The organism is Streptomyces sp. NPDC055955, assembly GCF_042270245.1.
Lineage (GTDB): Bacteria > Actinomycetota > Actinomycetes > Streptomycetales > Streptomycetaceae > Streptomyces.
In genome coordinates this window covers 57672-114428 of sequence record NZ_JBHJYS010000019.1, presented here as the reverse complement: position 1 = coordinate 114428, position 56757 = coordinate 57672, and the positions used below count along the sequence as shown (strand labels likewise).

The 56757-nt window shown below is 69.6% G+C and carries 46 protein-coding genes and 6 pseudogenes; 26 read left to right on the top strand and 26 right to left on the bottom strand.

Annotation, left to right across the window (positions count from 1 at the left end; all coding sequences use genetic code 11):
- Window positions 1-156: 156 nt before the first annotated feature.
- Window positions 157-1434 carry an FG-GAP repeat domain-containing protein gene (locus tag ACFC96_RS32040; protein ID WP_376615419.1) on the bottom strand — a complete coding sequence of 426 codons (1278 nt, stop codon included), beginning with the start codon at window positions 1432-1434 and terminating at the stop codon, window positions 157-159.
- Window positions 1435-1960: 526 nt separating this feature from the next.
- Between ACFC96_RS32040 and ACFC96_RS32035 the strand changes: the two genes are divergently transcribed.
- The 3 genes and pseudogenes from ACFC96_RS32035 to ACFC96_RS32025 all read left to right on the top strand — a co-directional run bounded on the left by ACFC96_RS32035 (window position 1961) and on the right by ACFC96_RS32025 (window position 4398).
- Window positions 1961-2251, top strand: coding sequence for a hypothetical protein (locus ACFC96_RS32035; protein WP_340458022.1), 291 nt, complete (start codon window positions 1961-1963; stop codon window positions 2249-2251).
- Window positions 2252-2919: 668 nt separating this feature from the next.
- Window positions 2920-3686: pseudogene (locus ACFC96_RS32030) on the top strand (methyltransferase); the annotation flags it as partial.
- A gap of 199 nt (window positions 3687-3885) precedes the next feature.
- Window positions 3886-4398: a DinB family protein gene (locus tag ACFC96_RS32025; RefSeq protein ID WP_376267111.1), complete on the top strand. Its 513-nt coding sequence runs from the start codon at window positions 3886-3888 to the stop codon at window positions 4396-4398.
- A gap of 13 nt (window positions 4399-4411) precedes the next feature.
- On the opposite strand, the pseudogene ACFC96_RS32020 reads toward ACFC96_RS32025, so the two are convergent.
- Window positions 4412-4558: pseudogene (locus tag ACFC96_RS32020) on the bottom strand (IS630 family transposase); the annotation flags it as partial.
- Between the two features lie 10 nt (window positions 4559-4568).
- Window positions 4569-5330, bottom strand: a complete 762-nt coding sequence (locus ACFC96_RS32015; RefSeq protein WP_376267109.1) for a zinc-binding dehydrogenase — start codon at window positions 5328-5330, stop codon at window positions 4569-4571.
- Between the two features lie 1256 nt (window positions 5331-6586).
- Between ACFC96_RS32015 and ACFC96_RS32010 the strand changes: the two genes are divergently transcribed.
- Entirely contained in the window at window positions 6587-7669 is a 1083-nt protein-coding gene (locus ACFC96_RS32010; protein ID WP_376615417.1) for a protein kinase family protein, read from the top strand.
- A gap of 805 nt (window positions 7670-8474) precedes the next feature.
- Here ACFC96_RS32010 and ACFC96_RS32005 read toward each other — a convergent pair.
- From ACFC96_RS32005 to ACFC96_RS31985, 5 genes are all read right to left on the bottom strand, one after another.
- Window positions 8475-8699 carry a hypothetical protein gene (locus tag ACFC96_RS32005; protein WP_376227469.1) on the bottom strand — a complete coding sequence of 75 codons (225 nt, stop codon included), beginning with the start codon at window positions 8697-8699 and terminating at the stop codon, window positions 8475-8477.
- A 227-nt stretch (window positions 8700-8926) separates the two neighbouring features.
- Window positions 8927-9220, bottom strand: coding sequence for a DUF1330 domain-containing protein (locus tag ACFC96_RS32000; protein WP_340458514.1), 294 nt, complete (start codon window positions 9218-9220; stop codon window positions 8927-8929).
- A 34-nt stretch (window positions 9221-9254) separates the two neighbouring features.
- Window positions 9255-10688, bottom strand: a complete 1434-nt coding sequence (locus tag ACFC96_RS31995) for an MFS transporter (protein ID WP_376615415.1) — start codon at window positions 10686-10688, stop codon at window positions 9255-9257.
- On the bottom strand, window positions 10685-11047 hold the full coding sequence (locus ACFC96_RS31990) for a MarR family winged helix-turn-helix transcriptional regulator (protein WP_376267164.1): 363 nt from the start codon (window positions 11045-11047) through the stop codon (window positions 10685-10687). The genes ACFC96_RS31995 and ACFC96_RS31990 overlap by 4 nt, the downstream gene beginning before the upstream one ends.
- Window positions 11048-11645: 598 nt before the next feature.
- Entirely contained in the window at window positions 11646-12545 is a 900-nt protein-coding gene (locus tag ACFC96_RS31985; RefSeq protein ID WP_376615413.1) for a hypothetical protein, read from the bottom strand.
- A 619-nt stretch (window positions 12546-13164) separates the two neighbouring features.
- On the opposite strand from ACFC96_RS31985, the gene ACFC96_RS31980 reads away from it, so the two are divergent.
- Window positions 13165-13518, top strand: a complete 354-nt coding sequence (locus tag ACFC96_RS31980) for a hypothetical protein (protein WP_376615411.1) — start codon at window positions 13165-13167, stop codon at window positions 13516-13518.
- A gap of 34 nt (window positions 13519-13552) precedes the next feature.
- On the opposite strand, the pseudogene ACFC96_RS31975 reads toward ACFC96_RS31980, so the two are convergent.
- Window positions 13553-13807: pseudogene (locus tag ACFC96_RS31975) on the bottom strand (transposase); the annotation flags it as partial.
- A gap of 24 nt (window positions 13808-13831) precedes the next feature.
- Window positions 13832-13975, bottom strand: coding sequence for a hypothetical protein (locus ACFC96_RS31970; protein WP_376267087.1), 144 nt, complete (start codon window positions 13973-13975; stop codon window positions 13832-13834).
- Window positions 13976-14492: 517 nt separating this feature from the next.
- Between ACFC96_RS31970 and ACFC96_RS31965 the strand changes: the two genes are divergently transcribed.
- Window positions 14493-15260: a dienelactone hydrolase family protein gene (locus tag ACFC96_RS31965; protein ID WP_376615409.1), complete on the top strand. Its 768-nt coding sequence runs from the start codon at window positions 14493-14495 to the stop codon at window positions 15258-15260.
- Window positions 15261-16304: 1044 nt separating this feature from the next.
- Window positions 16305-17327 (top strand): YihY/virulence factor BrkB family protein, encoded by a 1023-nt coding sequence (locus ACFC96_RS31960; protein ID WP_376615407.1) that lies wholly within the window; start codon window positions 16305-16307, stop codon window positions 17325-17327.
- Window positions 17328-17412: 85 nt separating this feature from the next.
- Here ACFC96_RS31960 and ACFC96_RS31955 read toward each other — a convergent pair whose 3' ends face one another.
- Both ACFC96_RS31955 and ACFC96_RS31950 read right to left on the bottom strand, forming a co-directional pair.
- Entirely contained in the window at window positions 17413-18216 is an 804-nt protein-coding gene (locus ACFC96_RS31955) for a phosphatidate cytidylyltransferase (protein WP_376615405.1), read from the bottom strand.
- Entirely contained in the window at window positions 18213-19985 is a 1773-nt protein-coding gene (locus ACFC96_RS31950; protein ID WP_376615403.1) for an aminotransferase class I/II-fold pyridoxal phosphate-dependent enzyme, read from the bottom strand. The genes ACFC96_RS31955 and ACFC96_RS31950 overlap by 4 nt, the downstream gene beginning before the upstream one ends.
- A 251-nt stretch (window positions 19986-20236) precedes the next feature.
- Between ACFC96_RS31950 and ACFC96_RS31945 the strand changes: the two genes are divergently transcribed.
- A complete protein-coding gene (locus ACFC96_RS31945; protein WP_376267069.1) occupies window positions 20237-20581 on the top strand; it encodes a DUF2750 domain-containing protein in 345 nt (114 codons plus the stop codon).
- 142 nt (window positions 20582-20723) lie between these two features.
- On the opposite strand, the gene ACFC96_RS31940 is transcribed toward ACFC96_RS31945, so the two are convergent.
- The gene (locus tag ACFC96_RS31940; RefSeq protein WP_376267066.1) at window positions 20724-20903 is read right to left on the bottom strand and encodes a hypothetical protein; all 180 of its coding nucleotides are present in this window, start codon (window positions 20901-20903) and stop codon (window positions 20724-20726) included.
- A gap of 469 nt (window positions 20904-21372) precedes the next feature.
- On the opposite strand from ACFC96_RS31940, the gene ACFC96_RS31935 reads away from it, so the two are divergent.
- Window positions 21373-21558, top strand: coding sequence for a DUF6381 family protein (locus ACFC96_RS31935; RefSeq protein ID WP_340457068.1), 186 nt, complete (start codon window positions 21373-21375; stop codon window positions 21556-21558).
- A gap of 565 nt (window positions 21559-22123) precedes the next feature.
- On the opposite strand, the gene ACFC96_RS31930 is transcribed toward ACFC96_RS31935, so the two are convergent.
- A complete protein-coding gene (locus ACFC96_RS31930; RefSeq protein WP_376615522.1) occupies window positions 22124-23515 on the bottom strand; it encodes a PucR family transcriptional regulator in 1392 nt (463 codons plus the stop codon).
- A 241-nt stretch (window positions 23516-23756) separates the two neighbouring features.
- Between ACFC96_RS31930 and ACFC96_RS31925 the strand changes: the two genes are divergently transcribed.
- From ACFC96_RS31925 to ACFC96_RS31915, 3 genes are all read left to right on the top strand, one after another.
- Window positions 23757-25151 carry an MFS transporter gene (locus tag ACFC96_RS31925; protein WP_376615401.1) on the top strand — a complete coding sequence of 465 codons (1395 nt, stop codon included), beginning with the start codon at window positions 23757-23759 and terminating at the stop codon, window positions 25149-25151.
- A complete protein-coding gene (locus ACFC96_RS31920) occupies window positions 25148-26416 on the top strand; it encodes a flavin monoamine oxidase family protein (protein ID WP_376615399.1) in 1269 nt (422 codons plus the stop codon). Before ACFC96_RS31925 ends, ACFC96_RS31920 begins: the two co-directional genes overlap by 4 nt.
- Window positions 26417-26636: 220 nt before the next feature.
- Window positions 26637-27296, top strand: a complete 660-nt coding sequence (locus tag ACFC96_RS31915) for a GNAT family N-acetyltransferase (RefSeq protein ID WP_376615398.1) — start codon at window positions 26637-26639, stop codon at window positions 27294-27296.
- Window positions 27297-27455: 159 nt separating this feature from the next.
- Here the strand turns inward: ACFC96_RS31915 and ACFC96_RS31910 are convergent, their stop codons facing one another.
- A complete protein-coding gene (locus tag ACFC96_RS31910; protein ID WP_376615396.1) occupies window positions 27456-27863 on the bottom strand; it encodes an STAS domain-containing protein in 408 nt (135 codons plus the stop codon).
- 648 nt (window positions 27864-28511) lie between these two features.
- On the opposite strand from ACFC96_RS31910, the gene ACFC96_RS31905 reads away from it, so the two are divergent.
- The gene (locus ACFC96_RS31905; RefSeq protein ID WP_376268907.1) at window positions 28512-29417 is read left to right on the top strand and encodes an RNA repair domain-containing protein; all 906 of its coding nucleotides are present in this window, start codon (window positions 28512-28514) and stop codon (window positions 29415-29417) included.
- Between the two features lie 424 nt (window positions 29418-29841).
- Here the strand turns inward: ACFC96_RS31905 and ACFC96_RS31900 are convergent, their stop codons facing one another.
- The 3 genes from ACFC96_RS31900 to ACFC96_RS31890 form a co-directional block, all read right to left on the bottom strand.
- A complete protein-coding gene (locus ACFC96_RS31900) occupies window positions 29842-30483 on the bottom strand; it encodes a histidine phosphatase family protein (protein WP_376268909.1) in 642 nt (213 codons plus the stop codon).
- A 19-nt stretch (window positions 30484-30502) separates the two neighbouring features.
- Window positions 30503-31264, bottom strand: a complete 762-nt coding sequence (locus ACFC96_RS31895; protein WP_376268911.1) for an SDR family NAD(P)-dependent oxidoreductase — start codon at window positions 31262-31264, stop codon at window positions 30503-30505.
- A gap of 694 nt (window positions 31265-31958) precedes the next feature.
- On the bottom strand, window positions 31959-32540 hold the full coding sequence (locus tag ACFC96_RS31890; RefSeq protein WP_376227653.1) for a hypothetical protein: 582 nt from the start codon (window positions 32538-32540) through the stop codon (window positions 31959-31961).
- 421 nt (window positions 32541-32961) lie between these two features.
- On the opposite strand from ACFC96_RS31890, the gene ACFC96_RS31885 reads away from it, so the two are divergent.
- Window positions 32962-34119 (top strand): RNA-guided endonuclease InsQ/TnpB family protein, encoded by a 1158-nt coding sequence (locus ACFC96_RS31885; RefSeq protein WP_376615394.1) that lies wholly within the window; start codon window positions 32962-32964, stop codon window positions 34117-34119.
- 81 nt (window positions 34120-34200) lie between these two features.
- Window positions 34201-34326 carry a hypothetical protein gene (locus ACFC96_RS31880; RefSeq protein ID WP_376265690.1) on the top strand — a complete coding sequence of 42 codons (126 nt, stop codon included), beginning with the start codon at window positions 34201-34203 and terminating at the stop codon, window positions 34324-34326.
- Between the two features lie 23 nt (window positions 34327-34349).
- On the opposite strand, the pseudogene ACFC96_RS31875 reads toward ACFC96_RS31880, so the two are convergent.
- A pseudogene (locus ACFC96_RS31875) lies at window positions 34350-34661 on the bottom strand (N-acetyltransferase); the annotation flags it as partial.
- A 621-nt stretch (window positions 34662-35282) separates the two neighbouring features.
- Between ACFC96_RS31875 and ACFC96_RS31870 the strand changes: the two are divergent.
- Window positions 35283-36811, top strand: a pseudogene (locus ACFC96_RS31870) (CHAD domain-containing protein).
- Window positions 36812-37126: 315 nt separating this feature from the next.
- On the opposite strand, the gene ACFC96_RS31865 reads toward ACFC96_RS31870, so the two are convergent.
- Complete coding sequence (locus tag ACFC96_RS31865; RefSeq protein ID WP_376265667.1) at window positions 37127-37588, bottom strand: hypothetical protein; 462 nt, start codon at window positions 37586-37588, stop codon at window positions 37127-37129.
- A 29-nt stretch (window positions 37589-37617) separates the two neighbouring features.
- Here ACFC96_RS31865 and ACFC96_RS31860 point away from each other — a divergent pair.
- Window positions 37618-37841 (top strand): annotated as a pseudogene (locus tag ACFC96_RS31860) (ISAzo13 family transposase); the annotation flags it as partial.
- A gap of 176 nt (window positions 37842-38017) precedes the next feature.
- Here the strand turns inward: ACFC96_RS31860 and ACFC96_RS31855 are convergent.
- Window positions 38018-38539 carry a GNAT family N-acetyltransferase gene (locus ACFC96_RS31855; protein WP_376615392.1) on the bottom strand — a complete coding sequence of 174 codons (522 nt, stop codon included), beginning with the start codon at window positions 38537-38539 and terminating at the stop codon, window positions 38018-38020.
- On the opposite strand from ACFC96_RS31855, the gene ACFC96_RS31850 reads away from it, so the two are divergent.
- The 3 genes from ACFC96_RS31850 (at window position 38538) to ACFC96_RS31840 (ending at window position 41705) form a co-directional block, all read left to right on the top strand.
- On the top strand, window positions 38538-39107 hold the full coding sequence (locus ACFC96_RS31850; RefSeq protein ID WP_376615390.1) for a helix-turn-helix domain-containing protein: 570 nt from the start codon (window positions 38538-38540) through the stop codon (window positions 39105-39107). The genes ACFC96_RS31855 and ACFC96_RS31850 overlap by 2 nt on opposite strands.
- Window positions 39104-40351, top strand: coding sequence for an MFS transporter (locus ACFC96_RS31845; protein ID WP_376615388.1), 1248 nt, complete (start codon window positions 39104-39106; stop codon window positions 40349-40351). Before ACFC96_RS31850 ends, ACFC96_RS31845 begins: the two co-directional genes overlap by 4 nt.
- Window positions 40352-41258: 907 nt before the next feature.
- Complete coding sequence (locus tag ACFC96_RS31840; RefSeq protein ID WP_376615386.1) at window positions 41259-41705, top strand: hypothetical protein; 447 nt, start codon at window positions 41259-41261, stop codon at window positions 41703-41705.
- A 736-nt stretch (window positions 41706-42441) separates the two neighbouring features.
- On the opposite strand, the gene ACFC96_RS31835 is transcribed toward ACFC96_RS31840, so the two are convergent.
- The 3 genes from ACFC96_RS31835 to ACFC96_RS31825 all read right to left on the bottom strand — a co-directional run bounded on the left by ACFC96_RS31835 (window position 42442) and on the right by ACFC96_RS31825 (window position 46632).
- Entirely contained in the window at window positions 42442-42909 is a 468-nt protein-coding gene (locus ACFC96_RS31835; RefSeq protein WP_376615384.1) for a hypothetical protein, read from the bottom strand.
- Window positions 42910-43790: 881 nt separating this feature from the next.
- Window positions 43791-44945 (bottom strand): aromatic acid exporter family protein, encoded by a 1155-nt coding sequence (locus ACFC96_RS31830; protein WP_376615382.1) that lies wholly within the window; start codon window positions 44943-44945, stop codon window positions 43791-43793.
- Between the two features lie 508 nt (window positions 44946-45453).
- Window positions 45454-46632: a M20/M25/M40 family metallo-hydrolase gene (locus ACFC96_RS31825; RefSeq protein WP_376615380.1), complete on the bottom strand. Its 1179-nt coding sequence runs from the start codon at window positions 46630-46632 to the stop codon at window positions 45454-45456.
- A gap of 426 nt (window positions 46633-47058) precedes the next feature.
- On the opposite strand from ACFC96_RS31825, the gene ACFC96_RS31820 reads away from it, so the two are divergent.
- The 5 genes from ACFC96_RS31820 (at window position 47059) to ACFC96_RS31800 (ending at window position 53125) form a co-directional block, all read left to right on the top strand.
- Window positions 47059-48654 carry a PucR family transcriptional regulator gene (locus tag ACFC96_RS31820; RefSeq protein ID WP_376615378.1) on the top strand — a complete coding sequence of 532 codons (1596 nt, stop codon included), beginning with the start codon at window positions 47059-47061 and terminating at the stop codon, window positions 48652-48654.
- Between the two features lie 28 nt (window positions 48655-48682).
- Window positions 48683-50002, top strand: coding sequence for an MFS transporter (locus ACFC96_RS31815; protein WP_376615376.1), 1320 nt, complete (start codon window positions 48683-48685; stop codon window positions 50000-50002).
- Entirely contained in the window at window positions 49999-51396 is a 1398-nt protein-coding gene (locus ACFC96_RS31810) for an amidohydrolase (RefSeq protein WP_376615374.1), read from the top strand. The genes ACFC96_RS31815 and ACFC96_RS31810 overlap by 4 nt, the downstream gene beginning before the upstream one ends.
- Window positions 51393-52205 (top strand): SDR family NAD(P)-dependent oxidoreductase, encoded by an 813-nt coding sequence (locus tag ACFC96_RS31805; protein ID WP_376615372.1) that lies wholly within the window; start codon window positions 51393-51395, stop codon window positions 52203-52205. The genes ACFC96_RS31810 and ACFC96_RS31805 overlap by 4 nt, the downstream gene beginning before the upstream one ends.
- A 92-nt stretch (window positions 52206-52297) precedes the next feature.
- Window positions 52298-53125, top strand: a complete 828-nt coding sequence (locus ACFC96_RS31800; protein WP_376615370.1) for a polysaccharide deacetylase — start codon at window positions 52298-52300, stop codon at window positions 53123-53125.
- Between the two features lie 347 nt (window positions 53126-53472).
- On the opposite strand, the gene ACFC96_RS31795 is transcribed toward ACFC96_RS31800, so the two are convergent.
- Window positions 53473-54597 (bottom strand): mechanosensitive ion channel family protein, encoded by a 1125-nt coding sequence (locus tag ACFC96_RS31795; RefSeq protein ID WP_376615368.1) that lies wholly within the window; start codon window positions 54595-54597, stop codon window positions 53473-53475.
- A gap of 935 nt (window positions 54598-55532) precedes the next feature.
- A complete protein-coding gene (locus ACFC96_RS31790; RefSeq protein ID WP_376615366.1) occupies window positions 55533-56147 on the bottom strand; it encodes a TetR/AcrR family transcriptional regulator in 615 nt (204 codons plus the stop codon).
- Window positions 56148-56323: 176 nt separating this feature from the next.
- Here ACFC96_RS31790 and ACFC96_RS31785 point away from each other — a divergent pair, with 176 nt between their 5' ends.
- On the top strand, window positions 56324-56695 hold the full coding sequence (locus ACFC96_RS31785) for a DoxX family protein (RefSeq protein WP_376615364.1): 372 nt from the start codon (window positions 56324-56326) through the stop codon (window positions 56693-56695).
- The last annotated feature ends 62 nt before the right edge of the window (window positions 56696-56757 follow it).

Here is a 56757-nt window from a genome sequence, read left to right as displayed (position 1 = left end):
ATTCGCGGTCGGGCGCTCGCTCCGCTGCGGGGCTACACGTCGGAGCCTCGACGTACACGCCCCCGAGGGCGAGTCTTCCCTAACCCCTCGAAGCATGCGAGGAGTTCAGGGACCCGGCAGCTCCCCTGTCGTTGTGCGGCGTAGGGAGTCCGGCATCTACGACGCGAAGCCGCGCGTGGAGAAGGACATCAGGTCGCGTCGCGTCTCGACGTCTGTCACCCACCAGTAGGTGATCCCGCTGGTCGTCGAGTCCGGGGAACACCCGAGGACCAGCTCTTGTCGGCCGTCCCCGTCGAAATCCGCCGCGGCGACGGGCATCGCGGCCCGCGCGTACTTCGACACCTTCCGGCCCTCCACCCGGGCAGGGATCCGGTGCGCGAGAGGGACGCGGCGCTCCCCGTCCACGTATGCGAGGGCCGCCCCGGAACCCGCCACATATCCGTCGCGGCCGTCGCCGTCCGGGTCGATCGCGAGGCGCGGGGGGTCGCCCAGGGCCTTCCCCTCGTGCCGGACGGGTGCGGCGCCCGAGCCCGGGTAGAGGAACCATCCGTCGAAGGCGTGCGACGCCTCGTCCTCGTATCCGGGTTCGACCTCGTTGTTGCGGCTGCCGCTGTCACTGACCGCCAGGTCCTGGGTGCCGTCGCCGTCGAAGTCACCGAACTCGACGGCGTTGCCGACGTGGGTCTCGCGGCCACGCGCCCAGCCGTTCAGGTAGAGCGTTCCTGCGGTCTGCTCGCCGTCGTCGTCGTGGTGCAGATAAAGCGGCGTCGCGCGGTGCGCGCCGGAGGCGTCGATGGGGGCCGCGAGCAGGTCGATGTCGCTGGAGTCGGGGAGCGTACGGGTGCGGGAGGCGGCCCCTGCGCGGCTGAACGGCCCGAACAGGATCCGCACATGGCCCGGACTCGTGTCGGGTCCCGCGGCGCTTCCACCGCCGATCGCCAGGTCGTGGTGGCCGTCCCCGTCGAAGTCGCCCCGAGCCAGCGGATCGCCGGCCGTCACCACGGCGCCCGGCGGCAGCACGAGCGGCGTCGCGGGCCGCCCGGTCGGGCCGTGCGCCGATCCCCACGCCACATAGGTGACAGAGCGGCCGGTGGCGGCGCGCTCCGTCGTCACGAAGTCGGGGAAGCCGTCCCCGTCCAGATCCGCGGTGCGTACATCGTCGACACCGAGGGAGTCGCCCTGTTCGTCGTCCGGGCCGCTGCGTTCGGGCAGCCCCAAGTCGCTGCGCCCGTACGCGGCCCGGGTCGTCGAGTCGAGCCCGCGCGCCGAGCCGAAGAGCACGCCGATCCGCTGCTCCACGCGTCCGTTCGCGGGGGCCGGTCCCGGTACCGAGAGCAACAGGTCGCGGTATCCGTCCCCGTTGATGTCGTCGGGGTTCTTGGAGCCCTTACCGGTGGCGGGTGGGCGGGCGTCTGCCGGCAGAGGCTTCGGCACCGCGCCGTCCCTGGCTGCGGGTGAACTCCCGTTTTCCGAAGGCGCTTTACGCTCCTGCGGGGGACGGTCGGCTTCCCCGCAACCGGTCACCAGAACCGACGAGGCGAGGAGGACCAGCGCGAGCATGGCACGGCATCTCATGCGCGACACCTTCACCCGCCGCCCTGGATCTTGGCCAGGTCCCTCCGCCGACCGTTACCCAGTCGTGCCAGGTCACGGACGCACGAAGGAGGTCGTCCCGAGCGGCATCCGGCCTCGGCGCGACGTCCCGGCGCGTGCGGGCCGACGGCTGGCACGATTTTCTGTTTACCGGAGTCGCCGACTTATTGATTGGCATTTCATCGCTCAAACTCCAGGAATATTCGCTGTGTTGAAGGTCTGTGATGGACATGTGAAGGCGTGCCTCCATTAGTGTCAATCAGAGAAGGTCTTGATTCGCGTGCGACCTGCGTAAACATCGAAAACGCGCCGTGCGGCAGTCTTTCGCTTGGGATCTTGCGGCTGCCCTTTGGTCGATACTCGGAATGTGTCCAGCAGGGCACACAACTTCCTGGAAGGTTTCATTTTCATGCGCAAGGTCCTGCGCGGCGCGGTTGTCGCTGCTGCTATCGCTCCGGCTTTCATGCTGGCCGTCGGCACCGCCAGTGCCGACTCCTACGGGCAGGCCGGCAGCTCGGTCGGCTCGGACGGAGCGTCGGTCACCTACACCGTCACCGGTGTCGACGCGTCCGGTGAAGCCATGTACACGACTGTGAAGAAGATGGTTGGCCCCGACGGAGTAACGACCTCGGGCACCGCGACCAACACCCTCGACTAGGGGGCAACCACCACCAAGGGTGGCCTCGCGGGCCTGGCCGGGCCCTTGAACGTGCTCGGCCGACCTGCCGCGAGACAGCAACGAGGGCGGGGCCGTTTGTGCTGGAGCGGCCCCGCCCTCACGCAGGGAGACTTACGGGGAGGGGTGGGCTGGTGCCTTCATGTGCGCGCCATTGTCCGGGGGGCGGGCGCCAGCGCGCATGCGCCAGGGAGCGCATCGTCAGCGAGCCCGTTAATTCACCATCTATATCAGGCCGCATATCGCCATGATATGCGAGCCTCAAAATTGCCCACTGTCGAAGAAACGTTTTGTCAAACATCGATGCTGACAGTCAGCGAGAGCATTCCGGCCAATCAAGGAGATCGGATGCACATTGACCCCAGAGAGATCAGCTGACAGTCCGGTCGGCGCGCTGTCTCGCGCCTGGTGCGCTGCTGTGGCGGCCGAATACATGTACCTCTTCCGGCGCGTCGTGGTGCAGAACTGTGCTGTAGGACGTGTGGGGTTCGCTGGCTGTGTGAGCCATCCCTCTCCTGTCGTCGTGGCGCTGACGGCCTGAGGAGATTGACCATGTAGTCCTGACCTCTTCGCCCTGCCCGCCGCACGTCGGTGGCCGACCGGATCCGAGAGGCGGGACTGCCGCGCTCGGTGCTTCCGCCCGTGGTTTCCTGCTGGACAACGCGTGCGCCGAGGCGGGCGAGCGATTCGTTTGGCTGGCCGAGCTGTTCGACGGTGTGACGCGCGGGCGCTTCGATCGACTGGGAGTCAGGGCCGGCTCGCGCTGCTGGGAAGTGGGTGCCGGTGGCACAAGTATCCCGCAGGCGCTCGCCGCGGCCGTCGGTCCGGCTGGGCACGTGCTGGCCACGGACATTGACCCGTCGTGGATGAAGGCAGGCGACGGGTACGAGGTGCGTCGGCACGACGTCGCCGCTGATCCGCCCCCGGAGCCGCGGACGTTCGATCTGGTGCATGCCCGGCTCGTTTTGCTCCATGTACCCGACCGGGCGCGGGCGTTGGCCACGATGGCAGCAGCGCTGCAGCCCGGCGGCTGGCTGCTGGTCGAGAACGCCGATACCGCTCTGCAGCCACTGGCATGCCTGGACGACAGCGGCCCGGCGCAGCGGCGGGCCAACCAGCTGCGCGACGCGGGCCCGGAACTCCTGACGCGCCGCGGCGCGGACCTGCGCTACGGCCGGACACCGCCGCGGGCATTGCGCGAGGCCGGCTTGGTGGATGTCGCCGCGGCGGGCTCTTTCCGGTCGGCGGGACGGCCTGCGATCGGCTGGAGGCGGCGACCATCCGGCACGTGCGCGCCGAGCTGCTCGCGGCCTACCTGTCCGACGACACCGAGAGCGACGCGCACCTGGCCGCCATCCACGCGGGCAAACTCGACCTGACACTCGCACCGCTGATCTCGGCCTGGGGACATCGTCCAGCCGAGAACCCTCCGGCACTCGGTCAGGTGCGGATCCAGACGTCGCCCGACCTGCCACAGGGCTGTTCGTCGAGAGAGCCAGGCAGCTCGCGCGGGTGCGCGCTGCGCGTCACCGGAGCGTAGTGCCGCATCAGGCAACGTTCGCCCCGTTGTGAGGTCCTGCCTGTCGGCGGATTAGGCCGCTGGTGATAATCGACCGATGGCCATCATCGAACGCCCCATGCCGCCCCTGAACGCCGACGAGCGCGCCACGCTCGAAAGCTGGCTCGACTTTCATCGCACCACCCTCGCAATGAAGTGCGAGGGCCTGGACGATGAGAAGGCCGCCGTCGCGTCCGTGCCCCCGTCCGCCTTCACACTGACCGGCCTCGTCCAGCACATGGCGGAGGTGGAGCGGAACTGGTTCCGCCGAGTGTTCGCCGGAGAACAGGCCCCGCCCATCTACGACCCGCAGGCCGACCCCGATGACCCCGACGGCGGTTTCGAGCTGGCCGAGGGCGCCACCCTGCGCGACGCTCTGACCACCTGGCACGCAGAGATCGCTCGAGCCCGCGAGCACTGCGCCGACCGCGCTCTGACCGACACCGGCCGCTTCATGGAGCAGGACGTCAGTCTCCGCTGGATCTATGTCCACATGATCGAGGAGTACGCCCGCCACAACGGCCACGCCGACCTGCTCCGGGAACGCATCGACGGCACCACCGGCGTATAGCGCTTCCGGATCGGGCAGCGTTGGCCCGGTCGACGACGGCGCGTAGGCGCCGGTCGCCGGCGTGGCGGATTCGCCAGATGACGTAGCGGCGGATCATGCTGCCCTGTTCCTTGCGGTCAGCGTGGTCCGTGCCGTCGAGCGTGAAGTAGCGCAGGGCCACACCGGGCCGGTTAGGGCAGGAGAACCAGTTTGCCCTTGGTACGGCGGCCAAGGAGGTCCGCGAGCGCATCGGATGCGCGCCCGAGGTCGTACTCGCCGCCGACCAGCGGCCGGAGCCGTCCGCGTGCAGTGAGGTCGAGCAGTTCCTCGAGTGCCCGGCCGCCCGCCCCGTCACGGGTGATGAGCGGAGTGAGCCAGAACCCGGCCACCGCCGAACTCGCCACCGCCAGGCGGCCCGGCGCGACGGCGGTGGCGGTCTGCCGGGACGAGGCTCCGTAGCTCACCAGTCGGCCGAGAAGCCCGATCGCGTCCAAAGACGCGTCAAGAAGGGGCCCGCCGACAGCGTCCAGGATGACGTCAACCGGCTGTCCGTGATTGGCGTCGAGGACCCGCTCGCGGTATCCATCCACCTCGTCGTCGATGGCTACGTCGGCACCGAGCCCGAGAGTGAGCGCACGCCTCTCCTCTGACGACGCCGTCGCGATGACACGTCCCGCGCCGAACTCGCGCGCGAGCTGCACGGCAAGGCTGCCGGTCCCGCCGGCGCCGGAGTGCACCACGACGCTCTCTCCAGGCCGCACGCGGGCCACCGACCGCAGGAGATGCCACGCCGTCAGTCCCTGCACCAGCAGAGCAAGCGCCTGGCCCGCACTCACCTCCTGGGGCAATAGAGCCAGATCGCGTTCGGCGAGGACGGCCTTCGTCGCGTATCCGCCCTGGCGGAGGTAGCCGACAACCCGCCGGCCGTCACTGGTCCGACCTGCGACCTCCATGCCAGGGATATGCGGCAGAGGCCCCTTCATGGCGTACGGACCCGCAGTGAGCTCACCGGCGATCTCTTTGAGGTCCCCGAAGTTGACACCGGCGGCTTCCACTTCGACCGAGGTTTCCCCTCGTCCCGCCACCGGGTCCGGTACCTCTACCTCCTTCAAGACTTCCGGTCCGCCGAATCGGTCGTGCTGCATCGCTCGCATGATGCCGCCTCCCCTGTGTGTCGTCAGCGGTCAACCTGTGGCCGCGTCCTTGGGCGTCCGAGATCCAAACAGGCGCGTCGGTGCACTGCCGGCAACGTCTTTCCCTCCCTGCGCAGGCTTTTTGTCCCCTGCCTGAGGCGAGTCTGTTCCGTCCCTGCCCGAAGCAGTAAGTTACAAGGAACTTGCGCGGTTCCATCCCGAGCGGGATCGAGGAGATGCACGCCCACGGTTGGACACGCGCCCCGCAGCCCGAAGCGCCACTCAGCCCACTGGCACCGCTCCGTCTCGTACCGTGGGGGAGAGGTTGAGTCCGCTATGACAAATCCGCCAGGCTTGTCAGTGGCTAGGGCAGACTGGCCTGGCCGGAATCAACTCACTCAGGTACGAAGTCGCCCTCTCCTCCAGCTCGGCCGCGTCGGCGTGGAAGTTGCCGGGCCTGCCCAAGGGCCTACTGCTCACCCACTCGTGGATACGGAATCGGCTCGGTGGTCTCGCCGTGCGCGATGTTCTGCATCGAGGGGAAGAATTTCCCTTCCGCGCCCAACTCGCATGTGATCATGCTGTGTTGATGGCGTGCAGTAGGTGCGGGGGGAGTGCGCACACCGGATGGGGGTTGCACCGTCGTTCCTCGCCCCCGTGCCCACTGGCAGGGCACCAGCGCGCACTTCCAGTGGCGACGCCTTGCGTGTTGCTGCTATGAGTCCCAGCTGCCGGTGGGGCGTGAGGGTGACGGGTCATCAGGTGCTGACAGTGATGTGGGCGGGGCGGCAGGGCATGACCGTGGATGCGAAGCCGGTGAAGATGACCCGAGGAGCCGCGTCGCCTCAAAGAGTTTTCTGTCCTGGTGCGGTTGAGGTTGAGGCTGTTTCGTTCAAGGTTCAGGTGTTGTGCCGGTTCGGGGTGGATTCGTGGGTGAGGCGTCCGGTTGTGAGGTCGGTCATTGAGAGGCAGTGCAGACTTGCTCGGGCGAGGGGAGAGCGGCTGACCTTTGAGCGTAAGGTCGGTGCCGTAAGTGGGATTGCCGAAGGCCGGGTTCGGGCACCGAGGAGCCGTCGATGTTGGACCAGGATTTGCTGCGCGCCGCGCGCCTGGCTGGTTACGGGACAGTGAGTACGCAGCTCTCCTTGCTGAGCGACCACCGGCTCCGGGAGGTCTTGGCAGGCGCTACCCCGCTCGGGTCGGGCATCGGCGGCAGGTCGGCAGAGCTGGACATCAACGGAACGCGCGTCTTCGTCAAGCGGATCCCTTTGACGGACACCGAATTGCGCCCGGAGAACGTGAGGTCGACGGCGAACGTCTTCGCACTGCCGATGTTCTACCAGTACGGGGTGGGTTCGGCCGGGTTCGGTGCCTGGCGGGAGCTTGCCGTGCACACCATGACCACGAACTGGGTTCTCGGCGACGAGTATGCGGGATTCCCTCTGATGTACCACTGGCGGGTTCTGCCTGACTCTCCTCCCGAAGGATTCACCGATGAGTTCGGGGGCTTGGAGGGGGCCGTTGCGCACTGGGAGGGATCACCCGCCGTTCGCGACCGGTTGGAGGCCATCGGCCAGTCCTCGTGCAGCCTGGTGGTCTTTCTGGAGCACGTTCCGCACACACTCGCTGAATGGCTGGCCGAGCACCGCAAAACCGCCCTGACGGAAGTCGGGGACGGCTCGCCCTTCCGCTGGGTGGAGGAAGCTCTGATGAGCGGAGCTGCCTTCATGAGTTCTCGCGGACTCGTCCACTTCGATGCTCACTTCGACAACATCCTGACTGATGGCCGCCGGCTCTACTTCGCTGACTTCGGACTTGCCCTGAGCTCCCGATTCGACCTTTCGGCGGACGAATCCAACTTCCTCTCGGGCCACCTCGCGTACGACCACTGCTACACCGCGAGCCACCTGCTCCAGTACCACGTGCTCGACGGAGTGCGAGGTGACGCGGAACGCGAAGTCTTCCTGCACGACTGGATCGCAGGCCGGCGACCTGGCGACATCCCGCCCGAGATCACGGCCATCATCGACCGGCACGCACGTCCTACCGTCGTCATGGACTCCTTTTTCCGTCGTCTGTGTACGGAAAGCAAGCGGACGCCGTTCCCTGCGGCGGATATCGAGCGGCAATTGGGCTCTGGCGTCACAACTCCGAGCTGATCCGTGCCCTCGCCTCGGCTTGTCCGGCATGGTGTCAGGGGCGGCCGGGGGCGGTGTCTCCGGTTCTGGGACTGGTCAGGGTGACTTGGCTGTGGGCCTGAAGGGCGACTCGCAGGGCTGAGCCGGGCGGGCACTGCCCGTCGACCCGTTGTTCCTCGCGTGGAGGGCCCAAGAGGAGCTTGGCGTCCCTTTCCGGCTCGTGGGACTCGCCGACGACATGAACCGGCACATGTCCGACTACGTCGTCCGGCGTCTCGTGGAAGCACTCGACAAGCGCGGCATGCCAGTCTGGGGATCTCGGATTCTGCTGCTCGGCCTGACGTACAAGTACAACGCCACCGACCTTCGCAATCGTGCGGCGCGAGGCGAGTGGAAGCCACCTTGTGGAGCTCAGCGCAGGTGCGCCCGAGAATTTCGTGTGCAACACATGTGGTACCACTGCCGTTCGGCGTGATCTGGCCTGGTCCCCTCAGACCAGATGTCCTCTTCGGGGTCGATATGAGGAAAGACCGTCTCGTGCTCACCCGAGGCGACAATTCCATCGACGACCTTGGCCATCGAAAGCACACCTGGGTCGCGGACGATAAGACCGTCCCAACACCACCAGTAATTGCCCTCCGGACCACCCGCCTGCCGTCGGCGGTCCATAACGCGGTGCAACTCGTCGAGCGTTGCAACGGTTCCGGACCAGCGCTCGCCATCATCGCGGATGACTCACATGTCCACGTTGCAGACCTCAGCCAGGTTCTCTCCTGATCCTGTACGAAGCAGATCTCGTAGTGGAGTCTGGGAGAGCGAGGGCCAACTACACCTCGCCCGTGGCGAACAACTCAAGATGCCCGCACTTGGGGCAGCGGAAGGCCTCTATCTGCCGCCGGCGTCGGCCCATCCGCTTGGCGCCCCCGAGAATCCCCCGCTCCAACGCGCCCTCGATCCAGCGTGCGTACCCGCGTGAATTCTGGCCGGCGTCCTCGACGAAACCCTCCACCAGACCAACGGTGCTGCACTGGGTACATGTGTAGTTGTTCATCCCGTGAGTGTAGGAGGTGGTGCGACCGGGCCAGGCCCGTAGCCGGGCGGCTCCGTACGCCTCGTCGAGGCCGGGCAGGGAGATGGCCAAGGGCAAGTACGCGCCCCGGTCCGCAACTTCGCTCCCGACGCAAGCCGTGAGGGAACTAGCTGGTGACGCCCTTCACGGGAGCGGGCCGGTACACCCCAGAATCCTGCTGCTTCAGTGAAGATCCGACTGGACCTCGGTCAGTCGATGCCTTCGACGATGCGGAAGTCGCGCTCGACGCCGTCGGAGAGGGCGACCAGCGCCTCCTGGTAGGCCGCACTCTCGTGCGCCGCGACGGCCTGCTCGAAGCTGTCGAACTCGATCAGGACGGTGCGCTCGGCGATTCCGGCGTCGTGTGCCACGACCCGACCGCCACGGACGAGGACCCGACCGCCCCCGGCCGCGACGGCCGGAGCGGCCAGCTTGTTGTACGCGGCCAGCTTCTCAGGGTCTGAAATGGTGCGGTAGACGCTGACCCAGTAACCCTTGGGCATGGAACCTCCAGTGTTGGGACGAGTGCATCTGAACTTACGGGTTGGTCTCGGAGGAGCGTCGGCGGGCGAGAGCGAGGCTCGCCAGCGTCGTGATCGCCATGGCCCCGATGCCGACCAGCGCCGCGGTGGTGTAGGCGCTGTCGTCAGGGAAGAGGTGGCCGGGGCCGGTGCCCGCGGCGAGGATCAGGCCGCCGATGGCGCTGCCCAGGGAGTACCCGACGCTGCGGACGACGTAGTTGAAGCTCATGGCGCTCGACGTCTCGCTCTTGGGGGTGACGGCCAGGATGACGCCGGGCATCGCGGCCGAGAAGCCGCCGACGCCGAAGCCGAGCACGCCCATCGCCGCGAACAGTTCGACCAGATCCGACCGGGCCGATGCGAACAGGGCGAACCCGCCGCCGACCACGACGGCGCTGCCGGCCAGGATCAGGGGGTCGGCGATCCGCCTTCGGACCCGCGGCGTGAGCTTGCCGGCGACGAACCCCAGCACCGAGAACGGGATGAGGACCAGCCCGGCGACGAAGGTCGTCAGCCCGAAGCCGTAGCCGGCGCCGTGCGGCGTCTGCGCGTACCGGGTGATGAGCGTGAGCAGGAGGTACATGCCGATCCCGCCGACGAACATGGCGAGGTTCGCCCCGGCGACCGCCGGGTGCCGCACCGCCCGCACATCGACCAGGGGCGTCGTGCTGCGCAGCTCGATGACGGCCCAGACGCAGAGCAGCACCACCGCGACGACGGCGAGGCCCGCCGCCACGGCGAGGTGCCGGCTCCATAGATCCCGCTCGCCGGCGAGGAACAGCACCAGGAGCAGCGCGGCGGCCAGGACGACCGCGCCTGGCACGTCCACGTGGGCGGAGCGGCCTTCGGGGGCTTCGGGCATGGAGCGCCACGCGGTCAGCAGGGCGGCGGCGGTGACGACCAGGCCGAGGCCGTAGGCGGCCCGTACCCCGCCGAGCTCGGCGAGCAGTGCGGCCAGCGGGTAGCCGACGCCGGCCCCGATGATCGAGACCACCGAGATCAGGGCGATCACGGCCGCGCTGCGCTCCTCGGGGAGGTGGTCCCGGGCCACGCCCATCATCAGCGCCGTCAGCCCGAGCCCGACGCCCTGGGCCGCCCTGCCGGCCAGCAGCCACGCGAACGGCAGCGGCAGCACGGTGAGCGCGCTGCCGGCGACGACGACCGCCAGCGTGGCGAGGATCGTGGCCCGCCGGTGCCGGCCGGCACCGAGCCGGCCCAGGACCGGCGTGGCGACGGCGCCGCTGAGCAGCGCGACGGTCAGCGTCCACTGCGCACTGCCGAGCGAGACGTGGAACGAGGTCGCCACGCTGGTGATGAGCGGCGTCCCGAGGCTGGCGACCGCCGCCACGACCAGAGCGATGAACATCAAGGCGGGGACCAGCAGCCGCGCCTTGGAACGCGCCGCCGGGAACGCCTTCACCGCGACCCTGCCGACCGGCCGCCCGGTCACTGCTTCGCCCCTTCACGGTCCTGGCTTTCGAGCTCTGCCAGATGCTTCAGTGCCGGAAGGGCCGCCACCAGCGCCTCGACCTCGTCGCCGGTGAGTTCGCCGATCAACCGCTCGAACGCGTGGACGCCCGCCTGGCGCCGCGTCCGGGCATAGGAGGCGCCGGCCTCGGTCAGGCACACGAGCGTGACCCGCTTGTCGGACGCGTCACCCCGCCGCTCGACCAGGCCGGACTCCTCCATCACCCGGACCAGGGCGGTCATCGCGGGCTGGGTGACGCCCTCGACCGCGGCCAGATCGGTGATGCGCCGCGGGCCGGTCCGATCCAGGGTGGCCAGGGTGGCGGCGGACGTCAGGCTCATGTCCCGGGGCAGGCGTCTCGTGGCCCTGGTGGCCAGGCCGTAGAGGGCTGCCCCGATGGCGGCGGACGCGCCAGGAGCGGTGTCTTGACGACTCATGCTCGAAGCATAGCACTTTTATATTCACACTTTATGGAAAGGGTAACTGGCGCGGACGGCACGCCCCTTGATGTGCCTGAGCGTTTTACTTGACCCCTGAGCGCTCTAGTTGGCCCCACTGAGCGGTGCAGGTGGCCCGCAGTGTCCTGTCCCGGCGATGTGTAGGCAGTCCCAACTTTCTGTAGGCGAGTGCGCGTCGCGTCTCAGTTATCTGTAGGCAGGTTCTGAGCCCTTGGCCTTGTGTCAGTAGCCGGGTGCTACTTCGGTCGTGCCGTCAGTCGACGGCATCCCAAAGGCCCGGATGGGCGCGCGAGGCAACGCTGGACAGTGTCGAGTTGGAATACGTCAGCGTGGAAGGCCTCCGTGAGCGGGGCACCTTGAGGAGCCGCTGGTCGGTGGCATTTGAGCAGGCACCTTCTGCTCGCCAGTTCCCGGTCTTCCACAGCCAGAGGAACCGGTGCGGCTGGAACTGGTCAGTGACCTGGCAGACGCCCGAGTGTGTTCAGCCGCACGCGGTTTGCCCGTTGCCGGGCGGGGGCGTGGCCGTCAGCGGGTTGCGGCGGCGGTACAGGGTGTGCGTGCCGCCGACGGAGCCGACGAAGGTGAAAAGGCCGCCCGCGAGAAGGAAGCTGTCGTCCACGTCGGAAGCGGTCGGGTACTCCAGGTAGGGGTTGTACAGGGCGCCCTTGAACGGCCCGTACGAGACGAGCGCGCCCCACTCGGCCGTGGGGTTCTGCTCGACATGGCCTTCCGAGCAGAGGAACGCACTGGTGCGGTGGTCACCGGTGAACGGGTCCTTGAAGCGCACCTTGCACGGCTCCTCGGGGAATGTCGAGGCATGGACGACGCTCAGTTCGACGAGCGGGTTGTCCTCTGAGGCCGCCGAGCCGGCGATACCGAGGCCCCCGGCGATCAGACCGAGCAGCAGGACCCAGCGGAAGACTGGGCGCCCGCTCCGCTGCGCCGGACGGCCCCGGACGAGGGCGGTGGTACCCGGGACGCGGACGACGCCGCCACGCTCGGGGGTGCCGGACCACCACAGGGGGCCGTCGGACGCCAGCGTCCGGGAGTCGACGAGCGTGCACCTTAGGTGGACCAACTGGTCGGAGTCCGGCGTGCGCAGGGTGACCACGGGCCCGCCGAACCTCCGGCGCCGTACATACGCGGGGCATCGGCTCCAGGGGTGAACGCGCAGGGCCCGCCTCATGTGGTGGGCGTTGAGCGTGAGGAGGACGCCGCTCGTGAGCGGCCCGGCGCAGGCGACCCAGTAACCCCCGCCGTCGAAGACGCCGGCGACTTTCAGGACCACGGTGAGCCAGAGGATGATCGTGCCTGCGGCGAGCGTGCGCGTGGCTCGGCGTTGGTACGCGGCCAATTGCTGCGCCGTTGCGGTGTCCCGCACGGCCGGAGCGTCCTGCGCCGCGACAGCCGTTCTTCCTACGGCCGGAGCGGTCTTCTCCGCCCCGGCCTCGGCTCTGTCCTGCTCGCCCACCGGCCCCCCAAGTCTCGGCGGAAGCATAATAGTTGACTACACCCCGAATCGTCCCAGCAACGGCGCCGCCCGCTCCACGTTCAGCGTCACGAACACGGCCTGCGGACCTGGCAGTGCGACAAGGAGCAGGCCCGCCCGGCCTCCGGGTCCGCAAAGGGCGTTGTATGGCGGCTACCCTGCCCTCCGACAGCCCCACCGGCGTTTTCCGCAACGGCCAGCCCATCAGCATCCCCTTCGAGACCAGCTGACATCCCATGCCGGAGCAACGACCAGAGGGGCGAGGTCTAACTCGACCGCTATGCCTCCATCCCGCCCACGCCGGCCCCACGCAGCGCTCCTGACCCGTGACGATGGGGCTCGCCACGGTGAGCCAGCGCTTCGCTCGCCTGAGTTGTGTCAGGCGAGTTGCCCACACTTCAGCGGGACGACGCACCGCCCTGTGTCCCGCAGAAGTGTGGGCACTGCAGGTCACACACTCGCCATACCCACGGTTTCCCTGAGACAGGTCACGACCTGCAAAAATCGCCCAGTGAGTAGGAGGGAGCTGTCCGATGTCGAGTACGCCTTCGTGCTCAATGCGAGTGAGATCGACATTCTTCCTGGAGTCCGGGGCGACCTGGAGGAGCTCATGGCGTCCGGGCCGGCGGCGGACTTGGCGACCGTCCTCCTGGCCCTCGTCGATCGTGGAGTGGTTGAGGTCTGCCGCTACATTCCTTGGACAGCACCAGACGGGGCCGTCGGCTACCAGCCGGGTCCTCCGATCCCGCGTGAGGACCTTCCCGGTGTGCTTGCCGTAACTGAGGAGTGGGAGTACCCGGACGACTTCGAGTGGCTGGGCAAGCTCACGCTGGTACTCACCGAGAGCTACCGGCAGGACCACTGAGCACGCACCTGGCCCGACGGGCCAGCTGAAGCGCTCAGTCACACTTGAGCAGGCCGGCCCGTCGGATCCGGGTCAGCGCCAGGCCCAGCAGCCGGTCGGCGCGGTCGCCCTCGGTGAGCCTGTCGCGGAAGTCGGACAGCACGCTGTGGTGGAAGCCGGGGCCTTCCAGCTCCAGGCCGAGGGCGTACTTGAAGTCGATGCGGCAGCGCACCGCCTCGGCGGCCTGGCGGTCCGACAGGTTCAGCGCGTACTGCGGCACGCAGACGGTGGCCGGCTGCGCGGACGAGAGCCCGGGGCGGCCGTCGCGCGGGTACTAGGCGGTGAAGTCCCCCTCGCTGAACAGGCCGTCGAGGCGGTCGCGGATCCACATCGCAGTGGTGCCGCGGGGGTTGCCGGCCCGGGCGACCCGCACGGTCAGCGCCGGGATCTCGGCTCCGGGACGGGACTGGAGGGACATTTCGGGCCCCTGGGGGACATGAGCAGAACGCCCCCACAAACCTGACACAACGTCACGGTCGTTGCTCCGTCCTCAAGATTCCCGACAGAGTCAGACCCGGAGGACCTGGCGCACAACTCGTCGTATCTGACCGAACACCTCAACCGGTTGGGCGAGTACAGCACCCACGGACTCGGCATCCAGCCTGAGGCGTACGACCCGAAACTCGACGTCGACTACACCCCGCTGTGCGAGCAGGACTTGACCGCCCACCGGTCTCGGCCAGGCTGCCTGAGTCGTGAGGGAAATAGCTGACGACGCCCTTCACGGGAGCGGGCCCGTATACCCCAGAATCCTGCTGCGAGAGTGAGCCTCCAACACCGTGGCCCGGGCAGGTGATCCGACAGCGCTGCCGTGGGGACGGGGTTTGTGACGGTTCTTGTGGGCCCTCGCCGTTTTTCAGAGGGATACCCGCGCTGTTCTGCCGGCGGCAGAACACCGGCCGGACCGGGCTCGACGATCACTACAGTTCAGTCTCATGACGACGATCACGACGCGTACGGTCGAGTATCCGGCCGACGGTTTGACGATGGTCGGGCACCTCGCGCTCCCGGCCGGTGTCGACCGCCGGCCCGCGGTGCTGCTCGGACCCGAGGGTATGGGGCTCAGCGACGTCGAGCGCCGCAGGGCCGATGCTCTCGCCGAGCTGGGATATGTAGCGCTGGCCTTCGACCTTCATGGCGGGCGCTATCTGGGCGACCCCGAGGAGATGCTGGCCCGTTGCCTGCCGCTGCTCGCTGATCCCGAGCGGATGCGAGGCATCGGCCATGCGGCGCTCGATGTGTTGCGCACCGAACCGCGGACCGACCCCGACCGGATCGCCGCCGTCGGCTATGGCACGGGGGGTGCCGTCGGGCTGGAACTCGGGCGCGGCGGCGTCAGCCTGCGGGCGATCGGGACAGTCAACGCACTGACCACTGGCCGACCGGGCGAGGCGGCGCGCATCGGCTGCCCGGTGTGGGCCGGAGTCGGGTCGGAAGACCCGATCATGCCGCCCGCGCAACGGAACGCGTTCACCGCTGAGATGCAGGCCGCAGGCGTCGACTGGCGCCTCACGATCTACGGCGGCGCCTTGCACGCCTTCCACCACCCGCCGGTCGACCACCCCGTGGTCCCCGGCGTCGGCTACCACCCACGGCACGCGCAGCGAGCCTGGCGCGACGTCGTCGACCTGCTCGCCGAGTGCCTGCCCGTGACGGAGGATCTGGGGCATGACCCAGGCAAGCATGCTGGCCCCGGGCACTGACAGTCCACTCCTCTCAAGCCCGCACAGCGGAAACGCATTCGGGCGGTTACTCGATCGCGGAGACGTATTCACAACTGCCTCAGCAAATACCGGATTTGCTGAGGCAGAGCCCCTACCCTGACCACCTCGACCTGCGGTGGACCAATCCGGCCGCCGGGGCGAGGTGTACGCATTGACTGCGGCAGTAGCGGAAGGGCGGGACGGCGTGACGATCGAAGCGCTGACCGAACTCGGGAGCGGGGGCGCACTTCGGTTGCCGCGCGCTCGGGTCGTACCTCTGTCCGCCCCGCCGTCGTCGTACACCGCGGCGGTTGAGCGGTACCTCACCGGCGCGTGCTTCGCGGGAGCCCTCCGCGCCGGGCCCGGCTCTCCTACCGCCGCGCTGAGGAGATCTTCTAGGAGAACACCCGGCTGCTGGCAACCCCCCCCTCGCCTCGCCCGACGACATCGAGGACCTGGACGGCTGGACGCTTCACCGGCTACGTCACAGTGCCCTGACGCACGACGCGGAGGGCGGCACCTCTACCCCGATGCTGCTGGCCCGCTCCCGCTACGCCTCCGTCCGCTCCCTGGAGCGCTACGCCCGCCCCGGCGTCGACTCGGTCGCCCGGCACGTTGCCGAACGTGACCCCGCTGCACGTCGCCGCAGGTAAATCCGAGCGAATCAGCGCTTCAAGACCATCCCGTTGCCCCTTTGGTGCGTATCTCGGTCACGCCCCTGTGGGTTGCGTCGCCGTCGATGGGGAGCCTGAGGTAGGAGGCGGCGGGGGAGGAGCAATAGGTCCAGCCTTCGCCGAGGTCGCGGCGAGTGCCGCAAGCACCAACATGTCCGCTGTCACCGGCCCTGGGCAGGCCTTGGAGATGGCCTCCGGCGCTGGTCGGCCGGCCCATGTGGGTGCCGTCCAGTCGCAGATATCCAGCTCCGCGGGTGTGATGGGGGTGCGGTCCGTCGACCGCCTCGACGGCCGGCATCTGCCGCTGGAGTGTGGGCGAGGCAGAGCGCGCCGACTGTCGTGGGTGCCGGCGCTCGACGAAGGAGTCAATGTGGCAACGCCCTCCTCGGATGGCCCCCAGGCACACCAGGGCGGTAACGGTGGTGGCGCAGACAGCCCTGCGTCCGGCGGCGAGGAGGGCCACGGCGGCGATGCCGGCCGTGCATCCCGGAAGGGCGCCACGGAAGACAGTTCGTCCAGAGGCGCCGTGAAGCGCACGATGCGGGAGTTCAAAGAGGACAATCTCACGGACTGGGCAGCTGCCCTGACCTACTACGGAGTCTTGGCGATCTTCCCTGCCCTGCTGGCTCTTGTGTCCATTCTGGGCCTGCTGAGTCCTTCTGCCATCGACTCGCTGATCAAGAACCTCTCCAGCATTGCGCCCGGGTCCGTGCGCGACATCCTCACCACCATGCTGGAGCAGCTCAAGGGCGGCCAGGGCAAAGCCCTGGTCGCGCTGATCATCGGTGTCGTCCTGGCGTTGTGGTCGGCCTCGGGCTACGTCGCCGCCTTCATGCGCGCCTCCAATATCGTCTATGACATCGGTGAGGGCCGGCCGGTATGGAAGACGCTGCCGGTCCGTCTCGCCATCACCGCGGCGGTGGTGATCCTCCTGGCCCTTACCGCGGTCGGCGTCGTGTTCACCGGCACCCTGGCCAAGAAGATGGGGTCGGTCCTGGGGCTCGGCGACACGGTGGTGACCGTGTGGAACATCGCCAAATGGCCCGTCATGCTCATCCTGGTCGTGCTGATCGTCATGCTGCTGTACTGGGCCGCGCCCAACGTCAAACGCCGAGTCCGACGGGTGATGCCTGGCGCAGCCGTGGCGGTGGTCATCTGGCTCATCGCCTGCGCGCTGTTCGCTCTCTACGTCGCCAACCTCAGCAGCTACAACAAGACCTACGGCACGTTCGCCACACCCATCGTCGCGCTGATCTGGCTGTGGCTCACGAACATCGCGATCCTGCTCGGGCTGGAGTTCAACGCCGAACTCGAACGCGGACGTGCCATCGAAGGCGGCCTCCCACCGGGCGACGAGCCATACGCCGAGCCCCGCGACACCCGCAAGCTCTGATGGCGGCCGGCACGTCAGCGGGTCCGTCGCGCAGTAGCGACTCCGCCCGGCTGTCACTCTGAGCCGTCCACACTGCCCCGCAGTCTCAGCTCAGCACGACCATTCTCACCAACGCCCCCACCGACGAATCGATTCGGTCCAGCAACCCTCCGGCTCCGGCAAGCCACCGCGCCGAGTCCTTGGCCCCGGCGCCCCGCTTGATCAGGGACTCCATCAGGTCGCCCGCCGGCCCGCCGACAGCCACCGCGAGGGCTGCCGGCCAGCTCCACGCGGAGAGCAGGGCGAGTACGCCCAGTCCCGCCGCCGCGCCGCACAGCGTCCCACTCCACCGCTTCGCCGGGGACAGCGGCGACAGCCGGGGCCCGCCCAGCCGTTGCCCGGCGAAGAATGCCACCACGTCGGCCACCGACACCGCCGCGAACAGCGCCAGCGCCACCGTCCCGAGCGGCGCCAGTGCGGCCAGCGTGCCGAGCCAGACCAGCCCGAGCAGGCTGGTGCCGAGCCGGCGCAGGCCCTGTTCGGCGTCGCCGGTCACCAGCGGAACGGCGGCCAGCGCGAGCGCACCCAGGGCGCCCACCCGCCAGACCTGGTCCGGTGCCCAGGCGGCTGCGACGATCAGGCCCGGCACGGCCGTGGCGAGCACCGCCCGGTCGGCGCGGGGCAGCCGGGTCAGCGCACCGAACTCCAGCACCGCGATCACCGCGACGACCCCGGCGAGCAGGGCGACACCAGGCCGCCCCGACCAGAACGCTGCGGTCACCACGGGCACGCCGACCGCCCATGCACACCACCGGACTATCAATTCGCTGCGCCGGGACACCCCCACCGCCACACCGCTCACAAGAAGCGCACCGCCCAGCCACGGTGCCAGCGAGGCCACACCGGTCACCTGGCGACTCCGGCGCCGGCGGGGGCAGACCCGGCCCGGGCAGGGAAGGCGGGGCGCAGGCCGGTGAGGGCGGCCTGGTACGCGGCGACGATGCGCGCGTTCTCCGCGGTGTCGCGGACCGCGACGCGCACGGTGCGGCCCTCGTAGGCGGCCGAGAGCGGCGACAGGTCACGCAGATACACGTCGTGACGCCGGCACTCGGCGACCAGGGCGGCGGCGCTCGGCCCGCCCGCGGGCAGCGTCAGTGAAAGGAAGTTCGCCACCGACTCCTCGACCTGGACGGACGTGTCCACCTCTGCCAGATCCGAGGCGAGCTTTCGGCGCAGCTCGTGTGTGTGCAGCAGCCGGTCGGCGTAGTAGGCCGGGTCGCGCAGGGCCGCCACGGCGGCGAGCTGGGCGGGCAGCCCGACTGCCCACGGCGGCGTCCACCTGCGTATCTGCGCCGCTGTCTCCGGATCGGCCACGAGGTAGGCGGCCCGGACACCGGACAGGGCGTACGTCTTCGACATCGAGGTGCAGACCACTGCCCGCGGGTCCCTCGCGGCGAACGGGGCGAGAGACTCGGCGGCATCGACGTACCCGAGGTACGCCTCGTCGATCCACCAGCGGGTCCGGGCCGGCGTACCGGCGATCACCGCGCGCAGCTCGGCGGCCGGCCAGTGGCGGCCGGTCGGGTTGTTCGGATTGACCACGACCACGAGGTCGTACTCCCCGGCCTGGACGACCGCCGACAGCCGCTCCGGATCGATCCGCCAGCCCTCCTCGCGCCGCAGCCGGAACCGGTCCACGCGGCAGCCGATCACCCGCTCGGTGACATGGGCGTACTCGCCGTACCCCGGGTCCATCAGCAAGACCCGGCTCGCCGGTGTCAGCCAACGGCCGAAGGCCCGGAAGATCAAATCGGAGGAGCCGGCGCCGACGGCAAGCGTCCCCAAGGGCAGGCCGCGGGCGGTGGCGATCTCCGCGAGCAGGCCCTCCGCGCCGGTCGGCGGGGAGGTACGGGCGACCCACCCGGCGTCCTGTGCGAGCGCCGCGCGCGCACCGGGGGCCGGCGCGAACCAGGCGTCGAGCACGTCGGCCGCGACCACCTCGAGCCGCCGATCCAGGCTGCGGAAGTCCGTGCCGATCGCGGTGAACGAGGCCCCGCCGTGCTCGCAGCCGTCCGGCCGGGGCGCGAACGACGTGTCCAGCCGCCAGTCGACGCCGGACGCCAGCCGGGTCAGGGTCGCGGCGCGCCGGCCCGTCGCGCCCCGCGTCAGCTCCGCCACCTCCCCGGTGAGCACCTCGAATGCGACCGCGCCGCTGCGCACGGCAAGGCCGACGGGTCGCAGGCCCGCTGCCCGGTACATGCCGACCAGGTCGGCGCGGCCCATCGCCACCACCCGCCGCCCGCCCCGGGACGCGATCCAGCGCAGCGCCGCGTACATCAGAAGGGCAGCCGCCGCACCGGCCCGCGCGCCGGGCTCGACGGTGAGCAGGCGCACCTCGAAGACGTCGGCCTCGTCGAGGAGCGGCAGTTCCGCGCGGGTCAGGTACTTGTCGAGCCCGTACCGGCCCACCCAGGGCGGTGTCACGCTGACGAACCCGACACGGACCTGGCCGCGAGCCGCGACCAGGTAGACGTTGTCGCCGTCGAGCCCGTCGAACAGCCGCCCCTCGTCATTGGGCGCGTGCTGACCCAACTCCTCCGCGTAGACCCGGTGCCGCAGTTCGTGTATCCAGGGAAGGTCGTCCGCGTCGGCGGGACGCAGGCTCAGGAGACGGCTCATCAGGTCCTCTTCCTAGGGAGTGCGAAAGGCCAGTGTGAAGAGGGCCGGGTGGCGCCAGCAGGGGCGAGCACCTCAGACGAAGTGAGTACGCGTACTCAGGCGGCCCTGTCCGTCGTGCCTTCGGCACGCGCGACGTCCGGCGCAATGCGCCGGGCACAGGGCAACTCCTCGGCGCAGTGGGTTGCCGGATCGGTGTCCGGCGCCGTATCTCCTCACGAAGTGAGTGGTGGGGAACGATAGGCTCGGCGGCCATGAGTCAGAGCGGTTCGCAAGCGGCAGCATTCTTCAGAGATGTCCGCTACAGCCGAGTGGTCTGGCTTGTCAGGGATGACGACGGAAGCCCGACTCACCTCTCCGGGGACGGCACGCGAAGCCTTCCGTTCTGGTCGACGTCGGCCCGCGCTCAGAGGGCAGCGAAGATCTGGGGGCATGAGCTACGCGTTGAATCCATGCCCTTGGACACTTGGCGCGAACGCGTACTGCCCGATGCTGCCCGGGACGGACTCGTGATCGGCATCAACTGGAGCGGGCCGCGCCTGGTCGGCTGGAGCTTCACCTCTGGGGAAGTTCTCAACCGATTGGCGGCGACTGACTAGCCCACGGCATCGCGGGCCAGAGCGCGCGATCGCCGCCAGCAGATGAGGGCGCCTCCGAGGGTGAGGAAGGCTTCGTGGATGTCGTCGCGAATCTCCCAGCGGAGCCGCAGACGTCGACACCACTGCAGGTGGGCGAACGCGCCTACCACAATCCGGCGTTGCCTGCCGAGGCGGAACCCGTGCTCGCTTCCGCGGCGGCGATCAACGGCTTCACGCCGAGGTCCCAGACGAGACGGCGGTACTTGTCGTGGTCGTAGCCGCGGTCACCCAGCACCACATCGGGGCGGCGGGGCCGGCCCTGCTCGCCCCGCACCGGCGGCACGCCTGCAGGAGTCCGCGCGGGCGGCGCGAGGGTCCGGGCGCACTCGCGTTGGGCAGCCGGCGCGCGGCGGGAGGTGAGCGACCTGGGCCGCTATCGTCCCGGTGGTCGTCGGCTTCGCCGGCACCACAGGGAACGGCAGCGCAGACGGCCCCGGAAAGAAGGTGCCCAGGACCCGGTCGACGGCCGTGTATCCGGTGCGGTTCCCGGACTGGGACAGGCCGCAGCCGCAGCCGCAGCCGCAGCCGCAGCCGCAGCCGAGGCCGACGCCGTCCGCCTCGTCTCCGATCCCGTGGGATCGGGGCCACCGAGCGAGAGGACCCACAACGTGAGCAGGGTCCGGCACGCAAGTCGTTCCGCGGGACCATTCCCAACTGCGCAGATAACAGCGGGTGATTGATCGAGATGCAGGGGATGGCGGGGCCTGTTTCGCTGATGTGACCCGCTCTTCCTCATCCCCCAAGGAGCGATCATGAGCGCTGCAGGCGAGTCAGGCCGTGCCCAGCAGATCCGTGCCAAGGCCAAGGACCTGGAACAGGCCGCGGAACGTGCTACTGACCCGCAGGAGCGTCAGCGCCTGAAGGACAAGGCACGCCACCTCAAGGAGCAGAGCGAGCAGGTAGGCGACACGGGCAAGCCGGACATCCACCCGATGTAGTCCTGGCAGTCCCGAGCACAGACCACCGGCCGGGGGCCGACCTCCGTGGCTCTCCGGGCACGCGAGAGGCCCTCGGCCGGTCACTGCTGTCTCCCTCCAAGAGCAACGCCTGTGCCGCCAACGAAACCGGTAAAAGATCACCGCACTCCCGGCAGAACCGCCCAGCCGTCGCCTCGCCCGCTCAGCCGCCCGGGCGGGCCCGTGCGGCGCGCCCCGATTCCTCCAGCGCGGCCATAAGGTCCACTGCCGGCCACAGCCCGGGCTCGGGCGGCGCGGGCGGCTGGCCACCGGACATCTTCGCTACTTCGCTGCGACCAGCTGCTCAGGCGCGTGACGGCACTCGTCCCGCAGCTGGCCGACCTCGACACCCGTGCATTCACGCATCAGTACCTCGGCAAGCTCCAGCTCCTGACCAGTGACCGGTAGGTAGCCGGTCCACCACCTCGGTCGGCCTGCTCTCGGTCATGCGCCCCGATGTGTTTCTTCGCAGCCCCACGAGAGGCCGCCTTCGTCCAGCGTAGGAGACGATGAGGTATCAACTCGCGTCCGCCCGGCCCCGCCGTGCTCAGCCCGTAGTTCTGTGTGCGGTGACAGCCACCCACAGCTCGGCCAGGTCCTGGGACTTCTTGAGGTTCCGACCAGTGGCCACTTCGATCTGCTGGAGACGGTAACCCAGGCTCTGGCGATGGATGTTGAGGTGCTCGGCGGTCGCCGCCCAACTGCGGTCGTGGGCGAGGAAGGCGTCCAATGTCCGCAGCAGCCGCCGGCCCCGGTCCGTGTCGTCGAGCAACGGGCCCAGCACCGCCTGGGCCAGCTCCGTCGCGGTGGTGGCGTCGCTGGGCAGCACGGATCCGCGTACGTCCTCGTAGGCCAGGACGTCGCCGTCGCGTGCGCAGGCCAGGGTCCACACCGCGCGGCGGACGGCCGTCGCAGCACCTGTCAGGTCGTCGAAGACGGGGGAGAGACCGATCCGGTCGCTCAGCGGTTCGAGGAGGCCGAGCGCCGTGGCCCGGTCGCCGGAGCGTATGCAGCACACGAGGTGGTCGGGGGTGCGTAGCGGCAGGTGGGGGAGGGGGGCGAGGGCCAGCACCGACAGCAGGTCGTCGTAGGGGCGGGCGGTCGAGGCCGCGACGACCTGGATGGTGTCTCCGGAGAGGCCGAGTGCCTCGGCCTGCTGGTCGAGGGCACGGGAGGGAAGATGTCCGGCGAGCGCCCCGGACAGCAGGTGTTCGCCCCGCGCGGCGGTGAGCGCGGCCGTGGTGAGCACCGTGTTCACAGCCGTGGTGACGACCTGTTGGAGGTGGGCCAGGGTGAACGAGTCCAGCAGGTGCGCGCTGTCCTCGTCGACCAGCAGCTCGGAGGGACGGGTGGTGGCGAGCGGCCAGTGGCGCGGTCCCGGGCGCTCGCCGGGGTCCGGGTCCAGGGAGCCTGTGAAGACGAGTTGGCCGGTCGCAGTGTCGGCCACTGCGAGGCGCACTCCGAAGATTTTCTCCATGGAGGCAAGGGACCGGGCCGGATTCGCCGGGACGTCGTTCAGCGCGCGATAGACCCTGCTGATCAGCTGCAGCTGCTGGGTCTGGCCCTCATTGGCCAGTGCCACCGTGCGGGCCACCACCACGAACGGCACAGCGTGGTCGGTCGACAGGATGGGGAAGCCGAGCCGCTCTGCTTCCTGGAGCAGTTCGGGGGTCAGCGGCGGCGCCATCCCGTCGTCGCCCACCGTCATCCCGGCGACCCCCGCCGCGGCCAACTTCCGCACGAACGCGGTCTGTTCACCTGGGGTTCGCGGCAGGCCGAGACCGACCGTCATCAGTAGTTCGTCCCGGTCGATCCAGCTCCACGGATCCGGCATCTCGCAGCTGTGCGCCCACAGCACCACCCGGTCGAGGCCTGCCGCGCCCGCGAGGACCCGCTGTCCCAGCGTCGGCATGGCCACCACGTCCGCGAGCGTCAGCATCACGGCCCTCACTCTCTCGTACTCAAGTACAGCCAGCAGCCGATCTTTACTGACCCAGCACGATAGTGGTGCTCCCCGCCAGGTGACTAGCCTCCCCTCCAACGAGGCGACGGTGCCCCGAGGCACCCCAGCCCTCGCCCCCCGTTCGAGCCGCCTGCGTGCTCGCAGACACCCCGGAGCTGCCATGCCTGCTGCACCCTGCGTCACCGCCGACCCCACCTGCCGAAGAGAGGGCTGAGCCGTGTCTGCCCTTGACCTCATCGACCACGCACCCACCTCCGGATTCCACCGGAAACTGCTGATCGCCTGCTGCGGCGGGCCGTTCCTCGACGGCTATATCCTCAGCCTCATCGGCATCGCCCTCGTCGGCTTCAGCGACGACGTCGGCACCACGTCCGTCGAGTCCGGGCTGATCGGCGCCGCCTCCCTGATCGGGATCTTCTTCGGCGCCACCCTCTTCGGCGCGCTCACCGACCGCATCGGCCGCGAGAAGATGTACGCCCTCGATCTGACCGTCCTGGTCGTGGCCTGCGGGCTCTCCGCGTTCGTGACCGCGCCTTGGCAACTGATCGCGTTGCGGTTCATCATCGGCCTCGCCGTCGGCGCCGACTATCCGATCGCATCGTCGCTGCTGACCGAGTTCACCCCGGCCCGCAAGCGGGGCTCGATGATTGGCCTGACCGGGTTTGCCTGGTCCACCGGCGCGATGAGCGCGTTCCTCGTCGGCTACGTCGTCACCACCGCCTCCGGCGACCATCACCTGTGGCGCTGGCTGCTGTTCAGCGGTGCCGTCGCCGGACTCGTCGTTGTCCTGATGCGACGCGGCATCCCCGAGTCGCCACGCTGGCTGCTCTCCAAAGGCCGTGTTGAGGAGGCTCGCGAGGTGGTGCGCACCGTCTACGGCACCGACCTCGACCCGGAAACCCTGCGGGCCGAGGCCGCGACGGCCGCAGCTGCGCATTCCACGACCGGTACCGCAGGCGCGCTCGCCGGGATCGTCCGCGGCGGCTACCTCAAGCGCACCATCATGTGCGGCACCCTCTACTTCGCGCAGATCACCCCGCAGTACGCGCTCTACACCTTCGGCGCAACCATTCTCGCCGCCGCGGGCCTGACCGGGGCGAGCGCCGCCACCCTCGGTGAACTGTTCATCGCCGCGCTCTTCGCCCTCGGTGTGCTGCCCGCACTGCGTCTGGTGGAGACGTGGGGGCGCCGCCCCATGGCCGTCGTGCCGTTCGCCGTGATGGCCGTGCCGCTGATCGCGCTCGGCGTGTGGAGTGACGGCCCGACCTGGTTCGTCATCGCGGCCTTTGCGGTGTACGCCTTCGTCTCCGGCGGGCCGAGCATCCTCGAGTGGATCTACCCCAACGAACTCTTCCCCACCGAGGTGCGGGCCAGCGCCGTGGGTGTCGCCGTCGGTATCAGCCGCCTGGGCGCGGCCACCGGCACCTACCTGCTGCCCATCGGCCTCGACAGCATCGGACTCGGCCCCACCCTGCTGATCGCCGCCGCCATCACCGTCGTCGCGTACGCAGTCTGCCTCGCCTGGGCACCCGAGACCAAGGGCCGCTCCCTGGCCCAGACCTCCGCCCTCACTCCCACCGAAACGCGCCTCCCCGAACGGACCTCCGTATGAGCACCATCCCCCGCACCCCTCACTCCCGTCGCGTCGCCGTTCTCGGCGCCGGACTCTCCGGCCTCGCCGCCGCCACCCGCCTCGAGGCAGCCGGCCACCAGGTCACCATCCACGAGGCCCGCGACCGGGTCGGCGGACGCGTCTGGTCCCAGCAACTGGAAACACCGCTCGGCACGTACACCATCGAGCGCGGCGCCGAGTTCGTCCTTGGCGGCTACGACACCCTGCGCGCCCTCGTCGAGGCGCACGGCCTGGGCCTGGCCGACACCACCATGAGCTACTACGTCCGCCAGGTCGCCGGCCCCCACCCCGTCACCACGGACGCGATCGCCGACGCCGGGCGCCGCGCCGCCGAGATCGCCGAGCGACGCCCGGCCGACACCTCCGTCGAGTCCGTGCTGAGCGAACTGGAGGCCCCCGAGGACGTCAAGGCCGCCCTGCGCGCCCGGGTCGAGATGTCCAGCGCCGTCGCCGCCGACCAGGTCAGCGCCTCTTCCCTGGGCGCCGTCGCCTCCATGACGCCGCAGCCCAGCTGGCGGATAGCCGGTGGCAACCAGAGCCTGCCGCTCGCACTGACCGCCGCACTGACCGGCACCCTCCACCTCGGCGACCCGGCCGTCGAGGTCAGCGACGCCGTGACCGGCACCGGCCTCACCGTCATCACCCGCACTGGACAGGCTGACTACGATGACGTCGTCGTCGCGCTGCCGCCCAGCATCGTCACGGACCCCGCCACCATCCGCCTTCCGCTCACCACAGGGCAGCGCGACGCATTTCGCTGGATCCAACAGGGCCACGCCGCCAAACTCCACCTCCCGCTCACCCGCACTCCGGCCTCCAGCGCCGTCATGTCCCCCGAACACCGCTGCTGGAACTGGACGGCGAGCGACGCGAGCGGCACGGTGGCTCCCGTCCTCAACTCCTTCATCGGCACCTACGCCGCCATCGACCGCCTCGGCCTGCGCCACAGCGCCGACCGGTGGGCTGAGGCGACCCGCGCGATGCGTCCGGACCTCGACCTCGACGGGGCCGAGCCCCTCGCCACCGTATGGACTGAGGACACCTGGGCGCGCGGCGCCTATACGGCCCTCGATGCGGCAGCCACCCCCGCGGACATCACCCCGCTGGAGAGCGCCGACGCACGCGTCCACCTGGCGGGCGAATACACCGAGACGGTCTTCACCGGCCTGATGGAAGGTGCCCTGCGCAGCGGCCACCGCGCCGCTGACCGGATCATCGCTGCGGCCCGCCTCGCGACGGTCTGACCGCGGTGCTTCGAAACGTGCTCGGGCCTCGGCAGCGCACCGCCGAGGCCCAAGAGTCCAGGTCACTCTACGGTGCCGGGTCGAACGCGGGTGTTGGGTACCGCTGGACCTTGACCGCTTGCCGCTGAGGTTTTGACCGGTGCGAGCCGCTCGGGGAACGAGGCTCGTCTGGGGTAGAAAATTGGATGACGTCGGTCATGACGGGCGCTGACAATGGTTCATGCTGATGGATCACTGGCCTTTGATGGGCCTGCGGGTGAAGACTCCTCGCCTGGAGCTACGACTGCCCTGCGAAGAGGAACTGAGTGACCTGGCAGACGTGGCGGCCGGAGGCGTCCACGAGCCAGATCGGATGCCGTTCATCGTGCCCTGGACGGATCTTCCGCCTGCTGAAAGGGCGCGATCGGTCGTGCAGCATCATTGGCTGCGACGGGGGAACTGGACACCGGACAACTGGTCGCTGAACCTCTGCGTCTTCAAGGACGGCCGTGTAGTAGGCCTGCAGACTCTTGCCGCCCGAGATTTTGCCGTACTGCGGCAGGTAAGCACGGCTTCCTGGCTCGGCCTGCAGCACCAAGGGCAGGGGATCGGAACCGAGATGCGCGCTGCAGTCCTGCATCTGGCCTTCACAGGGCTGGGCGCGGTCGATGCGGTGTCGGGCGCCTTCGAGGACAACCCCTCTTCTCTGTGCGTGTCTGAGAAGCTCGGCTACGAACTCGACGGCATCGAGCAGTGGAACGTCCGTGAGCGGCGCGTGACGATGCGGCGCCTGCGACTGCCGCGTGCCCGATGGGAGATGGACCAGCGCATCTCCGTCACGATCAGTGGTCTCACACCCTGCTTGCAACTTTTCGGCCAGCCAGGAGAGGCGGCGTTTTGAAGCCGCGACGCAAATGGCACCGGTCGTAGAGGGCGCCGTCGTGGAACATCGCGAACGGGACCTGGCATCGTCCGGTGCCGGGCTTCCTGGCAGTGGCCAGACCCTCAAGCTGCCGCAGTTCGGGGACTGGATTGTGAGTTTCGCGAAGTGGCGCTCTGTTCAGTCTGAGGATGGATGCGGCCAGTGCGCGAGGCTGCCGGACAAGGGCGCGGACCCCGTCGCATCTTCTGCTGAAGGGAGAATCTCGTAGCTCTTGCGCATGCCGCTCACGTCGAAGATCTTCAGTACCCGGCTGGAGGCGGACACGATACGCAGCGCGCCTTCGTGTTCACGGACGCGTTTGGTGATCGCCACGATCATGCCCAGCCCCATCGAATCCATGAAGCTGACAAAGCTCAGGTCCAGGACGAAGTGGCGGTGTCCCTCGTTAATGAGCGTGATCATTCCTTCGCGGATCATGGGAGCGGTGTGGGCATCGACCTCACCGTCGACCTCGATGACGGTCCAGCCGTTGAGCACGTCGTAGCTCACCATCATGCTCTCGTGCCGGATGATGTTCGTTCGCATTGCCATCGCTCCTCACGTCTCCAGGCGACGTTGGGCGCCCAGAATCGTGCGGTGAGACGGCCGGCCTGTGCCCGATCAAACTGCGCGAGGGCTGGTTCGCGTGGACAACGGTTACCGCCACCGCCGACGTCTCACATGCTGCTCACTCGGTCCCGGTCAGCCCTGGGCAGCTCCCGGCTGTGGTCCACATCCCTAGCGGCGCCCAAGCCGATCTGTCGCGCCATGATGCTGCCCTCCGGACCGGTCGGTCACCCCGACCTTGCGGGTGGAGAGTTCCGCTGCGAAGCGGACGTGCCAACCTGCATATTCTATCGGGGACAGCGCATGCGGCACCGCATCCCAAGGAGCCCGCAGACAGCCCTCGGCGCCATGCTCCAGGGGTGCCGGGCGGGTCCACCGTCGTTGGCCTCCCCGGTCAGCCAGTCCCACCAGCCCTTCCCTTTGGCCGATTCGCGGGGTCACGGCGTGGTCGGTGCGGTCCGCTGTGGGTGGCTGCTGACGCTGCTTGAGCTGAAGCAGGAGTCCGGGGTGAATTCCGTTGTTGTATTTCGTTGTCTTGCGGTGATCGCGGCGAGGGGGCGGGCCCGGGGGTGGTTTGCGGGGTTGGTCGGGCGCGCGTCACCCTGGTAGACGAGGGCAGGTGCTGAGGTGCGTACCAGTGACGAGATCTATCACCGGGTGGTGTGGGATCCGCGTTTGGACCCTGAGCGGTTCGTGATGGGGGTGGCCGAACGTGGGGCGCCGCCGAAGCGGGTTCTGCTCGGTGACTTCGTGCCGGGTGGGGAGATTCCGTGGCATCGGGTGGTGTTCTTCGAGGCGGACGGCCAGGTCGTGTGGGACCGTGCCTCGGGCGTGGACCGGGTGGAGGAGGCCCTGGCCGGGCAGGTCGGTCCGGTGCCGGCCCCGGCACCCGGCGACGTCCTCGCCGTCCCGTCGACGAACCGCACCGCCGTCGCCTGGCTGCCGCCGGCGAAGTTGTGGCCGCCGATCCAGCACATTCGCCGTGAACACGACCGGCAGATCCGCCGCTGGCCGCCGCACGTCAACGTGCTCTTCGGTTTCGTTCCCGAGGCGGAGTTCGCCCGGGCCCTGCCGCTGATCGCCGCGGCGCTCGCCGAGACGCCGCCGTTCCCAGCCCGTCTGGCGGGCGTCCACTGGTTCGAACACCGTGAGGACGCCACCGTCTGGCTCGATCCGGCCGCCGCCGGCCACGGGCCCTGGGCGCGGCTGCGGGAGTCCTTGGAGCTCCGCTTCCCGCTGTGCGGATCGCACGCGCACGGCTACACCCCGCACCTGTCCCTGGGCCGTAGCCCGGACCCGCGCCTCCTGGCACGCAAGGTGGAGGCCCTCCTGGGCCCCATGACGGCCCGGGTCGACGAGCTGGTGCTGCTCTCCCGGCGCGGCGACGAGCCGATGCGGGTCCGAGCCCACGTCCTGCTCGGCAGCGGCGATGTACGTCACCTGGAGAACCCGGCCCGTGCGGGCGCCCCTGCGCCTCACCGCCCGTCCAGTCAGACGAGCGCGGGCTTGGGCCGGCCCGGCGGACAGGCGTGAGACGGCCTCAAGACCAGCAGGTCACGGGCTCTCACCCCTGCGATGATCTTCCTGCGCTGCGCAACTTCTGCGGTTCGGTCGAGTGGGCCGCTGCCCGCACTGGAGGGAACCCTCGTGCGCGGGACGAGTGATCCTTCGATGTGACGTCGAGAGTCTCAAACGGTGTGTTCCACAGTCTTGCCCGGCGTGGGGCTCATCCGAAGCCTGGAACTTCCCCTTCCTGATCCCAGGAGGCCTGCAGCTGTGAACCTGCCCGCTCGATCAACCGGCAAGTTCACAACTACCGGTTGATCGAGCAGGCAGGTCAGTTGCTGGGGAGTCTGTCAGGGTGCGTGAGGAGGTCCAGGTCGGCGGTGGCGGTGCCATCGGGGCGGGGGAGCGGGTGCAAGGGCCGGTGAAGGCGGCGGGGTGGGCCGGGTTCAGGTCAGTCGGCGTGGGCGGAGCCGAGATGGAGGGTGTCACCGAGGCTGACGACGTAGCGGTTGTGGAAGAAGTCGTCCTCGTGCAGCGTGGTGATGCTGCCCGAGGACGCCCGGAAACCGGCATATCCGGCCGACTCGATCGGCATCCTGATCCAGGACGCCACGACGAACGTCAGGGAGCCGCCGTGCGTCACGATGATCTGGTGTGCGCAAGAGCTCTGCAGGATCTCGTCCATGACCGCGTAGACGCGCCGCGCCCACACAGCCTTGGTCTCTGCACCCTCCACGCCCTCGTCGTGGTCCATCCGCTCCCCGACAGCCGGCGGCGGAACGAAGCGCCGATCCAGCCACTCCCGCGGCTTTCCCTCCGCCTCACCGTAAGACTTCTCCCGCAGTCTGCGATCCAGAATCGGCTTCACACCGAACAGCTCGGCTACTGCCTCGGCCGTCCGCGAAGTGCGCTGCAGATCCGAAGAGAACACTTCCACCTCGGCGCCGTCCGGGACCCGGGCCCGCAGCGCCTGGGCGATGGAGAACGCCGCCCGGATCCCGGCGGGCGTCAGCGGCGCGTCGTGCCATCCGCCAACGACGCCCTCGACGTGGTGCGTCGCCTCGGGATGGGTGACGACGTGAAGAGTGCGCATGAGCGTGTGCCTCCCGTCGTCAGGTACGCAGGTGGGAAGCGCCGTTGAGGTCCACGATGGTCCCCGATGCCCACATCGCGGCGGGCGAGGCCAAAAAGTGCACGGTGGCGGCAATCTCGTCCGGTGTGCCGACTCTGCCGAACGGGCTCTGTGCACGCAGGCGTTCGCCTTCCGGCCCGGCCAGTTTGGCCGCCTGGCGCTCGGTGGCCACGAACCCGGGCGCGACCGAGGTGACCGCGATGCCGTGGGGTGCCAGTGCGACAGCCAGTGACTGGCCGAGTGCGTGCAGGGCGGCCTTGGTCGTTGCGTAGGCAGGGAAGTCCGGCTCGCCCCGGAACGCGCCACGGGAGCCGATGTTGACGATGGCGCCCCCTGCTCCACGGTCGATCAGGTGCCGGGCGACGGACCAGCACAGGTCGGCCGGGGCGAGCAGGTTCACGTCGACCATGCGCCGCCACACGCGCTGCCAGTCCGCGATCGGGGTGTCGGCGACCGGGTGGCGGTTGGCTTGCGTCGGCGCCACACCCGCGTTGTTGACCAGGACGTCGACCGACCCCAGGGCGGCAACCGCCTCGGAGACGAGCCGTTCGGCGGCGTCCGGCTCGCCGAGGTCGGCCTGCAGCAGCACGTGTTGCTCGCCGGGCAGTTGCCGCAGCGTCTCCTCGGCGTCCGCGCGGTTGCCCGCGTACTGCACCGCAACCCGGTCACCGCCCTGAGCGAACGCCAGCGCGACGGCCCGGCCGATGCCCCGCGAGCCGCCGGTCACCAGGACGGCCCTCATCGGGCGACCGCCGAGCATGCACCGCGCAGCGGCAGCGCGGACCCGTCGGCTTTGACACCGGACAGCGCACTCGCGGTGCGCAGTCGGCGTGCGAGGCCGTGGCAGCGCTGCGCGTGAGGCGGCATACGGCGGCAGATCGGCGCGGTCGGCGGGGCAACGGGACGGTGCGGCATGGGCAATCTCCTGGTCGGCGAACCTGAATCCTGCCCCGCGGAACATCGGCTACGTCAAATTGGACCCGCGCGGCTCGGGGAGCACACATGGCCGTGGGCCTGCCTGCCAACCCCGCTGTCAGGTTGGCAGGCGGCGGGTGTTTGCGATCAACCCGATGGCCGCCGCCACCCCACGTATCCCACCCGTACGACCACGAGGACGACGCCCGTCATCGGCGGACCGCGAGACGATGGCGACAAGGTCCCCTGCCCGGTCTTGAGCCGATCGTCACCGAGATCGGCCAACAGCGGGAGAGCGGGGGCGTCTCGTCCCCGGCGGACATGACGAGGAGAGGATCACTCTCGCCGCGTATCGATAGGCTCACCAGCGGGAGTTGATGCTTGGGAGGGGAACGATGCTGACCGCCGACGATCTGACAGCAGCGGAGCAGCAGCTGGTAGATGCGGCAGCCCGCAGCCAGGCAGTCGACCTGCGGGTCGGCGACGCCACCGCGGACGACCCGCGCTGCCGTGCATCGTGGTCACCGGAGCGGACAATAAGGGCTGAGGTCGTCGCCCGGCTGCTCATGGACACCGACGTTCGCACCCCGGTCAGCTTGGCCGGCGCGCGGATCACCGGCTCGCTCGACCTCGAGGGCGCCACGCTGAGCCGCTGGCTGCTGCTCGCAGATTGCTGGCTGGACGAGACAGTCGTCCTCGCTCACGCCAGCGCCCCGCTCATCCGCATGACCGGCTGTCACCATCCCGGCCTGGATGCTGAGAACCTGCATATCGAAGCAGACCTCGCACTGGAGCACGGGTTCACTGCCCACGGCGAGGTCAAACTGGCCCGTGCCCGGGTCGGTGGCGTGCTGTCCCTGGCCGGAGCCCATCTCGACAACCCCGGTGCAACCGCGTTGGACGCCGAACGGCTCACCGCCGACCACCATGTGCGCTTGGACGCAGGCTTCACCGCTCGCGGAGAGGTCCACCTTGCCGGCGCCCAGATCAGCGGAGACCTCGTCCTCACCGGCGCGCGGCTGACCAACCCCGGGACCACGGCTCTCGCCGCCGGCCAACTGCACGTGGCGCAGAGCGTGACAGCCGACAGGCTTCTGGTCCAAGGCAGCATCCACCTGGACGGTGCCGGCATAGACGGCTCACTCACCCTCACCGGGTCCAGCCTTGCCCGACAGGGCGACTGGGCACTGACCGGCGCCGACCTGAAGCTGGGACAGGCGATGCAACTCAGCCACGGCTTCCGCGCGCGGCGGCATCGACCTGCGAGGCGCACACCTCGGCACGCTCATCCTCGACACGGCCGAACTCGACAACCCAGGCGGATCGGCACTGGAAGGCGGCTCGCTCACCGTGGATCGCCAAGTCTCGGGCCGCCGGCAACTCACCGTACGCGGCGAATTCAGCGGGATCTAGTGAGGATCCCCGGGCCTTCAGGCCCGGGAGGAATCACTTCTCGAAATGGGGGTGGCCTGCGTGTACGCACGGGTCTGCTTTGTTGTCAGTGCTCCCGCATAGGGTTTCGGTATGAAGATCGTGGTGCAGGTGAAGCTGTTGCCGGAGGCCGAAGGGGCCGCCGCGCTGCGCTCCACGCTGCGCACGGTCAACGATCTGGCGTGCTGGGTGTCCCGGGTGGCGTTCGCTCGCGGCGTGCCGCGTGAGTATGAGCTGCGTAAGCACACGTATCCGCACCTCAAGGCCGAAGGGCTCGGGGCGCAGGCCGCGCAGCATGTGATCAAGAAGGTGCGTGACGCGTACACCACGCTGCAGGCCAACCTGCGCGCCGGACATCTCGGCAGGCCGAAGTCGAGGCGCCGGGTCAAGGCGGAGTCCAAGCCGATTGCGTTTCGCCCCGAGGCCGCGCAGCCGTATGACGACCGGTGTCTGAGCTGGCAGTACGACCGGCAGACGGTGTCCATCTGGACGATGGCCGGGCGGATCAAGAACGTCTCGTTCGTGTGCGCCGCCGACGCGCTCAAGACGCTCCGCGACTACCGCAAGGGCGAGTCCGACCTGATCGAGCGCGACGGCGTGTTCTACCTGATCGCCACCTGTGACGTGCCCGAGGCAGAGCAGTACGAGCCGGACGGTTTCATCGGCGTGGACCTCGGCATCGTCAACATCGCTACCACGTCCACCGGCTACCAGGCCGCCGGGCGCGGTCTGGGCCGCTATCGCAAACGCCAGCTCACGCTGCGGGCCAAGCTCCAGAAGAAGCGCACCAAGTCCGCCAAACGCCGGTTGAAAGAACGCTCCCGCCGCGAGCAGCGGCACGTCAAGAACACCAACCACATCATCGCCAAGACGATCGTGACCGAGGCTGAACGCACCTCTGCCGGGATCTCCCTGGAAGAACTCAAGGGAATCCGGCAGAGGGTACGGCTCCGTAAGCCCCAACGGGTCCAACTCCACTCCTGGGCCTTCGCCCAGCTCGGAGACTTCATCGTCTACAAGGCCCGCAGGGCCGGTGTGCCCCTGGTCTTCGTCGATCCCGCGTACACGTCGCAGACGTGCTGCGAATGCCAGCACATCGACAAGCGCAACCGGGTCGACCAAGGGCTTTTCATCTGCCGGGGGTGCGGGGTCGTTGCCCACGCCGACCGGAACGCTTCCCACAACATCGCCGCACGTGGCGTTGCCGTGTGGAATGCGGGGCGTGAGTCACGCGTCCCTGCCACCCCATAACGGGGTGTCTGGACGGAGGGGTCCAACCCAGCAGCCAGTTGGGAACTACCTCCAAGCCCGGTCCTCCAAGGCCGGGTCAAGTTGATCCTGTACGGGGCACAGATCGGCACGCGGGTGGACCTACGCGACGCCGCCTTCACCAACCCCGGCGGCCTGGCCCTCGACTTCGAGCGACTCAACACCCCGGCCCTTTATCTCCTTCCCTGACGCTCACCACAGGGACTTGTCGAAGTGAAACCGACCTCGATCGCGCACAGACCGTTTCTTGTCGGCCACGGCCGCGGATCCCAGTAGGCCGTGGCCCCGACCGCCCGCCCCGACGCCTGCTCCACCTGCGCGTAGGGGGCCAGCTTCCCGGCAGCGGCTCGGGCGAGCTGGGCATCGATGTATTCCTTGACCTCTGCTGTCGTAGGCACCCATGTGAACCGATAGGAGCTGCGGTCTTCTTCCGCGGCTGCGGCCAAGTCCGCCGCGCGGTGTTCCAGTGGCTCCAGGCGCACGAGCGTGCCTTCCAGAAACGGGCCCTCAAGCGTGAATCTCATTGATCACCCCCGAGTGTCAGCACGGATTGTTCGTGTCCAGGCGCGAGGCCCGGGCCCGCAGCGTTCCAGAGGCTTGGCGGCATGTCGCGTGAATTCGGCGCGGAGCAAAGTCCGCCGGAGCCCTGAAGTGTGGTGTCAGTCGCCGACCACCTCGCTCACGGCGGCGCGGGCGGCGGCTTCGTCGACGAGGTTCTTGCCGGTGGCGATCGCGGCGACCAGGGCCTGCAGGGAGAGGATGCTGAGCGCCCCGCGGGTAGCCGCGCGGTGAGCGCGGGCGCGCCGTGCTCCTGCCTGTTCTCACCGGGAGAGGTGAATCCGGCCTGGCTTGGGTCAGGCAAGCCGAACGGGTAGTCGCCGCCTCGGCTTCGCGGCCCCGCAGCCGCCTGTCCGTCGACAGTGGGCGCCTTGCCCTGGTCGGCGACCCCTCACGCACGCACCGGGCGATGCGGCGCTGCCGGTCGGTCAGGGAGGGCGTAGGAGGTGAGTGTCAAAGCCGGCCAGAACGGAGGGAGGAGTGGACGCCAGGGTTCGGGACGTACCTGCTTCGTTGATGCGGCTCTCGCGTGCGACTTTGTGTCCAAGGTTGCGTTTCGTTCAGTCAATCGTGCCTACCGGTAGAGCATGGTCCAGTCGATGCGAGAGACAGAGCGAAAGTACGAGGTCCCGTCGTGCTCCGATGCCTCCTGGCTGCCCCCGTTGGATCGGGTGGAGGGCGTCGCCTCTGTTGTCGACCGGGGCCTCGAGGAGCTTGACGCGGTCTACTACGACACCGATGATCTTCGGCTGTCCGGTTCTTCGGCCACACTGCGACGAAGGACCGGCGGCTCCGACGCCGGGTGGCACCTCAAACTGCCGTTGCCGGGCGACAGCCGGGAGGAGGTCCAGGCGGCTCTGACGGACGCCGTCCCGGACGCCCTGCGCGACCTGGCCCTGTCCCGCACCCGAGGAGCCGAACTGACCCCTGTGGTGCGCATCCGCTCGTCCCGTGAGGTGTGCGAACTCGTCGACGCCGAAGGTGCCGTGCTGGCCGAACTGAGCATCGACGCGGTGTGCGCGGAGTCCCTGCGAGCGCAGGGCAGGAGTGCGGCATGGCGTGAGATGGAAGTAGAGCTTGCCGAGGACGCCGATCCCGCGCTCCTGGACGCTGTGGAGAAGCGGCTGCGCGAGCACGGCATCGCACGTGCGCAGTCGTCGTCGAAGCTGGCGCGGGCCCTTGACGAGATGGCGCCCGTCCCGGCCGGCGAGCGTGACGAGGGTGTCGACCTGGCTGAGGGCTCGGCCGGTGAGCAGGTCCATGCTTACGTACGGGAGCAGATCCGCGTCCTGGCCGCCCTCGACCCGGCCGTGCGACGTGACAGGCCCGACGCGGTGCACCGGATGCGGGTCGTCACCTGCGCAGCTGCTTGCGCTCGTACCGATCCGTTCTGGACCGCGAGGTCACGGACGCGATCCGAGGGGATCTGAAGTGGCTGGCCGGCGAGCTGGGCGCGGAACGCGATCAGGAAGTGCTGATGGAGCGTCTTACCCGGGGCGTCAAAGCCCTACCCAAAGAACTCGTCCTCGGCCCCGTCTCGGCACGGCTACAGGCGTGGAACGTCGCTCGCGGCTTTGAGTCCCACCAGCGCAGTCTCGACGCCCTGGGCTCGCGCCGCTACCTGGCTCTGCTCGATTCCCTCGCCGCGCTCGGGCAGCAGCCACCGCTGCGTGCCAAGGCCGGCAAGGCGGCGGACAAGGTCATGGCCAAGGCGGTCCTCAAGGAGTTCGACCGCCTGGCCCAGCGCATGGTCCCCGCTTTGGACCTGGCGCCGGGGCCCGAGCGCGACGTGGCCCTTCACCAGGCCCGCAAGGCCGCCAAGAAGGTGCGTTACGCGGCTGAGGCCGCCCGTCCGGCTCTCGGTAAACCGGCCAAGCGCCTGGGTAAACGTGTCAAGGCGGGCCAGAAGGTCCTGGGCGACCATCAGGACAGTGTCGTGGCCCGTGGCACCATCCGCGACCTGGCCGTGGCGGCCCAGACGTCGAACGAGGCCGGTTTCACCTGGGGAGTGCTCTACGGCGGGGAGCAGGCCGTCGCGCACACCCGGGAGGAGGAACTGGTGACGGTGTGGGAGCGGGCCTCCGTTCCCAAGCTGCGCAAGCGGCTCAGCCGGTAGAGAGACTTGGCTCGATCCGACCGCGACGTGAACGCGCAACACCGCGCCCTTTCTTAGCTTGTGGGTTAACCTCGCTGCTGCTCCAAGCGGACGTGTTCGGTGAGGGCTTCGGCTCGTTCACGATCTTCCCGCGTTGGTACCGTGGGGCTGGCCTGCGGTATCTGGCACCTGATGACCACCATCAATGTAAGTGGCACCCAGTACGGGTGGAGTTCTTCTGCAGCACCCGCCGCAGGTGATCACCGGCGTGCGGACGTCGCGCTGGGGGTTCGCGGAGCTTGCGCCGTGCGGGCTCTGCTGTGGGTTTACGGTGCGTCAGATCTGGTCCGCGAGGCGTACGTAGTCGTAGTAGAGAGGGTCCCCGTCCTCGTCCACCGGGTACTCGTAGCTGCTCTGGTTGGCGAGGACGATCTTCAGCTGCGGCAGCTCGTCGAAACCGAGGTCGTTCTCGGTGATCTCGTGGCCCCGCTGCGTGAACAGCTCGAAGAGGTCCGCACTCGGGGTGCGGAAGACGTCGAGACCGTCGAGGAGCACTCGTACGTCGGCGTCCTCGTCGAGGAACCGGAACAGCTCCACGCCGCTCAGCGCGCCCTTGGTGAAGCCGAGCATCACGTTCAGGCCGGAGGTGTCGTGCTTGAGCAGGATCTGCCCGGGCTGGGGATCACCGGAGGCGACCCGCAGCAGCCCCCACGCCTGGACCGCGTCGCGCGCCTCCTGCGCCGACATGCCGAGCCGCAGCGGCCCGACACCGACCAGTGGCAGTAGTTCCAGTTCCATGTTCCGTCCTTCGCCCTTCTCGATGTCCCCAGGTCCTGGCCACTGTGCTCCACCTGTGCGTCAACCTGGCCGCGGAGCCTGTCTCCGTGCTCTTCAATAGCAGCCGCACGCCATGCAGCGCACTCTGCTGAAGATCAGGCGACTGCTTGAAGCGCAGAGCGGCGCCACTGCACCGGCCCTGCTGGCAACCCTTCAAGCCAGAGTCGCTGCCCGCAGCGACCGCCCTGACGGCAGGATCAAGACGACACGTTGATGATCGGCAGGCCCTTGGCCACCGAAGGGGGAGTCTGTCCTCATGGCCAACGCCAGCGTTCTGGAAATTTGGAATTGCTCTGACGGCGCGAATGGACTGGGTTGTGGTGCGCCGTGTCTGCCGGGGCAGGGATGAGTCCGGGCTGGGGGCGTCAGGTCCGGCGGTAGGGGATGGGGTCAGTTCAGTTGCAGGCGCATCAGTGTCAGATCGAGCCAGCGGCCGAACTTCGTGCCCACCTCGCGCACCGTGCCGGCGTGCTGGAAACCGTGGCGCTCGTGGAGGCGGACGGACGGCGTGTTCCCGGCCTCGATGCCCGCGATCATGACGTGCAGGCCCGCCGTCGTGGCGGAGGTGACCAGTGTGCCGAGGAGCGCGGAGCCGATGCCGTGGCCGTGGTGGCCCTCGGCGACGTACACCGAGTTCTCGACGGTGTGCCGGAAGCCGGAGTAGTCCTTCCAGGGGCCGTAGACGCCGAATCCCACGACTGCTCCGCCCTGCTCGGCCACGTACGCCGAGCTGCGCTTCAGGTGCGCGCCGAGCCAGGCCGCTCCTTCGTCGCGGGACTGCGGTGTGTCTGTCCACAGTGCCGTGCTGTGTTCGATGGCGTGGTTGCGGATGGCCAGGACGGTGTCCAGGTCGCTGGGCAGTGCGGGGCGTACCGTCACCGCTCGCACGTCATTCTCGTATAGTGGATGCATGTCTAATATCGTAGACCCTCTGGTGGAGCGCATCGGCGCACGCATCCGCGCGGAGCGGGACCGGCGCCGCTGGACGCTCGTCGAGCTGGCGCAGGAATCGGGGGTCTCGCGGGCGATGATCAACCGGATCGAGCGCGGCGAGAGCAATCCGACCGCAGTGGTCCTGGGCAAGCTGTCAGCGGCGTTCCAGCTGAGCGTCGCCACCCTGCTCGACCCCGAGGCGGGAGCGGGCAGGGTGCGGCGCGCCGACGAGGCGCCCCGATGGCTCGACCCGGGCACCGGTTACGCGCGACGGCAGATCTCGGGGCCTGGGTTCCCGGCCGAGATGGCGGAGATCCTGCTGCCTGCGGGGGCCGAAGTCCCCTACCCCGCAGCCGCGTTCGCGTTCCACCGGCAGCTCATCTGGGTGCTCGAAGGTCATCTCACTTTCCGTGAGGGCGAGTTGGTGCACGAGCTGGACGCCGGCGACACCGTCGAGCTGGGCCCGCCCTCGCCCTGCGTCTTCATCAACTCCACCAGTGACAGATGCCGTTACGCGGTTGTTCTGGTGCGTGGGGATGCGCCGTGAGCGGCCCGCCCCGTGGCCCCGTCGGCCTGCTGGCCTGCACGGCGGGCATCGCGTTGGCCAACAACTACGCGATTCAGCCCGCGCTCGGTGACGTCGCCCGTGACACCGGCACGTCGGCGGCCGCCATCGGCCTCGTCACGACGGCTGCGCTGGTGGGATGCGTCGCGGGCTTCGCGTTTCTGCTTCCGCTCGCCGACCGCGCGGCGCCACGGCGCCTCGTCACGGGCCAGCTCGCGATGCTCGCGGGCGGCCTGCTCCTGGCCGCGGCCGCTCGGGGGCTGTGGCTGCTGCTCGCCGCGTACGTGATCATCGGGGCGGGCGCGAGCGTCAGCGCACAGTCCTCGACGATCGCCGGGCGAACGGTGCCGCAGGAGCGGCGCGGGACAGCGGTCGCGCTGGTCGCCGCAGGGATGTCCGCCGGGATCCTGCTGAGCCGACTCGTCGGCGGGGCGCTCGCGCATGCGCTCGGCTGGCGTGGCATGCTGCTCTCCTTCGCCGGGCTCGTGCTCGTGTGCGCCGCCGGTGCGTGGCTGCGCCTGCCGGACCACCGGCCCGCCCCCACGCACAGCTATCTCGCCACGCTCACCGCGCTGCCCGGCCTCCTGCGCCGTTACCGTGCCCTGCGCCACGCCGTGGCGGCCGGGAGCCTGTGGTACTTCGCCTTCAGTCTCGTCTGGGTCGCCCTCACCGTGCGGCTCGCCCGGCCGCCGTACGGTCTCGACGCCGCCGCCATCGGTCTCTACAGCCTGGCCGGCGCCCTGGGCTTCGCCGCGCTACCGGTCGCCGGACGCCTCGGCGACCGCTTCGGGCCACGTGTCGTGATCTGCGCAAGCATGAGCACGGCCGCCGCCGGCGCCGCCCTGCTGTGCACCGGTCTTGACCATCCTGCCGTCACGGTGGCGGGTCTGGCCTTCGTCGACGCGGGCTGCTTCACCGCGCAGGCCGCCAACCAGGCCCGCATCCTCGCCATCGACCCACACCGCGGTGGCAGCCTCAGCGGCGTCTACCTGCTTGTCTACTTCCTTGCAGGTGTGGCCGGCTCCGCGCTGGCAGCACCCCTGATCACGGTGGGCGGCTGGCCCGCCGCGTCCGGCGCGGTACTCGGGGCGCTGCTGCTCTCCGGATTTCTCGCGCTGCGCCGCGACATGGGTGAGACACGTGGGCGAGACGAGGCAACGGACAAGACGGGCCGGGATGCACACGTCCGGGTCCCTTCCGTGCCGCTGCGCACCCGTTCACGGTAGGTGCGGGGGCGGGCCGGTCAGGCCCGCGTGGCGCACCTGGTGTGTAGCTCCTTCTGCGATGCTGCCACCGAAGCGGTGCATCCGTGTTTGCGGATCCTGCTGAGTGTGTTGGTGTGCGGCCACTCGGTTCATCGTCTGGCCGTCTGGCCGTCTGGCCGTCTGGCCGTCTGGCCGTCTGCCAGGCCAGGTCGTCCATCGTGGTGTCGAGTGTCCAGGCAGTGAGTACGCCGCGGCGGTCGTCCGCCTTCACGGGCCCCGCCTGTGCGGCCTGGAAGACAACGAGCTGCACGCCCAACTCGCCGAGGCCGGCGTGACGGTGCACCACAGTGTGGTGCACCGTCACGCGGCGGCGAGGTCTGTTCAGTGGAGTTGGGACAGTGTCGCAGCAATAGGCGGCGAACAACGCTCTTGCCGTGCTGGCTGCGCTCGGGGGATGCACCACAGCGGCCGCCGTGATCGGCGCTGCGCTGGTCGGCGAACTCGGTACGGCAGTCGCAGCAGGTGCGCCGGTGTCGGTCGCTCTCGCGGAGCTCGCACGCGTCGCACACCCGGCCCGGCTTTGGCAGCCATCGAGCCTCGCGCACACGGGGCCTCGCGGCGTGGACCGTGCAGCACGGGATGCACGTGCGGCGCGACTCGTGTGCGCCCTGCCGTGACGCTGGCAAGGGCCGCACCGGTGAGCATGGGGCCGCGATCCGCGCCGCCATCGCCTGCGCCGCAGCCCGGTTGCTGCGCATGCCGGAAGGCTGGCCACGCGGGGCGCGCCGTCAGGGAGATCGGCGCGACTGTGTGGACATCCGATGGAGCTCTGGTGTGCATTCACGGGGGTTCGGCGCCCGGCTGCTTTGCACCGCATCCGACCCGACGGCCTCGTCCGAATCGCGTCCGACCGACGGTAAGGACGTTCATGTTGCCCAACGAACCTGAGATGCGCCCCTGCGGGGTAGGCGTGTGGTACCTGGAGCTGGCGCTCCAGGGCAAACGCAAACAGCGCAGACACCTTGAGCAGGACTTCGCAGATCTCGCCCCGCAAATCGCGCAAGTGGGTGTCATGGCAGTTGACGTTCTGGCCCTGCCGGCTCTGGCCAACCCGCCGAACCCCGAGGAGTTGAAGAAGCTGCTGCACGTGCGCGATGTCTTGAGCTCGCGGGCGCAGATGCCCAGCAAAGTGGCGCGGCGGCTGCAAGTACGCCTGTTGTGCCGTCTCGTGCTGAGACTGATCCTTCCCAAGCGCTCCGCAGGACTGCTCATGGGCTGGCGCTCAAGAAAGACGCGTAGGAGTGAGGGCGTTCGCAACCTGCACGTGCTGATCACGTGCTGGCAGGACCCTGAGGGAACCGAGTCTCGCTCCTGACGCATCATCAATGCACACGGCCTCGGCCTGAACGGCCTCGGCGGCACGTAGTGGGTCCCGTCCTTGGGCGAATGCGCATCGGCACTCCAAGGGATCAGGGTGATGAGCGCGGCGCGGGAGTGTTCTCGGTGAGCGTGGTGAGGATGCGTCGTACGGCTTTTGACTGCTGTCGCGGGCGGGGTCCGAGGCGTCGGCGGAGCTGGTCCCCGAGGGCGCGGCGTATGGCTCTGGGCCATCCCTTGTGTGTGGGGGCGGGGTGTGGGGGCGGCGGTTCTTGGGGCCGTTCAGGAGGTCGGTGAGGGTGCCGCCGGTGAGGTCCTGGACGTGCTGTTGGCAGCTCCTGTGAGGGGCGTGCGACGTAGCGGCCGTGCAGGGACTGTCGGGTGACGGTGAGATCGCCCGCGATGGTGTCCCAGGAGATGTTCAGGGCGTGAGCCTGGGCGATGGCGAGAGACTCGATGTGGTCGGCGAGTTCGCGCAGCATCCGGGCCAGATCCAGGGCGGCGCGGGGGCGTTCGTCGGCGAGTTCCCCGAGTGCGCCGGGCCTTGTGTGCGATTGCCCGGCGGGCCGTCGTCTTGGCGATGACTGCTTTCGTCTCGAAGGTGACCGTGTCCTGGGCGCCGGCGGCCCGGGCGGACCGGCCATGCCGGAGCCGGTTGCAGTGGTGGCGGTGTCTGCGGCCGTGTGTGAGGGAAGTCTGCGTCCGTGGGTTGCAGGGGAGCGGAGGTAGCCGTCTCAGTGGAGTGAGGGCTCCTCGTGCTGCGGTGTCCAGTGGTGAGGTCCGTTGTGGTGCAGGGTCCATGTGATCTGGTCGTTGACCCAGCGGCGGAGGCTGTCGTCGTTGTTCATGGGGTGGTCGGCGTGGTTGTGGTGCAGGGCCCATGTGATCTGGTCGTTGACCCAGCGGCGGAGGCTGTCGTCGGTGTTCATCGGGTGGTCGGCGTGGTTGTGGTGCAGGGCCCATGTGATCTGGTCGCTGACCCAGCGGCGGCGGGCGTCGTCGTTGCTGTCGCGTGCTGCGTCCTGGTTGCGGCCGTCGTCGTGGGTGCCCGGGAGCGGCACGTGCTGGGAAGCGACGGCTGTCCGGTCGTTGGCTGGGTGCGTTGCTGCCGACGCGGGACCGGCCGACGTGAGGAGTCCCGCGGCTGCGAACGTCACGGAAGCGGCGCCGACCGCAGCACGCTGCGCAATGGTGAAAACCATGATCTCTCTCCTTGCTCATCCCGCGACCTGCATAACCGGCCGCGGGGGCTTGCCTTTGATCAGGCACTGACGACAGTACACGGAAGTGGTTGAACGATGAACTAAATGGGAAGTGAGGTGCGCCATGTCCCGAAAGCCGCTGCGCCGCATGTTCCGGTGGCCCGTATCGGTTGCCTGGGGCTGGGCAGTTGGCGCAGCGGCTCCTTCTACTTCGTGTCGGTGCTCGCCCCGGTGGCGCGGGCAACGGTTCGTGCACCGCCGTGCCTCGGCCGCCCCGCCCCGGCAGCCCTGCCTCGGCCGCCCCGCCCCGGCAGCCCTGCCCCGGCCGCCCCGCCCCGGCCGCCCCGCCCCGGCAGCCCAGCCCCGGCGGCCCCGCTCCGGTCGTCGGCTCCGGTCGGCACTGTCGTTCGCTCAACGGTGGCAGTAGCGCAACGCCGCCGAATGCGTGGCCGGTTGACCGCGGATCGCGTCGCGCGGGCTGTGCCGGATCAACTGACGGCCGCGGCCGGGAGCGACGCTGTGATTCCTCACGGTTCCCAAGGGCGGTGCGGGGCTGCGTGTGACGGTGTGCGGCTGGTTGGCGTTCACGGCCCCGCCCACCTGCTCGGGCACGTCACAGTGCGCATTGGTGGCCCTCGCTGGCCGGGGTGTGTCGGCAGCCCCCGGTCCATGACTCCTGGGGCCCTGTGCGGTGGTCGAGGGCGTATGAGGGTGCGTGTCCCCTGCAGAGCGGGTCGGCCGGCCGATCGTAGGCGGGCCTCGGTGCGGGCTCTGGTGGGGCGTGTGCCGGCGAGGCCGCGCATCACTGCCCGGTGATCGGCTTGGGCGGGTTGAAGGTGCTCGCGCCGCGTGCCCAGCCAGGTGGCCGCCTGCGTCGTGGGTCAGTGCGTGTTGGTGCGGTCGAGGTCGGCGAGCAGCCTTTCCGCGTCGGTGATGAGAGAGCCATAGACGTGCCAGGCGCCGGGCTTGGTGAGGGTGCCACGGGCGATGGTGTCGGTCATGGTGTCGTGCCAGGCCAGTGTGCCGTCGATCGCTGCGCGCAAGCGTTCGCGGGGGGATGTGTCCGGTTGGCCGCCTGCCGGGCGGGGTTCGGTGAATGCCTGGACGGCTGCTCCCGCCAGGTGGAGGGTTTCGGCGTACTGGTCGAGGAACTGGTGTCCCAGGTGGTGGTCGGAGTGGTTGTCGTGCGCGTTGTCGGCGAGGGTCCGTGCGATTCCGCGCACCTGGATCGACACGCCGCGCAGGACCCTGAATGTGTCGTCGAAGGTCGTCTCCTTGCGTCGCTTGTGCGCGACGCAGCGTGTGTTCCACCGCAGGCTCTCGTCGGCCTGTTGTACCTGTTCCTCTGCGCGAGTGAGGCGTTTGTCCAGGCTGCGCGCCTGGTGGAGCCAGGTGTGGGCCTTGGGGGTGAGCTGTCGCCCGGACAGGCCGGTGCCCATGTCGTGCAGCAGTGTTCCTATCGAGCGGGCGAGGTCGCGTACGGCGGAATCGGACTCGTTCAGGTAGAGCGGTGGCAGGACCAGGGCATTGACCGCGATGCCCACCGCCGCGCCCGTGAGCGTCTGCAGTGCGGGGGACAGGAGACTGCCCATGGGGTCGGTTGCGGTGGCGGCCAGCGCGATGACTGCAGTCGAGGCGACCTGGAGACGGTCGTCGGCGGTGCGGCGCGGGCCCGCGATGACCGCGAGAACCGCGATGACCGCGACGGCGCCCGCGGTCGGTCCCAGCAGCCGCGCCGTCGCGAGGGCGAGGATCAGTCCGGCGATCCTGGCCGCCACATTTTGTGCCGCTTTGGTCACGGACTGGTACACCGTGGACGCGTTGACCATGAGCAGAGCGGTGGTGACCGCCAGGTAGGGCCGGCCCTCGGGGGACCAGGGGGCCACGATGCTCCAGGTGAGCATGGCCGCGATGAGGGTTTTGGCGCCGTGCACCACATGGCCGGCCCGCTGGGTGCTCAGCCGGCCGGCGAGGCGGCGTAGCGGCCCTGCTGCCGGTACCGGAGTGCGCCCCAGCCGAATGGTTGAATCTTGCATGACCTCGATGATGGCATCATATGTCCGTTTTAATCTCGTGACATCGGCCACGGTCACCCGTGGCCCGTTGCTGCCGGCCGACGGTCGGCGTGGGGGGCATGTGCCGGCGCGGAGCGTCGCGAAAGGGACGGGGCGCGCCGAGAGGATGGGTCCGGAGCGGGGCCGCGCAACCCGGATCGAAAGCCCCCTTGCGCGACGGGCCGATGCGGCCCCCGCGCATCAGGGCCTGCCTCATGGGACCTGAAGCCTCCTCCACGTATTCACCAGCTGATGGTCTGCGGGAGAGAGCCGGTTGGGCATCGTCATGTGGACGCGTCCTGCAGGATGGGCTTCGAGCGTCGCTTGTAGCAGCGGAGCGCGGCTGCAAGTCCGAAAGGGGCCAGGCGGTTGGTGGGCCGGCGCTCGAAGCGGGGACTGAGTCTGAGGTAGCCGGTCGGCCAGGACATGGTCCGCTCGATGACCCACCTCCGGCGGCCCAGGCGTTCGCTGGGCGACCCCGGCGCCCTCCCTACCGGGCGGCTGCCCCCAGCCGTTCCACCATCAGGGCGACGAGGGCGGCGCGTTGCGGCATGTGGGTCACGTCGGTCCATTCGTGGTCGGCGTGGGGGCCGCCGCCGACCGCGCCGAGGCCGTCCAGGGTGGGGGTGCCCGCTGCCGCACACAGGTTGCCGTCGGATATGCCGCCCACTGCCGCCGAGCCGGGCCATGGGAGGCCGAGTTCGTCCAGGCAGGTGCGGGCTGTTACGAGCAGGTCTGCGGCGCGGGCCTGTTCGAGGGGCGGGCGGTTGGGGCCGCCGGTGATCTCGAAGGGGAGCCGGGCCGTCTCGGAGACCACGCGGTGCAGTGCCGTGTCGATCTCCTGTTGCGTTCGGATGTCGGGGACGCGGACGTCGACGGTGACCTGGGCGCGGTCGGGCACCGTGTTCTGGGTGGTGCCCGCGCTCGCCAGCGTCGGCGTGAGGGTGATCCGGTCGTCCTGCGCGGCGAGGGATTCGAGGGCGACGATGATTTTGGCGAGGTCGCTCAGGGCGTTGCATCCCTTGTCGGGCTCCAGGCCCGCGTGGGCGGCGATGCCCTTGACGCGGATGTCGTAGAACGACCAGCCCTTACGGGCGTGCTTCAGGCCGCCCCCGTCGGCTGCGCCCTCCAGTACCAGCGCCGCACGGCACTGCCGCGCCCATTGGGTCACGACCCGGCCGCCGGCCGGGGAGCCGATCTCCTCGTCGGCAGTGGCCAGGAACGCGACGGCGGGGTCCTGGCCGGTCAGTTCGCGCAGCTGGGCCACCGCGTACAGGCCCTGGATCAGGCCGGCTTTCATGTCGAAGACGCCGGGGCCTGTCACCCGGGTGCCCTCCACGAGGAACGGGCGGTGCTTCAGGGTTCCTTTCGGGAACACGGTGTCGAAGTGGCCGAGGAGGAGGACGGGTTGGGTGTCGGCCGGGCCGAGCTGCCACAGCAGGCCGCCGGGGCGGCCGTTGCCGGGGTCGTTGGGCAGGATGGTGGGGGCGGTGCCCAGGAGCCGGGTGCCGATCTCGGCCAGGACGGTGCGGCACGTGCTCAGGGCGTCGCCGTCCAAGGACGGGGACTCCGCGCGTACCAACCGTTCCAGATCCGTGACCATGGCCGGGGTGGCGTCGGTGAGGCGATGCAACAGGTCCTGCGGGTCGAGGGCTTGGGGTGCGGGCACGGCGGGGCTCCTTCGGCGCGGCTTCCGTGGGGGTAGGCCTGTGCATGATGGCCCTGTCGCGACATGCGATGGTTTGTGCGACCCCCCAAGTTTTGGAGCTGATCCGCCGTGCCCGACCACAACCCGGAACACTTGGGTGCTGCTGGAGGGGCAGGCGCCGACGCCCCGGCGACCCTGACCACCGTCGTGGACTGCCTGGGGCCCGGAACCGTCGCCGTGTGGGCGGCCCCCCACGGCCTGGACGTACCGATCCGCTCGCTCTTTGTGCACGAAGGACCGGAAGAACCTGAACGGCGCGACGAGCCTGAAGGGCATGAAAGACATGAAAACCGCGAAGGGCGCGGAGGGGACGCGGGGTACAGAGGGGGCGAGGGGTGCCCGGGTTCCGCAAGCCTTTCGGAGCCGGGTCCGGGTGCCGGGGCGGGCGTGGGGGCCGGGCTCGGCCGGGCCGGCGGGCTGCTGCTCGGTATCGGGGCGGGCGGGGAGCCGCCCGGTCTGATCCGGGCCGCGGCGGGGGCCGGGGCGAGTGCCGTGATCGTCAAGGCCGGCGTGGCCGGCGGGGACCGTGCCCTGCGTGAGGCGAGCGCTCTTGGTACGGAGCACGGGGTGGCGGTTTTGGCGCTGGCATTCGATCAGGACTGGACGGATCTGATCGGACGGCTGCGTGCCCTGCTGGCGGTTGGGGTGGGGCCCGGGGCGCGGCAGGGGGCGGTGCTCGGCCGCCGGCACGACCTGGTGAGCCTGGCCAACTCCCTCGCCCGGCTGGTCAACGGCTCGGTCATGATCTTCACGCCGGGCCAGGAGCTGCTGGCCGCCTCCCGCCTGGGCCCCGGCGACGACGAGATGCGCCGGGCCGCGGTGCTCGACCAGCACGGGCCGGCCGGATACCGGGCGCGCCTGGTCGAACTCGGCGTGTACCGGCGGCTGTGGGCCGGGCCCGAGGTGGTCGATGTCGCGGCGGTGCCGGAGGTGGGGGCGGGGCGCAGGCTCGCGGCGGCGGTGCGCGCCGGAGGGGAGAACCTCGGCTCGATCTGGGTGGCCGAGGGCGACGAACCCCTCGTGAAGAACGCCGCCGAACTCGTCGCGGACGCGGCGACGGTCGCCGTGGGGGTGCTGCTCGGCCTCGATCAGGAAGAGGTGGCCCGGCGGCGCCTGGACGAGGAGCTGCTGGGCCGGGCGCTGCTCGGCGACGTCGACCCGCAACTGGCCGCCTCCCATCTGGCCGTCGACCCGGGCACGCCGGTCACCGTGCTGATCGCGGACCTGTCGGCCCAGGGCACCCGCCCCGGCGCGGCCGACCTGTACCGGGCGAAGGAGGAGGCGCTGCGCCGTCTGGCCGGGTACCGGTGGCGGGCGCTCGCGACGACGGGCCCGAGTCGGGTCGTCCTCGCGCTGGTGGGTCTGGCCGACCGGGACGGCATCCGGCGGGCGGCGGACGCGGTCGGCGCCGCTGTGGCGGAGGCGGTCGGAGTCCGGCCGCGTACCGGTATCGGGTCCTGTGTGCCGCACCTGGGGGAGCTGCCGGCCAGCCGCATGGAGGCGGACCTGGTGGTACGGGCACTGGCCCGGCGCGGCGAGATCCGCAGCGCCTTTTTGGAGGACGTGCGCGGCACGGCGAACCTGCTGATGCTGGGCGAGGCCGTCACCGCCGACCGGCGGCTCCAGGAGGGGCCGGTGCACCGGTTGCGCGCGCACGATCTGCGGCGCGGCACCGCGTACACGCAGACGCTGGCGGCCTATCTGGACGCCTTCGGGGACACCGCGGCGGCCTCACGGGAACTCAACGTCCATGCGAACACCCTGCGCTACCGGATGGGGCGTATCCGTGAGCTCACCGGCCTGGATCTGGGCGATCCGTACGAGCGGCTGAACGCCGCCGTGCAACTCTTCGCCCTGCAACCGAACGACCTTGTCGCCGTGCACGAGGGAACGCCGAAAACCTCTTCGCCCTCCACAAGCCGTGAGGGTACGCCGGGTTTGCACACTGCTGACCACGATCCGGTGACCGGTGCCGGGACGTGATCGACGGATATCCGCGTGGAGGTGGAAGATGACAGAGGGCAAGAGCTTTCGGGCGCGTTCGGCCCGGCGGGTGGCCATGGCCGCCGTGTCCGTACTTTTCATGACCTGGCTGATCGATTACATCGACCGGCTGGTGATCACCCTTGCCCTGCCGGACATCGGTGAGGAGTTCGGTCTCGGCACCACGATGCAGGGCCTGATCCTCACCGCCTTCTTCGTCACCTATGCCGCGATGCAGATCCCCGGCGGCATCCTCGCCGACACCAGGGGCACTCGCCCCACGATGCTGCTGGCGGCCGGCGGCTGGACCGTCTTCACGGCCGCCAGCGGGCTGGCGATCGGACTGACGACCATGATCGTGATCCGGGCCGTCTTCGGCGTCTTCCAGGGCATGTATCCGGCCGCGTCCATCAAGGCGCTCAGCGAGCGCACCACCCCCGAGCAGCGGCTGACCGCCAACGGCGTGATGTCCGCGTCCAACCCACTGGGTTCCGCGATCGCCCCCATCGTCGCGGCTCCGCTCATCGTGGCCTTCGGCTGGCGCGGGGCGTTCTGGGCGGTGTCCGTCCTCGGCCTGCTGATCGTGATCGTGCTCTGGAAGGGCATGCCGAAGCCGCTGACGACCGAGGAACTCGCCGCCGCGACCGGCAGGCCCGCCCCCGAGCCGGTCGCGCAGGTCTCGCTGCGGCAGGCGATGGGACTGCTGAAGTCCTCGATGATGTGGCGCTTCACCCTGATGTTCTGCGGGTTCAACATCATCGGCTGGGGCCTGGTCTCCTGGGTGCCCTCCTACCTGCGGGAGAACAAGCACGTCTCGCTCACCGGCGTGGGCCTGATGTCCGGCATCCCGTGGGTCGCCGCGGCGATCAGCATGATGGCCGGCGGCTACCTCTTCGACCGCTTCTTCCAGGGCAACCACCGGCGCGTGGTCATCCCCGTCATGCTGGTCACGGCCGGCCTGCTGGTGATGATGGTGCGCGCCGGGTCGGCCACCGAGTTCATCGCGTGGGAGACCTGCGGGACCCTCGTGATGTACCTGGCGTACATGCAGATCTTCGGGCTGCCGCTGCGCATGCTGCCTGCCGAGTACGCGGGTGTCGGCGGCGGCATGGTGAACTTCGGCGGCCAGCTGGCCGGGGCCGTCTCGCCGTTCGTGATGGGCTTCCTCGCCGAGCACTTCTCCTACGGTGCGGCCTTCTCCTTCCTCGGTATCGGATGCGTCCTGGCGATCGTCGGCGCGCTGGTCACTCCGCAGACCCCTGAGGCGTTTCGGGCCGGTCTGGGCCGTCACCTGGACCTGTCGCACAAGACGTCCACCCCGGACCCGGTCGCGGTGGGCGCCGCGTGAGCACCCCCGCCAGCAGTACCGCACTCGTGCCCGTCGGGCAGCTCAAGGAGCGGGCCCGCGCCGCGATCGAGGACTGCCGGGAGCGGCTGCTGGAGCTGAGCGAGGACCTGCAACGCCACCCGGAGACCGGCTTTCGCGAGCACCGGGCCGCCGCGGCGGTGGCCCGGTGGTTCACCGAGCTCCGGCTCCCCTTCGAGGCAGGGCTCTCTGTGACCGGGGTGAAGGCCCGCATGGCGGGGCGCGCCCCGGGGCCGACCGTGGCCGTGCTCGGCGAACTCGACGCCCTGGTGCTGCCCGGGCACCCGCTCGCCGACCCGGCCACCGGCGCGGCGCACGCCTGCGGCCACCACGCCCAGGTGGCGTCGATGATCGGCGCGGCGGTCGGCCTGGCCACCGTACAAGGGCACCTGGACGGGGACGTGGCGTTCCTCGCCGTCCCGGCCGAGGAGAGCGTCGAGCTGGACTGGCGGCGCGAGCGGGTGCGGGCCGGGGAACTGACGCACCTGGTCGGCAAGGCCGACCTCCTCGCCCGGGGCGCCTTCGACGATGTGGACATGGCGATGCTCTGCCACACCTCGGGGCAGCCCGCCCGGCTCAGCGTGGGGGACAGCCACAACGGGTCGGTGGTGAAGCGGATCACCTTCACCGGCCGGGCCAGCCACGCCGGTTCGTCCCCCTGGCACGGGGTGAACGCCCTCAAGGCGGCGATGCTGACGATCAGCGCCATCGACGCCCAGCGCGACACCTTCCGCGACGAGGACACCGTGCGCGTCAACGCAGTACTGCCCCACGGGGGTGACGCGCCCACCGCGGTACCCGACCGCGCCGAACTCGAGGTGGTGATCCGGGCCCGCACCCTGGACGCCCTGCGCGGCGCCTGCGACGCCGTGGATCGCGCCGCACGAGCCGGAGCGATGGCGCTGGGCGCGCGAGCGACCACCGAGACGACGCTCAACTACCTCCCGCACCACCAGGATCCGGCCCTGGTCGAGGTGGCCCGGGCCAACGGCACCGCCCTGCTCGGCCCCGACGCCGTGGCCCCCGGCCGGCACCTCGGCGCCTCCACCGACATGGGCGACCTCGGCGCCGTGATGCCGGTCCTGCACCCGTTCGTCTCCGGTGCCACCGGAGACGCGCACAGCGTCGACTACACGGTCACCGACCATGTCCTGGCCGCACTGGAACCGGCCGTGCTGATGGCCTGGTGCGTCATCGACCTGCTGGCCGACGGCGCACCCGGGGCGCACGACGTCCTCGCACGGCGCGCCCGGCGCACACCACCGGACGGACGGTCCACGGCCGACCGGTACGCCGGCCTGCGGGCCGGATTCGACGGCCTGACCCACTACGACCCAACCCACGACACGGTGCGTGGGACACAAGGAGAACTGTGAGCACCCCCCAGAGCACCACCGAGAGCACCCGCGAGCAGAACGGGCCGAGGACCGCACTGGTCACCGGAGCGGCCGGAGGCATCGGGGCGGCCGTCGCGAAGCGGCTGAGCGCGGACGGCATCCGGGTGATCCTCGCGGACCTCCGCACCGACCGCCTCACCCCCCTGACCGCCGGGCCGCCGCTCGCAGAAAACGCCGGAGGCTTCGCCGCCCTGGAGGTGGACCTCACCGACCGGGCCGCGCTGCCCGGCTTCGTGGACCGCGCCTGGAACGTGTGGGGCGGCCTGGACATCCTGGTCAACGCCGCCGGCCTCTACCCGAGCGCCCCGCTGCTCGAGATGCGCGACGACCAGTGGGACCAGGTCATGGACGTCAACCTGTCCGCAGTCTTCTCGCTGTCGCGGGCCTTTGCCCGGCGGCTCGTCGACGCGGGCACCGGCGGCCACATCGTCAACATCAGCTCCGGCGCCTCCACCCGCGCCCGCCGCGGCGCCGCCCACTACTGCACCTCCAAGGCCGGACTGGACATGCTCACCAAGGCGTTCGCCCTGGAACTCGCCGAGCACAGCATCCACGTCAACGCCGTCTCTCCCGGCTTCATCGAGGTCGACAGCGACGTCAACCCGCTCGGCGAGGCGTACGTCCGCTCGATCCGCGGTGGGCAGCCCTGGCCCCGCGCCGGTGTCCCCGACGACATCGCGGGCGCGGTGTCCTTCCTGTGCGGCCCCGACTCCGGCTGGATGACCGGCGCGTCGCTGTCCGTGGACGGCGGTGCGGGCACCGGAAACGCCGCACTGCCGCTGAGCTGAGCCGAATAGGGAACGAGAACACCATGGCGAAACCCGACACCACAACGGCACCAACACCTCCGCCGGGCGCGCACAGGGGCGGATACGTCTGCGTGACCTTCGACTTCGATGCCCTGTCCTCCTGGATGGCCCGGGGCATACTGACCGCGACCCCGCGCTCCCGGGGGGAGTTCGCCGCCGTCGCGGTGCCCCGCCTGCTGCACATCCTTCAGACCCGGGGCATCCCGGCGACCTGGTTCGTGCCCGGACACACCGCCCTCACCTATCCGGAGCTGACCCGCGAACTCGCCGCGCGAGGACACGAGATCGCGGTGCACGGGCACGCCCACGAGAACGTCGCCGCCCTCAAGCCGGCCGAGGAACGCGCCGTGCTCCAGCGATCGCTGGACGCCCTCAAGGAGGTCACGGGCGAGCTGCCGCGCGGGTTCCGGGCGCCGGCCTGGGATCTGTCCGACGCCTCCGTCGGCCTGCTCGTGGAGCACGGATTGCGCTACGACAGCAGCCTGATGGGCCACGACTACGCCCCTTACCCCTGCCGCACCCCGGACGTGCTGGACGAGGCGGGGGTCCGCTGGGGCGAGCCGGCCGGTCTCCTGGAGATCCCGGTCGCCTGGAGTCTGGACGACTTCCCGTACCTGGAGTTCCTGCGGACCCCGTCCGGTCTCATGCCCGGTCTGCGCGACCCCGGCGAGATGTTCGCCAACTGGACGGCTGACCTGGACTACATGCTCCGGGACTTCGACCACGGTGTCCTGACCGTCACCATGCACCCCGAGGTGATCGGCCGCGGCCACCGCCTCCTCGCCCTGGAACACTGGCTCGACGAAGTCGCCTCGCGCGGCGCCCAGTTCGTCACCTGTGAACAGGTCGCCGATCTGGCCGCGGCAGGTGCCGAGCTGGGGCGGTACCGACCCGCCTGACCAGCCAGGGGGGGTGAGCGGCACGGTACGGCAAACGACTCAGGAGTCGTGCCCTCGATCCAGGTGGAGCCCGAGACCAGAGAACTCATGAGGCGGCCGACCACACTCCGGTGCCGGTGCCGGTGCCGGTGCCGGTGCCGGTGCCGGTGTGGGATGAGGGGTGGGGTCGGCGTACGGCGATCAGCCGGCGCGCATCCGATCGGAACAGAGACCGGACACCCCCCGGAAGGGGACGGGCCCGCTATCTGAGCCCGGATCAGCAGCCGTCGCCCTTCGCCGGGCGGCTGGACTCTGCCGTGGGTGCACAGTCGGCGATGTGGCGGGGCAGTGGCGGCCTCGGCATGGGGCTAGCCGCGGCCCGTGCCTGTGCGTGGAGATTCGAAGGAGTGGGTCGCGGCGCCGTCCTGGTCGCGGCGCGGGCCCCGCGGCGTCCTGCCCGGAGGCGGTGCCGCGCCGGCCGTGTTGACGCGGGGGAGCGCGTAGGGGTGGGCCTCGGTCAGCCAGCGCATCATCCGCTCACGGACCGTGACCCGCACCGTCCAGATGTCGTCCGCGTCCTTGGCCGTGACCAGGGCGCGCACCTGCATGGTGTTGGGAGTGGAGTCCGTGACGGCGAGCCCGTAGTCGCGTCCGTCCCAGGCCGGGCACTCGCGCAGGATGTCGCGCAGCTTCTCGCGCATGGCCTCCACCGGCGCCGAGTGGTCGAGGTGGAAGAAGACGATGCCGGTCATCTGGGCGCTGCCACGCGACCAGTTCTCGAACGGCTTCGAGGTGAAGTACGAGACGGGCATCGTGATCCGCCGCTCGTCCCAGGTCCGTACCGTCAGAAAGGTCAGGGTGATCTCGTCGACGGTGCCCCACTCGCCGTCCACCACGACCGTGTCGCCGAGGCGCACCATGTCGCCGAAGGCGATCTGCAGCCCGGCGAAGAGGTTCGACAGCGTGGACTGTGCGGCGACACCGGCGACGATGCCGAGGACGCCGGCCGAGGCGAGCAGCGAGGCGCCGGCCGCCCGCATCGTCGGGAAGGTGAGCAGCATCGCGGCGACCGCGACCACACCGACGATGGCGGACACCACCCGCTGGATCAGCGACACCTGGGTGCGGACCCGGCGGACCCGGGCGGGGTCGCGGTGGGCGGTCGCGTAGCGGGTGTACGAGGTCTCCACGACGGCGGCGGCGATGCGCACCACCAGCCAGGCCGTGGAGCCGATGAGGGTCAGCGTCAGGATCCGGCCGATGCCGATGGAGTGCTCCTCCAGCAGCTTGGCCTGCGCGTAGGACCCTCTGAGCATGCCGGTGCACAGAACGAGTTGGAAGGGGACACGGCCGCGACGGAGCAGCCCCCACAGCGGGGTCTCGTGGTGCCGGCCGTCCGCGCGTCGCAGCAGCCGGTCCACGGCCCACCCGACGAGCAGCGTGAGCACGACCGATCCGCCGACGACGATCACCGGGCGCAGTACGTTCTCCATGCCCCCGACCGTAACCGGCCCGCCGCGGTCCAAACCTGGAGCCGGAAGCCGTCCGTACGCGGGCCCGCATGGCGTCGGCGGTCCCTGCACGCCAGGGACAAGGACAACACCGTCGACCTTTACGTCGTCAGTGATATCAAGGTCGACACCCGCACCCGACCCCTAGACCGCCAGTGGCAACAAGGTCACCCTCTTCACCGACTGGGAGCCGAGGAGGACCTCAGGCCCCGCAGGTACGAATACCGGCTCCCCGACATCACCGACTGACCCCGCGGGGCCCGGTCGCGAGGAGACGCCGAAAGGCTTGACGCCCGGTCACCTGCCCCGCAGCGCCGGGCTGCCGTAGGTGCCCGACCGAACGGGGTGCCCGGCGGCAGCATCGGCTTCGTGAGGGAGGTGCCGCAGGGCCGGCTCAGTCTTGCACGGGCCTTTGACAACAGGTGTACTTCGGCGGGTGCAACGGGAGCTCGGTGATGCCGCGCAGAGCGGCTTGCGGGCCCGGGGCGAGCGTGGCCCGGGCCATCACAGTCGACTCGCACCCGAGCCCGGTACACGGGCGCATTCGGGGCCGAGCATGTCGTCGAGATTCCGGCGTCAGTGCTCGCTGGTTGCTTCGGTGAGCGGGGCGTGGTGGTGGACGAGCTGTTGCCAGGGCAGGTCATCGCCCGCGCTCTTCTCGTGCGCGCCTGGGTGAACGTCCTCTTCTCCACCCCACCGAAGGGTCTGCCCGGTGGATGGGTGAAGGTCCGGTGTGAGCCCCTCTTTGAGGGCACGTAGGCACAAGGTCGGCAGACGCCTACCAACACCTGCCCACCCAACCGTCAAGCCCCACAACGGACTTCGTTGTGAAACGGTGAGTGAGCGGGGCGGGATGGCTCCTTCGAGCGGGTACACGCGCTGCGCATCGAGGGACGGCCAAAAGTGGCGGAGCACGTTCAGTCGCGGCAGATCCGCTCGACGATGACCTGCCAACTGTCCCCCAGGGGCGCGGTGTCGGGGAGCGGCGCGGTGTCCGAGCCCGGCATGGCCAGAAAGATCAGCAGTGGCCCCTCAAGTGCGGAGGTCAGCTGGATGGCGAGGCTGTCGAGATCGTCGACGGTGGACAGGGCCTGCTTCAGGAGCATGCGGATGTGCTGGTGGGTGAAGGTGGCAGCGGCGCCCGCCGGGACGGCCCGGTTACGGTCCAGTGCGGCGCGCGCGACGGCATGGTGCGCGGTGAGGTACGCGGTCCGGGCCCGGCCGTACGCGATGAGCCGTTCCACGGGGTCAGCGCCGGGCCCCAGCGGCGGGGGGCCGGACAGGGCCCGCTGCTGGAAAGCGCACTCGGCGTCGTCGAGCAGGGCGTGGAAGATGCCGGCGCGGGTGCCGAACCGGCGATAGACGGTGCCCTTGCCCAGTCCGGCACGCTCGGCCAGACCGTCCATGGTCACCTTCTCGACCCCCAGCTCGGCGACCATCGCGCGTGCCGTGGCCAGCAGCTGCTCACGGTTGCGTGCCGCATCGGCACGCTCGGCGCGGGGACGGCCCAGGGGCACCACGGATGGATCCATGCCGTCAATCTACCGCCGGAGCTCTAAGCGGGGTAAAGTCCGCTTCTGTTACCGTGGTGCCGGGCTGCCCGAGCGGCGCCGCCCATCCCGGCCGTCCGTACACACGCTGAACGTCGATGCGCCGACCGAATTCCGTCCCCTTTTCCCTCCCCTTTCTCTGACAACTGGACTGCGTCATGAATGTCTTTCTGTGGATCTTGCAGATCCTGCTCGCCCTGGTCATGCTCGCCGCAGGAGGCGGCAAGCTGGCCCAGCCCTACGAGAAGACCGCCGAGAGCATGGCCTGGGCCAAGAGCTTCAGCCCCGGCCAGGTCAAGACCATCGCCGCACTCGAAGTGCTCGGCGCCCTCGGCCTGGTGCTCCCCGCAACCACTGGTATCGCCACCGTGCTGACGCCGCTCGCCGCCACCGGCCTCGCGATCACCATGGCCGGCGCCGCACTCGTCCACGCACGGGCGAAGGAGCGGTCCCACATCGCAATCAACGCCGTACTGCTGGTGATCGCGGTCGTCATCGCCTGGGGCCGCTTCGGCCCGTACGCCTGGTGAGCGCGCAGACCGCGGCGCGCTCACCCGTGCGGTGGGCCCGGTGGAAGCCCAGCGCGGGTCGT

What these genes read in the sequence shown, in the direction of transcription:
- ACFC96_RS31970 (WP_376267087.1), bottom strand. Translation starts at nt 13,975, where the DNA reads ATGTCCCTCCAGTCCCGTCCCGGAGCCGAGATCCCGGCGCTGACCGTG.
- ACFC96_RS31790 (WP_376615366.1), bottom strand. Translation starts at nt 56,147, where the DNA reads ATGGATCCATCCGTGGTGCCCCTGGGCCGTCCCCGCGCCGAGCGTGCC.
- ACFC96_RS31830 (WP_376615382.1), bottom strand. Translation starts at nt 44,945, where the DNA reads ATGCAAGATTCAACCATTCGGCTGGGGCGCACTCCGGTACCGGCAGCA.
- ACFC96_RS32005 (WP_376227469.1), bottom strand. Translation starts at nt 8,699, where the DNA reads ATGAACAACTACACATGTACCCAGTGCAGCACCGTTGGTCTGGTGGAG.
- ACFC96_RS31835 (WP_376615384.1), bottom strand. Translation starts at nt 42,909, where the DNA reads ATGGTTTTCACCATTGCGCAGCGTGCTGCGGTCGGCGCCGCTTCCGTG.
- ACFC96_RS32000 (WP_340458514.1), bottom strand. Translation starts at nt 9,220, where the DNA reads ATGCCCAAGGGTTACTGGGTCAGCGTCTACCGCACCATTTCAGACCCT.
- ACFC96_RS32010 (WP_376615417.1), top strand. Translation starts at nt 6,587, where the DNA reads ATGTTGGACCAGGATTTGCTGCGCGCCGCGCGCCTGGCTGGTTACGGG.
- ACFC96_RS31930 (WP_376615522.1), bottom strand. Translation starts at nt 23,515, where the DNA reads ATGCTGACGCTCGCGGACGTGGTGGCCATGCCGACGCTGGGACAGCGG.
- ACFC96_RS31785 (WP_376615364.1), top strand. Translation starts at nt 56,324, where the DNA reads ATGAATGTCTTTCTGTGGATCTTGCAGATCCTGCTCGCCCTGGTCATG.
- ACFC96_RS32015 (WP_376267109.1), bottom strand. Translation starts at nt 5,330, where the DNA reads ATGGAGGTCGCAGGTCGGACCAGTGACGGCCGGCGGGTTGTCGGCTAC.
- ACFC96_RS31950 (WP_376615403.1), bottom strand. Translation starts at nt 19,985, where the DNA reads ATGAGCCGTCTCCTGAGCCTGCGTCCCGCCGACGCGGACGACCTTCCC.
- ACFC96_RS31910 (WP_376615396.1), bottom strand. Translation starts at nt 27,863, where the DNA reads ATGCGAACGAACATCATCCGGCACGAGAGCATGATGGTGAGCTACGAC.
- ACFC96_RS31865 (WP_376265667.1), bottom strand. Translation starts at nt 37,588, where the DNA reads ATGGAACTGGAACTACTGCCACTGGTCGGTGTCGGGCCGCTGCGGCTC.
- ACFC96_RS31840 (WP_376615386.1), top strand. Translation starts at nt 41,259, where the DNA reads ATGTTGCCCAACGAACCTGAGATGCGCCCCTGCGGGGTAGGCGTGTGG.
- ACFC96_RS31855 (WP_376615392.1), bottom strand. Translation starts at nt 38,539, where the DNA reads ATGCATCCACTATACGAGAATGACGTGCGAGCGGTGACGGTACGCCCC.
- ACFC96_RS31815 (WP_376615376.1), top strand. Translation starts at nt 48,683, where the DNA reads ATGACAGAGGGCAAGAGCTTTCGGGCGCGTTCGGCCCGGCGGGTGGCC.
- ACFC96_RS31965 (WP_376615409.1), top strand. Translation starts at nt 14,493, where the DNA reads ATGACGACGATCACGACGCGTACGGTCGAGTATCCGGCCGACGGTTTG.
- ACFC96_RS31885 (WP_376615394.1), top strand. Translation starts at nt 32,962, where the DNA reads ATGAAGATCGTGGTGCAGGTGAAGCTGTTGCCGGAGGCCGAAGGGGCC.
- ACFC96_RS31915 (WP_376615398.1), top strand. Translation starts at nt 26,637, where the DNA reads ATGCTGATGGATCACTGGCCTTTGATGGGCCTGCGGGTGAAGACTCCT.
- ACFC96_RS31795 (WP_376615368.1), bottom strand. Translation starts at nt 54,597, where the DNA reads ATGGAGAACGTACTGCGCCCGGTGATCGTCGTCGGCGGATCGGTCGTG.
- ACFC96_RS31945 (WP_376267069.1), top strand. Translation starts at nt 20,237, where the DNA reads ATGAGTCAGAGCGGTTCGCAAGCGGCAGCATTCTTCAGAGATGTCCGC.
- ACFC96_RS31850 (WP_376615390.1), top strand. Translation starts at nt 38,538, where the DNA reads ATGTCTAATATCGTAGACCCTCTGGTGGAGCGCATCGGCGCACGCATC.
- ACFC96_RS31920 (WP_376615399.1), top strand. Translation starts at nt 25,148, where the DNA reads ATGAGCACCATCCCCCGCACCCCTCACTCCCGTCGCGTCGCCGTTCTC.
- ACFC96_RS31990 (WP_376267164.1), bottom strand. Translation starts at nt 11,047, where the DNA reads ATGAGCCTGACGTCCGCCGCCACCCTGGCCACCCTGGATCGGACCGGC.
- ACFC96_RS31900 (WP_376268909.1), bottom strand. Translation starts at nt 30,483, where the DNA reads ATGCGCACTCTTCACGTCGTCACCCATCCCGAGGCGACGCACCACGTC.
- ACFC96_RS31895 (WP_376268911.1), bottom strand. Translation starts at nt 31,264, where the DNA reads ATGAGGGCCGTCCTGGTGACCGGCGGCTCGCGGGGCATCGGCCGGGCC.
- ACFC96_RS31935 (WP_340457068.1), top strand. Translation starts at nt 21,373, where the DNA reads ATGAGCGCTGCAGGCGAGTCAGGCCGTGCCCAGCAGATCCGTGCCAAG.
- ACFC96_RS32025 (WP_376267111.1), top strand. Translation starts at nt 3,886, where the DNA reads ATGGCCATCATCGAACGCCCCATGCCGCCCCTGAACGCCGACGAGCGC.